Origin of the sequence: Microbacterium sp. Leaf288 (assembly GCF_001422925.1) — a bacterium.
GTDB lineage: Bacteria > Actinomycetota > Actinomycetes > Actinomycetales > Microbacteriaceae > Microbacterium.
Genome location: NZ_LMNI01000011.1, coordinates 681,162 through 736,505 on the forward strand (window position 1 = coordinate 681,162; position 55,344 = coordinate 736,505).

Genomic DNA, 55,344 nt, shown 5'->3' on the forward strand with positions numbered 1-55,344 from the left:
TGTGCACTGTCGACGCGCCTGCCGTGATGTCATTTCGTGAGTTGAGCGCGAAGGGTTACACGCCCCGCCGCATCCGCGCCGAAGTAGCCGGCGGTTCATGGCGCGTGCTCCGTCGGGGTGTCTATGCGCGCGCGGGCGCGTGCAACGCAGTGGCTGAAGCCGCCACTCACGGTGGCTCGCTCGCATGCGTGACGGCGGCGCGGCACCTCGGGCTGTGGGTCCTGGACACGGACCAGCGGACCCACGTATGGCTCCGTGCCCACGGGCGCTCGTATGCGCACGCGGACTGCACCTGCGCGCCACATTGGGATGACGGCACGACCTCCGAGACCTTCGGGCTGCCGACGGTGGCTCGCGTGTTGAGGCAGATCTTGCTGTGCCGCGGGATCGAAGAGTTCTTCGTGACCCTCGAGTCGGCTCGCCGGCTCGGTCAGCTGACGGCTGCGGGGCTCCGGTGGCTGCGCAAGCGTGTCGGACCTGCGGGCCGCGATGCGATCGACTACTCGCGCAGTGACGCCGACAGCGGGTTGGAGTCCCTGTTGCGGTGGCGGCTTCGACCGCACGGCCTCACCGTGACCACGCAGGTCTCCATCGTCTCGGTCGGGCGGGTCGACTTCGTCATCGGGGAACGCCTCATCGTCGAGGTGGACGGGGCGCCGAATCACGAGGGAGAATCCCATCGGCATCGAGACCTGCTCCGCGACGCGAACGCCGCCGCATGGGGATACTCGTCGCTCAGGTTCGACTACACGATGGTCGTGCATGACTGGCCGACGGTGGAGTTGGCCATCCTCGCGCATATCGACCGAGGCTTGCACCTTCGATAGGTCGCCGAGGCCGGGGATGGGGCTCGTCGTGCGGTGCGCACAGAATCGGATCCGCAGCCGCGGACCGCGTGGGGGACACGCCGGCGGATGCGCCGATCAACCGGCGTGTTACCGCGAGCGTCCGCACCCACGGATCCGCGGGTACTGACGGGAGTCCGATGCCATCTGGGCGTCCCCGGTGGGGGCGCCGAACCGGCGCGGGCCCGCCCGGGCCGCAACGTGCCGGCTGTGGAGCGCCAGGGTGCCGATGCGCTTCGCGGGAGAGAAGCTCGTCCTCGATCAGCGGGTGCGGACTGCCCGGGCATGGAAGTGCCGGGCCGCAGAACGCCTCTCGGCGCGGCGCCGCTCGAAGCGGCAAATTTTGGAGCCCGGGGTTACTGCGGCCCGGCCGATCCAGTGTAACCGAGTCCGCGGTCGCGGCATTCCCGAACGCCTAAGCTCGGGGCATGGCCCTGCGTTTCGCGCTGGTGATCGAGCCCGCGGCATCCGATGATCCTCGTCCCGATTTCGCCGACTCGTTCCGCGTGATCGACCCGTCCGCCCCGGCGCTCAGCGTCGGCGAGCTGAGCACGCAGCGCGGCGACGGCATCTTCGAGTCGATCGGCGTCGTCGACGGTCACGCGCAGGAGACCCAGGCGCACCTCGAACGACTCGCGCACTCCGCGCAGATCTGCGATCTCCCCGCCCCGAACCTCGAGCAGTGGCGCCAGGCCGTCGCCGTCGCCGCACAGCACTCGCCGAAGGAGGGGGAGGGCGTCATCAAGCTCATCCTGAGCCGCGGCGTCGAGCACGGTCCGGCGCCCACAGCCTGGGTGACCGCGACGGCCGCCGCCGACAACTCGATCGCCCGCGAGAGGGGCATCCGGGTCGTCACGATGGACCGCGGCTACGGCATCGACACCCCCGCCCGGGCGCCGTGGCTCCTCCTGGGCGCCAAGACCCTGTCGTACGCCGTGAACATGGCCGCCATCCGCGAGGCGAAGCGGCGCGGCGCCGACGATGCCGTGTTCGTCACGTCCGACGGCTTCGTGCTCGAGGCGCCCACGGCGTCGCTCATCCTCCGCATCGACGGGCGCTTCGTCACCCCGGCGCCCAACGGCGGCATCCTGCATGGGACGACGCAGCTGAGCCTGTTCGCTCACCTCGAAGCGCAGGGGCATGAGACGGGCTACGAGGTGCTTCCGACCAGCGCGCTCGGCGAAGCGGATGCTGCGTGGCTGGTGTCCAGCGTGCGGCTCGCAGCGCCGATCACGGCGATCGACGGCATCGAGGTCCCGCTGGACGCCGAGCTGACCGCATCCTTCAACCGGTATCTGCTGAGTCCACGCGACTGAGCGCTGAGCTCACCTCGTCACGCCCGACATGTCGCGCCGCGCGCGGGCGATCATGCCGCGCGCGAGCAGCGCGAGAGCGGCGCGCACGGGCAGCGACGCGAGGCGTCCGCCGGCGCCTTTGAAGCGCATCGCGGCAACCACGCGCACGAGCGAATTCTGCTCGTCGACACCCACCCCGACGCGCACGTCGAGGCGACGGGCGTTCACGGCGACGAGCGCTTCGTCGCCCTCGACACGGCTCACGCGGAGGCGGTCGCAGCGCGCGGGGCGGCGGCGCAGGGCGGCGAGACCGGCCAGCGCGAGCGCGATCCAGCGGGGGAGGGCCGACGTCGACAGCAGGTTGCGCGCCCACGCCGACGGATCGGCTGAGGCGTGGGCGGGCAGCACGTCGACCCACACCTGGGTGTAGTCGGGATCCGCGATGTCGACCAGGGCGAGCGACCAGAAGGCGGGTTCTCTCATGCGAAGCTCCTCCGCGACCATACGCCGACGTATGGCCCTGCGGAGAAAACTATACGGTACCGTACGGACATGGCAAGGTTCACCCGGGCGGACTGGGTCGACGCGGCGTACCGGCGTTTCAGCGACGACGGGATCCGCGCGGTCGCCGTCGAGCCGACGGCGCGGGAGCTCGGCACGACGAAAGGGTCGTTCTACTGGCACTTCGCCGACCGGCAGGCGCTCGTCGACGCGGTGCTCGAGACGTGGCGCGACCGCGAGACCGAGGCGCTGATCGCCGAGGTCGAGACGATCTCCGATCCGCAATCACGCCTCTCCGCGCTGCTCGAGATCATCGCGCACCGCACGGGCGAGCGTTCGGGCGAGCGGACGCTCTACGCCGACGCCGCCGCGGCGGACGTGCGCGACATCGTCGAAGCCGTCACCGAGCGGCGCGTGTCGTACCTGACCGGTCTGCTCGAGGCATCCGGCATTCCTGGTCGCGAAGCCCGGCGGCGCGCGGTCATCGTCGTCTCGGCGGTGATCGGCTATCAGCAGCTCGTGTCGAGCGGGTGGGATGCTGCGGCGGATCCGCGTCCGCTGGTCGAGACGCTCTTCGCCCTGGCAACCGCGCCCGCATGACGACGAAGCCCCTCGCCATGCGGCGAAGGGCTTCGTTCGTGGCGTCGGACGGGCTTATCCGAAGCGGCCCGAGACGTAGTCCTCGGTCGCCTGGACCGAAGGCGTGGTGAAGATCGTCTTGGTCTCGTCGTACTCGATGAGCTTGCCCGGCTTCCCGGTGCCGGCGATGTTGAAGAACGCCGTCTTGTCGCTCACGCGCGAGGCCTGCTGCATGTTGTGCGTGACGATGACGACCGTGTAGTCGTTCTTCAGCTCGCCGATCAGCTCTTCGATGGCGTACGTCGAGATCGGGTCGAGCGCCGAGCACGGCTCGTCCATGAGGATGACCTCCGGCGAGACCGCGATCGCGCGCGCGATGCACAGACGCTGCTGCTGGCCGCCCGACAGGCCCGAGCCCGGCTTGTCGAGACGGTCCTTGACCTCGTTCCAGAGGTTGGCGCCCTGGAGCGACTTCTCGACGAGCGCCTCGGAGTCGGACTTCGACATCTTCTTGTTGTTGAGCTTCACGCCCGCGAGCACGTTCTCCTTGATGGACATCGTGGGGAACGGGTTGGGGCGCTGGAACACCATGCCGACCTGACGGCGCACGAGCACCGGGTCGACGTTGGCGCCGTACAGGTTGTCGCCGTCGAGCAGCACCTCACCCTCGACGCGGGCGCCGGGGATCACTTCGTGCATGCGGTTCAGGGTGCGCAGGAACGTCGACTTGCCGCAGCCCGAGGGCCCGATGAAAGCGGTGACGCTGCGCGGCTCGATGTCGAGCGAGACGCCCTCGACGGCCAGGAAGTCGCTGTAGTAGACGTTGAGGTCGTTGACTTCGATGCTCTTGGACATGGTTCCTGTCAATTCTTTCGGGTCAGAATGCTCAGCGGCCGAGCTTCGGCGAGAAGACCTTCGCGACGATGCGCGCGATGAGGTTGAGGAGCATCACGAGGACGATGAGGATGAACGCGGCGGCCCACGCGCGGTCGATGTAGGCCTGCGCCGGTATGCCCTGATTCATGTACTGCGAGTACGCGAACACGGGGAGCGTCATCATGCGGCCCTCGAAGAGGTTGTAGTTCATCGAGGTCGCGACGCCGGCCGTCAGCAGCAGCGGCGCGGTCTCGCCGATGACGCGCGAGATCGAGAGCATGACGCCCGTCGTGATGCCGGCGATCGAGGTGGGCAGCACGACCTTCGAGATCGTGCGCCACTTCGGCACGCCGAGCGCGTACGACGCCTCGCGCAGCTCGTTCGGGACCAGTCGCAGCATCTCCTCGGTCGAGCGGACGACGACCGGGATCATCAGCACCGACAGGGCGATGGAGCCCATGATGCCCATGCGGACGCCGGGACCGAAGATCAGCGCGAAGACCGCGTAGGCGAACAGACCGGCGACGATCGACGGGATACCCGTCATGACGTCGACGAGGAAGGTGATGCCGCGGCTCAGACGCCCGCCACGCCCGTACTCGACGAGGTAGATGGCGGTGAAGATGCCGATCGGGATCGAGATCACGGCCGCCGCGAGCGTGATGAGCACCGTGCCGACGATCGCGTGCAGCGCACCGCCGCCTTCGCCGACCACGTTGCGCATGGACGACGTGAAGAACTCGGCCGACAGGCCCGCGACGCCGTTGACGACGACGGTGATGGCCACCGATACGAGGGGGACCATCGCGATGAGGAACGCGATCGTGACCACGCCGGTCACGAGGCGGTCGACGCCCTTGCGGCGGCCCTCGACCAGCGACGAGATGATCGTGATGAGCGCCAGGTACAGCAGGCCCGCCACGACGGCCCAGCCGGCCAGATTGAAGCCCTCGCCGGATCCCATCGCGATGATCGCGAACAGCATGGCACTCGCCACGAGGCTGCCGACGAGGATGGCCCACGGCGCCCAGACGGGCAGGTGGCCGCTGGTCAGGCGGGGCGTCTCGCGCACCGGTGCAGCAGCCTTCGGAGGCTGAGGAGGAGCGGTCGTCACGGTCATGTCAGTTCGCTCCCGAGAATTCCTTGCGCCGGCTGACGATCCATCGGGCGATGGCGTTGACGGCGAAGGTGACGATGAAGAGGATGAGGCCCGTCGCGATGAGGACGTTGATGTTGAGGCCGTACGCCTCGGGGAACGTCAGCGCGATGTTGGCGGGGATCGTGCCCGGGTTCTCCGAGGTGAAGAGCTGGAAGGTGATGACGTTGGCCACCGAGAGCACCATGGCGACCGCCATCGTCTCTCCCAGTGCGCGGCCGAGGCCGAGCATGGAGGCCGACACGATGCCGCTGCGGCCGAAGGGGAACACCGCCATGCGGACCATCTCCCAGCGCGTCGCACCGAGGGCGAGGGCGGCCTCCTCGTGGAGGACCGGCGTCTGCAGGAAGATCTCGCGGCAGATGGCCGTGATGATCGGCACCACCATGACCGCGAGGACGATCGCGGCAGTGAAGATGGTGCGGCCCGTGCTCGAGACGGTGCCGCTGAAGAGGGGGAACCACCCCATGTTCGCGTTGAGCCAGGCGTAGACCGGCTGGACGGCGGGGGCGAGCACCAGGATGCCCCAGAGGCCGAACACGACGGAGGGGACCGCCGCGAGCAGGTCGACGATGTAGCCGAGGCCCTGCGCGAGGCGGCGCGGTGCGTAGTGCGAGATGAAGAGGGCGACCGCCACCGCGAGGGGGACGGCCATCAGCAGGGCCAGGAAGGACGCCCACACGGTGCCGAACGCGAGCGGCCAGACGTACTCCCAGAAGTTCCCGGTCAGGATGCTGGCGGTCTCGCTGGTCGCGGTGAGACCGGGGATCGACTGGATGATGAGGAAGATCGCGACGGCGGCGAGCGTGACGAGGATCATCACACCGGCGCCGAGCGCGGTTCCCGAGAACCAGCGGTCGCCTGGCCGCTGCTTGACCTTGCCCGCGGCGGGGGCGGTCGTCGTGGTCATGGTGTCCTTCTGGATTCGGGTGCTCTCAGGGTGATACCCGGCCCGATCGTTCGACCGGGCCGGGTATCGGGGGCTTACTCGACGACGATCAACTCGATCGCCGCGTTGACCTGCTCGCGCAGGGCGTCCGAGATCGGCGCGTTGCCGGCGGCGGCAGCAGCCGCGTCCTGGCCCTCCGCGCTCGCGACGTACTCGAGGTAGCCCTTGACGATCGGGGCGACCGCCGCGTCGGCGTACTCCTGGCACGCGATCATGTAGCTGACCAGGACGATCGGGTAGACGCCGGCCTCCTCCGAGGTGCGCTGCAGCTCGATCGCGAGGTCGCCCTCGCCACGACCCTCCTCGAGGGGCGACGCGTCGACGATCGCCGCGGCGGCCTCGGGCGAGTACTCGACGAACTCGTCGCCGACCTGGATGGCCGCGGTCGACAGGCCCTCCTCGGCGGCGCGCGACGCGTCGGCGTAGCCGATGGTGCCGTTGCCGCCGGCGACGGCCGAGACGACACCCGAGGTGCCCTGCGCGGCCTCGCCGCTGGAGAGCGGCCACACGCCGTCGGGCTCGGAGGTCCACACGTCGCCGGCGGTCTGGAAGAGGTAGTCGGTGAAGTTCTCGGTGGTGCCCGAGTCGTCGGCGCGGTGCACCGGCGTCACGGCCAGGTCGGGAAGCGTCGCGTCAGGGTTGAGCGCGGCGATCGCCGGGTCGTTCCAGTTGGTGATCGTGCCGGCGAACAGGCCCGCAGCGGTCGCGGCGTCGAGGTTGAGCGAGTCCACGCCCTCGACGTTGAAGATGATCGCGATCGGCGAGATGTAGGTCGGGAGCTCGATGATGCCCGAGCCGTCGACGCAAGAGTCGAACGGGCCGGCCTCGATCTCCTCGACCTTGAACGCGCGGTCCGAGCCTGCGAACGGGAAGGCGCCCGCCTGGAACGACTCGCGGCCCGCGCCGGAGCCGGACGGGTCGTAGTTGATGGTGACGTCGGGGTTCGCCGTCTGGAAGCCGGCGGTCCAGGCCTGGACCGCGACCTCCTGCGACGACGCGCCGCCGCCCGAGATCTCGCCGGAGAGGTCCGACGCGGCCGTGGTCTCGTCGGTGGTGCCGCCGGGGGTCTCGTTCGAGGCGCAGCCGGCGAGAGCGAGAGCCGCGACTGCGGCGACAGCGCCCACCTGGGCGATGCGAGAGATCTTCACTGTGTGAATCCTTCACGTGTCAGGGAAACAGGCCGAAACGGCCTTCGGGTTCGAACCCGGTGCGGGGTTCGTTCTGAAACGTAGGCTCGGACTCTTAAGAGACTGCGCTGTGCGGGTGAACGGAAGGTGAACGGGATGCCGACATCCATGCATCGGCATTGACACGCAGAGGCGCGCCCCCGCGGAATTCCGCGACGCGAAGCTCCGGCCGTTCACCGGCGCCCGCTAAGGTTCCTCGCATGAGCAAGACCACCAGAGCACAGCGCCAGGCCCTCGACGCGATCGACGATGCGGAGTCCGCCGCGAAGAAGGCCCGCCGGGTCGCCAAGACCCTCCCGGCGAAGAGCGCGAGGCAGCTGCGCGAGGTCGCGGCCGAGACCGTCGACGAGGTCGACGTGTCGAAGAAGGCCATCCGCAAGAACCCGCGCAAGGTGGCGAAGAAGGCGCACCGCGCCGAGGATCGCGTCCGCAAGGCCACCCGCGCCGCGGTCGTGAAGGCCGAGAAGAAGGCGCGCCTGCGGGCGGAGGCCGAGCGCGCCGCCGCCGAGGCGGCGAAGGCGGCCGAAGAGGCGAAGTCGCGCGCCGCACAGGCCAAGGCGCTGAAGAAGGCGGCCGCGAAGGCCGAGCGCGTGGCCGCCAAGGCTGAGCAGGAGGCGCTCGAGGCCGACCGTGTCCTCGAGGCGGAGCTCACCTCCGGTGAGGCGGAGACGGATGCTGCCGCCACCGCGGCGCCGGAGCCCACGACCGCAGTGGCCGTGGTCGCGGTTGCTCCCGCAGACGAGGCACCCGCTGCCGCCCCGAAGGCACCCGCGAAGCGCTCCACGACCCGCACTCGCGCCCCGCGTGCGCAGAAGCCCGCGAGCACGCCGACCGCTGCCGCCGCAGCATCCGACTCCTCCGAGCTCGACACGCTCACCGTCGCGCAGCTGCGCGAGCGCGCCCGTGCAGCGGGCCGCGCCGGCTACTCGCGGCTCACCAAGGCCGAGCTGATCACCCTGCTGTCCTGACGTGAGCTCGATCGATTCGCCCCCGGCCGTGCCGGCACCGCTGGATCGCATCGACGCGGCACCGGAGCCGCGCACGCTGCTCGACATCCTCCGCGCCACCGTGCAGCGCACGCCGGAGGCCTCCGCTCTCGACGACGGCTCGGGAGCGCTCAGTTATCGCGAGCTCATGGCGCGGGTGGCTCGCACCGCCGCGCTGCTGCATGAGGCGGGCGTCCGCCGCGGCGACCGGGTCGGGGTGCGGCTGCCCTCCGGCTCCAAGGAGCTGTACATCTCGATCCTCGGCGTGATCGCCGCCGGAGCGGCCTACGTCCCGGTGGATGCCGACGACTCCGACGAGCGGGCCCGGCTCGTGTTCGGGGAGGCGCACGTCCACGGCGTAATCGGCGAGGGCGGCGCCTACGTGCCTGCCGGCGCGGCCGGCGAGGAGCCCGCCGCCCTGTTCGGGGGCGCCGCGCCGCATCCGAGCACGCACGCGATCGTCACGGTGCCGCCGCCGACGATCGACGACGACGCCTGGATCATCTTCACCTCGGGGTCGACGGGGGTGCCGAAGGGGGTCGCGGTCTCCCACCGCTCCGCCGCCGCGTTCGTCGACGCCGAGGCGCGTCTCTTCCTCCAGGACGCGCCGCTCGGCCCGGGCGACCGCGTCCTGGCTGGGCTCTCCGTCGCCTTCGACGCCTCGTGCGAGGAGATGTGGCTCGCGTGGCGCCACGGCGCGTGCCTCGTGCCCGCGCCGCGCTCGCTGGTGCGCTCGGGCGAGGACCTGGCGCCCTGGCTCATCCGGCAGGCGATCACGGTGGTCTCGACCGTGCCGACGCTCGCCGCGATGTGGCCGGCCGACGCGATCGAGAACGTGCGCCTGCTCATCTTCGGCGGCGAGGCCTGCCCGCCGGAGCTCGTCGCGCGGCTCGTCGCCGACGGCCGCGAAGTCTGGAACACGTACGGCCCGACCGAGGCCACCGTGGTCGCGTGCGCGGCGCTCCTCGACGGAGAAGGCCCGGTGCGCATCGGTCTCCCGCTCGACGGCTGGGCGCTGGCCGTCGTCGACGGTGACGACCGTCAGGTCGAGCCGGGTGGCGTGGGCGAGCTCATCATCGGCGGAGTGGGGCTCGCCCGGTACCTCGACCCGGTCAAGGACCTCGAGAAGTACGCACCCATGCCGACGCTCGGGTGGGAGCGGGCGTACCGCTCGGGCGACCTCGTGCGCTACGAGCCGGAGGGCCTCCTCTTCCAGGGTCGTGCCGACGACCAGGTCAAGGTCGGCGGCCGGCGCATCGAGCTCGGCGAGGTCGAGAACGCGCTGCAGGAGCTTCCGGGGGTGACGGCCGCGAGCGCAGCCGTGCGCACGAGCGACGCGGGCGTCCCGGTGCTCGTGGGATACCTCGTCGTCGACGGCGAGCTCGACCGCGCCGCTGCGCGCGGCCACCTCGCCGAGCGCCTCGCCGCCGGCGTCATGCCGCTGCTCGCCGTCGTGCCCGACCTGCCGGTGCGCACCTCCGGCAAGGTCGACCGCGCCGCCCTGCCCTGGCCGCTGCCCGACCTCGACGTCCCCCGCGCCGACCTGAGCCCTGACGAGGCATGGCTCGCCGACCAGTGGCAGGCGGTGCTGGGCCTTGCGGTCCCGGATCGCAAGGCCGACTTCTTCGACCTCGGCGGCGGCTCGCTCGCCGCGGCGCAGCTGGTCTCCCGGATCCGTGGGCGTGTCCCCGACTTCTCGGTCGCCGACATCTACGACGTGCCGCGCCTCGGGGCGATGGCCAAGGCGCTGCAGCCGTTCCTCTTGCGAGAAGAGGCGGGGGATTTCCGGATGCCGGAGCCCACGCCCCGTGCCACGCAGTGGGTGCAGTCGCTCCTCGGCGCGCCGCTGTTCATCCTCTCGGGTGTCCGCTGGCTCCTCTACCTGCTGACGGCCGGGGCGATCCTCCAGCTGTTCCCCGGATTCGAGGCGCTGCCCGCGGCGCCGTGGTGGCTGCTCATCATCGGCCTCGTGCTCTTCGCCACGCCGTTCGGCCGCATGGCGATCGCCGCAGCATCCGCTCGCCTTCTCCTGGCGGGACTGCGTCCCGGGGACTATCCGCGCGGCGGCTCGGTGCACCTGAGACTGTGGCTCGCCGAGCAGATCTCGGATCAGGTCGACGCCGTGGGGCTGGCCGGCGCGCCCTGGGTCTCGTACTACGCGCGCGCCCTCGGCGCCCGCATCGGCACGGACGTCGACATGCACACGCTGCCGCCGATCACCGGGACGCTGAAGGTCGGCGATCGCGCCTCGATCGAGCCGGAGGTCGACCTCAGCGGCTACTGGATCGACGGCGACCTCGTGCGCATCGGCGAGGTGCGCATCGGCGCCGACGCGACCGTGGGCACGCGCAGCACCCTCGCGCCCGGCACGCGGATCGGCCAGCACGCCGAGATCGCGCCGGGATCCGCCGTCTTCGGCCGCGTGCGCGCGAACCAGTCCTGGGCCGGCTCCCCGGCCGTGCGCGTCGGCGGCACGAGCGAAGGCTGGCCCACCGAGCGTCCTCGGGCCGCGCGACGGTGGCTGTGGGCGTACGCGGTGTCGGCCGTGGCCTTGGGGCTCCTCCCCATCGTGAGCTTCGCCGTCGGGGCGGTGGTCCTCGCGTTGGGCATGCGCGGCGCTCCCGACCTCGGCAGCGCCCTCGGCGCGGCGCTCGTGTGGCTCGTGCCCGCGGTGCTCGTGACAGGGGTCGTCTATGCCGGCGCTGTCGTGCTGGGCGTCCGCCTCGCCTCGATCGGGCTCCATGAGGGCACGCACGCCGTGCGCAGCCGCGTCGGGTGGCAGGCCTGGACCACCGAGCGCCTGCTCGACTCCGCGCGGACGGTCCTCTTCCCGCTCTACTCGAGCCTGTTCACCCCGGTCTGGCTGCGCCTGCTCGGGGCGCGGGTCGGACACGACGTCGAGGCATCCACCGTCCTCCTCATCCCGGCGATGACCCGCATCGAAGACGGTGCGTTCCTCGCCGACGACACGATGGTCGCGTCCTACGAGATGCGCGGCGGATGGCTGCGGCTCGGTGAGGTGCGCATCGGCAAGCGTGCGTTCCTCGGCAACTCCGGCATGGCCTCGCCCGGCCACACGGTGCCCAAGGACGGCCTCGTCGCCGTGCTGTCGGCGGCGCCCGTGAAGGCGAAGGCCGGCTCGTCGTGGCTCGGCTCGCCCGCGACGCGCCTGCGCCGCCAGCCGAACGAGAGCGACGCGAGCCGCACCTACAACCCTCCGGCCTCGCTGCGGGTCGCGAGGTCGCTGTGGGAGATCTGCCGGTTCATCCCCGTCGTCGTCACGTGCGGCCTCGGCCTGCTCGTGCTGTTCGCGCTCGCCGCGCTCGTCGACACCGTCGGCCCCTGGATCACGCTCCTGCTGTCGGGCTTCGTGCTCCTCGGCGCGGGCGCGGTCGCCGCAGGCATCTCGACCGCGGCGAAGTGGCTGTTCGTCGGCCCCATCCGCGCGGGGGAGCAGCCGCTGTGGTCGAGCTTCGTGTGGCGCACCGAGGTGTCGGACACCTTCACCGAGATGCTCGCCGCGCCGTGGTTCGCGCGCGCCGCCGCCGGCACGCCCGCGCTCGCCGTGTGGCTGCGCAGCCTCGGCGCCCGCATCGGGCGCGGCGTGTGGTGCGAGAGCTACTGGCTGCCCGAGCCCGACCTCGTGACGCTGGGGGAGGCATCCACGGTGAACCGCGGGTGCGTCGTGCAGACGCACCTGTTCCATGATCGAATCATGAGCATGGACACCGTCGAACTCGAACCCGGTGCGACGCTCGGACCGCACAGTGTGATCCTTCCGGCCGCCTCGATCGGGGCCCACGCGACCGTCGGCCCCGCGTCGCTCGTGATGCGCGGCGAGAGCGTGCCCGTCGGCTCCCGCTGGAGCGGCAACCCGATCGGACCGTGGCGCGCGGTCAAGGTGCGCGCGTACCAGTCGACGTCGTGACCGGCCCCGATCCGTACACGCCGCAGAGCGGCGACGCGTCGTTCGACGTCGTCTCGTACGACCTCGACCTGCGTTATCGCGTCCACACGAACCGCCTCGAGGGCACCGCGCTCATCAACGCGGTCGCGACCCAGCGGACCCGCTCGGTGCGGCTCGATCTGATCGGCCTGCGTGCGTCGCGGGTGCGGGTGGACGGCGACGCACGGACGAAGTTCACTCAGGATGCTGCGGGCCTGCGCATCACGCCGCCCCAAGCGCTGGAGGTGGGCGAGGAGTTCTCCATCGAGGTGCGCTACGCCGGTGCGCCGCGGCCCCGGCGCTCGCGGTGGGGCACGATCGGGTGGGAGGAGCTGGAGGACGGCGTGCTGGTCGCGTCGCAGCCGGTCGGCGCGCCGACCTGGTTCCCCTGCAACGACCGCCCCGACGACCGTGCGAAGTTCCGCATGGCGATCGCGACCGATCCGGAGTACACGGTCGCGGCGACCGGGGTCCCGCAGCCGCCGGTCCGCATCGGCGGGCTCACCCGCTGGGAGTTCGTGTCGGAGGTGCCGACGGCGACCTACCTTGCGGCCGTCCACATCGGCCCGTACCGCGAGAGCGCGATCGGACCCGTGCGGCTGATGGCGCCGGCTCCGCTCGTCACCGCCGCCCGGCGATGGTTCTCCGACGTGCCGCGCATCCTCGACTGCTTCGAGGAGGCGTTCGGGCCGTACCCGCAGGAAGGCTGCACGGTCGTCGTCACCGCAGACCCCCTCGAGATCCCGCTCGAGGCGCAGGGACTCGTCGTGTTCGGCGCGAACCACTTCGAACCCGAGGCCGCACGCCTGGTGCCCCACGAGATCGCCCACCAGTGGTTCGGCAACAGCGTGGGCGTCGAGCGGTGGCGCGACATCTGGCTCAACGAGGGATTCGCGTGCTACGCCGAGTGGCTGTGGTCGGAGGCCTCCGGTGGCGACGACATCGCGACGCTCGCCGACCGGCACCACGCGCGTCTCCGGGCGCTGCCGCAGGACCTCGTCATCTCGGACCCCGGCCCCGCGCTCATGTTCGACGACCGCGTCTACAAGCGCGGCGCGCTCACGCTGGAGGCGCTGCGCCGCACGGTCGGGGCGGAGGTGTTCGCCGACCTGCTGCACACATGGGTGCGCGAGCACCGGCACGCGCTCGCCACCACCGAGGCGTTCCGCGACTGCGTCGCCCGCATCGCGGGCCCGGCGGCGGCCGAGCTCCTCGCCGCATGGCTCGACTCCGCGCCCCTCCCGCCGCTGCCGCCCCGCCCGCCGGCACCCGCGGTGCGACGGTGGCTCAGACTCCCGGGCTCCCGGGACTGAGGATCGCGACGCTCACGAGGATGCCCGGCGGCCCGGCCGTGTCCCATCCCGTGTAGGCCGCTCCGTCGGGGACGGTCGCCGTCCAGCCGTCCGCGGCCTGGGCCACGACAACCGTCGAGGGCTCCACGCGGAGTCCCCGGCCGTCGGCCTTCAGCGCGGCCTCGACGCGGATCCACTCCCGCGCGCTCGCCTCGCCGTCGCCGAGCACGCCGGACATGCCGGCCGCGTCGCGGCGCGCGTCGTGCTCAGGCTCGGCGTCGATGCCGAGGGCCGCAGCATCTCGTGCCGCAGCCACGGCCGCGATCGCATACCCGCCCGCGTACGTGACCCCTGCCAGGAACGGGGCGTGCGAGACGGCCACCGGGCCGTGCGGTCCGCCGCAGCGGGGGCACGGATTGCTCAGTTCGGCGCCGGCGGGCAGCATCGCCCGCAACAGTCGCCACGCGTGCTCGCGCCGTGGCTCACCGGGCGGCACCTCGACCCACGCGATGTCGACGATCGACCTCGCGGGCGCCATCACACCTTCGGCTCGTGTGTCTCGATCGTCACGATGCCGGAGCCCGGGTTCTCGACCGACAGGTGCACGACGGAGAACGCGGCGGGCTCGAGGGCCGAGGCGCTGCCGAGGTACGACCCCCGGAGGGTGCCGGTCGCGAGGGCGAGCTCGCTGAGGATGTCGGGGAGCACCGGCCCGTGACTGCACAGCACGGCGGGCTTGCGCGAGCGCACGCGCTCGCCGATCACCGTGCGGGCGTCGGACTTGCCGTCCTCCCAGGCGTCCTGGCTGATCAGCTTGGTGGTGTCGATCTCACGCCCGATGGCCGCCGAGAGCGGTGCGACGGTCTTGACGCATCGGGCAGCGGGGCTCGACACGATCCTGCGAACGCCGAACGCGACCAGGGGACCTACGATCGAGGCCGCCTGCTTGCGGCCGCGGGCAGCGAGCGGCCGCGCGGCATCCTTCCCGTCCCATTCCTCGCGCCCGAGCGCCTTGGCGTGCCGGAGGGCGACGATCGGGAACGTGCGCAGCACGCGCTCGTCGACGAGCCGCAGGAAATGCTCCATGATCTCGGCGTCGACGGGGTAGCTGAGCCGCTTCAGCGCCTTCTTCGGCGAGACCCATTCGATCGCCGCGATCTCTTTGTTCGGGACGAAGGCGGACGCGCGGATCGCGGCATCCGTCGCCTCGGCCGCCCAGTAATGGACGATCTTGGTGCGCTTGCTCGGCAGCCGGTAGCGCGACACACCGACGGGCACGCCGAGGGCGACACGGATGCCGGTCTCTTCGTGGATCTCGCGCACCGCGGTCTCGGCGAGCATCTCGCCGGGGTCGACCTTGCCCTTGGGCAGCGTGACGTCGCGGTACTTCGTGCGGTGGATCAGGAGCACCCGGAGCTTGTCGTCGACGACACGCCAGACGACGCCTCCGGCCGCGTAGACGGCCGTCTCGGTCATCGCACCGCGCGTGCACGCCGGCGGCGCTGCACGTTGGTCATGGTCCGGTCCTGGAGATCGAGGAGCGGCTTTCCCTCCTCGCTCTGGTTGTGCCGCACCCACTCGCCGTCGGGACCGAGGTGCCACGAGCTCGTCGTATCGCTCATCGAGAGCGTGAAGAGGTCGTTGATCTCCTTGACGTGCGCCGGCGCCGACACGCGGACGAGCGCCTCGACTCGGCGGTCGAGGTTGCGGTGCATCATGTCGGCGCTGCCGATGTACACGATGGGGTCGCCGTCGTTGTGGAAGACGAAGATGCGCGAGTGCTCCAGGTAGCGGCCGAGGATCGAGCGCACCGTGATGTTCTCGCTCATCCCTGCGACGCCCGGCTTCAGCGAGCAGATGCCGCGGACGCAGACCTCCACCTTCACGCCGGCCTGGCTCGCCCGGTAGAGGGAGTCGATGATCTGCTCGTCGACCATCGAGTTGACCTTGATGCGGATGCCGGCGGGCTTGCCGGCCAGCGCGTTGCGCCGCTCCTTGTCGATGAGCCGCAGGAGGCCCTTGCGCAGGTGCAGCGGTGCGACGAGCAGGCGTTTGAACTTCTTCTCGATCGCGTAGCCGCTCAGCTCGTTGAACAGACGCGTGAGATCGCGACCGACCTGGTCGTCGGCGGTGAAGAGGCCGAAGTCCTCGTAGATGCGGCTCGTCTTGGGGTTGTAGTTGCCCGTGCCGACGTGGCTGTAGCTGCGCAGCACCCCGTTCTCCTCGCGGATGACGAGAGCGAGCTTGCAGTGGGTCTTGAGGCCGACCAGCCCGTAGACGACGTGGACACCGGCCTTCTCGAGCTTGCGCGCCCACACGATGTTGTTCGCCTCGTCGAAGCGGGCCTTGATCTCGACGAGTGCGAGCACCTGCTTGCCGGCCTCGGCGGCGTCGATCAGCGCCTCGACGATGGGGCTGTCGCCCGACGTCCGGTACAGGGTCTGCTTGATCGCGAGCACGTGCGGGTCCTTCGCCGCCTGCTCGAGGAACGCCTGCACGCTCGTCGCGAACGACTCGTAGGGGTGGTGCACGAGCACGTCGCCCTTGCGGATCGAGGCGAAGATGTCGGGTCGCTCGTTGTTGTCGCCCGGCTGGAACGCCAGCGCGGTCGTCGGCAGATGGGGCTTGAAGCGCAGGTCGGGACGGTCTATGCGCAGGTCGAACAGGCCGCGCAGATCCAGCGGACCGGGGAGGCGGTAGACCTCCTGCTCGGTGATGTCGAGCTCCTTGAGGAGGAGGTCGAGCGTCACGTCGTCCATGTCGTCGGTGATCTCGAGGCGGATCGGCGGGCCGAAGCGGCGGCGCAGCAGCTCGGCCTCGAGCGCCTGGATGAGGTTCTCGGTCTCGTCCTCCTCGATCACGACGTCCTCGTTGCGCGTGAGGCGGAAGGCGTGGTGGTCGAGCACCTCCATCCCGGGGAAGAGGTCGTCGAGGTGGCTCGAGATGAGGTCCTCGAGCGGCAGGTAGCGCACGGCGCCTTCGACGGGCGGCAGCTCCACGAAGCGCGGGAGCATCGGCGGCACCTTGAGGCGCGCGAACTCCTGACGCCCGGTGCGGGCGCTGCGGATCCGGATCGCGAGGTTGAGCGACAGCCCCGAGATGTACGGGAACGGGTGGGCCGGGTCGACCGCGAGCGGCATGAGGACCGGGAACACCTGCGCCTGGAAGTAGTCGTAGAGGGCCTCGCGCTCGGACCGGTCGAGCGACTCGTACGAGACGACCTCGAGCCCGGCGTCCGCCATCGCGGGCTTCACGAGGGACGTCCATGCCTCGGCGTGGCGCAGCTGCAGCCGGTGCGCCTCGGCCGAGATGTCGGCGAGCACGTCCGCGGGGGAACGCCCCACGTTCGTGGGGAGGGCGAGGCCCGTGACGATGCGCCGCTTGAGGCCGGCCACGCGCACCATGAAGAACTCGTCGAGGTTGCTGGCGAAGATCGCCAGGAAGTTCGCCCGCTCCAGCGTCGGCAGGTGGGGATCCTCCGCGAGCTCCAGCACGCGCTGGTTGAACGCGAGCCAGCTCAGCTCGCGATCCAGGTAGCGGTGGTCGGGAAGCTGCGAGTCGAAGACCTCCGAAAGGTCGAAGTCGTCGTCGTCCGCATCGCCCAGGCCGGCGTCGAGCACCTCGGGTTCGATCATCCCTTCATCATTGCAGGGTGACGTGACGAGAGTGTGAACGAAGTCCCGGGCCCGTGGACAGGTTCGCGCCGCCCGGTCAGGCGTCTGTGCGCTCGCGGGGGGCGGGTTCGGGCTCGTCCTCGTAGACGTTGAACCGGTAGCCCACGTTGCGCACGGTCCCGATCAGCTGCTCCATGTCGCCGAGCTTGGCGCGCAGACGTCGCACGTGCACGTCGACCGTGCGGGTGCCGCCGAAGTAGTCGTAGCCCCACACCTCGCTCAGCAGCTGCTCGCGGGTGAAGACGCGCGAGGGGTGCGTCGCGAAGAAGTGGAGGAGCTGGAACTCCTTGTACGTGAGGTCGAGCGGACGACCGTGCACCTTGGCCGAGTACGACGACTCGTCGATCGTGATCCCCGAGGTCTGGATGCGCGTCGAGACCTGCTCGGCCGACTGACGGCCGACGGCGAGGCGGATGCGGGCGTCCACCTCGGCGGGACCTGCGGTGAAGAGGATGACGTCGTCGACGCCCCAGTCGGGGGAGACGGCGGTCAGACCGCCTTCGGTCACGATCAGCAGGAGAGGGGCGTCCAGGCCCGTCGTGTTGAGGATCTTGCACAGCGACTTGGCGCCGACGAGGTCGACGCGGGCGTCGACGAAGATGATGTCGGCGCTGGGCGCGTTGACGAGCTGGGCGGGCTCAGCGGGGATCAGGCGCACGCGGTGGCTCAGCAGTTCGAGCGAGGGCAGGACGGGGCCGCCTCCGTGTGTGGAACTGAGAACCAGGAGCTGTGCCAATGGATCGCCTTCCCGGCGCAGGGGGGTGCGCCGCGAACCCCAGTGTAGGGCGTGGGGGAGGAGCATTCGGCCCGCATGTCCTCCGTGGACATGCCCATCACCCGAGCCGCAGCGCGTGCGCCGCGTGGATTGTTGCGCGATGATGGGACGCGTGGCCGTGCCTGAACTCGCCCCTCGTCGCACATTCGGCGGCATCGTCGCCGTGTGGGTGCTCGCGGCCGTGATCGCGATCGTCGTCGGCATCTTCGCCACGCCGGACTGGCGTGCGGCGTGGCTGGGCGTCGGAATGGGCGGATGCCTCATCGCGGGGTTCGCGATCCAGCTCTGGTCGGGCCGGTCCCAGGGGTTCACCGAGCGCGTCGCGGCGAGCGTCCTCGGCGCCGCCCTCGTGATGGGCGTCATCAGCCTGGGGTTCGGACTTGCCGCTCTCGTTCCCGGCTAGACTCCCTCGTATGGATACCGTCGCGCTCGAACTGTTCTTCGTGGGCCTGCTCGGTCTGGCGTCTCTGGCGATCGTCTTCGTCTCCGCCGTCGTCGTCAAGAACCTCTACCGCGGCCAGCGCTGACGGGTCCGGTCGTGCTCGACATCCCGACCGACCTTCCGGCGGAACTCGTCCCGCTGTCGTGGCTCATCGGAGTGTGGGAGGGCACCGGCGTCATCGACTACGGTGACCACGCCTACACCGGCGAGTTCACGCACCGCGTGAGCTTCAGCCACGACGGCGGCGACTATCTCAACTACTCCGCCGACGCATGGCTGCATGATGCGCAAGACCCCGAGAAGCGCACGCGCCTCGTGGCAGAGCTCGGCTACTGGCGTCTCGCACTCACGGCGACCGACGCCGACGCCGGCCCTGGCCTCCTTCCCGCGCTCGCTGCGCCGGTCGTCCGCACCGCCGACGACATCGAGCGGCTGCGCAACGCCGACGGCGGGTTCGACCTCGAGGCGGCCCTCGTGCACGCCGACGGCGTGAGCGAGCTCTACCTCGGCCAGATCAAGGGTCCGCGCATCGACATCGCGACCGACGCCGTCGTGCGGCCCGCCGGCGCGAAGTCGTACGCGGCCGCGACCCGCATGTACGGGCTCGTCGACGGCCACCTGCTGTGGGCGTGGGACATCGCCGCCCTCGGCTTCGAGCTCGGCGCGCACGCGTCGGCACGACTCGCGCGGGCAGAGTGATGACCGGCCCGTTCTCCGCTGTTCCCGGCGCCGTCGTCGACGACACCGGGCTGCAGCACGTCGGCAGCCCGCTCGTCGAGCAGCGTCGGCTCGCCGCCGGAGCCGCGCTCGCGCCCCGCGCCGACCGCGCCGTCATCGCCGTCCCCGGTGAGGACCGCTTGACCTGGCTCGACTCGCTGTCGTCGCAGGCGCTGACCCGACTCGCCCCCGGCGTGGGCACCGAGCTCTTGATCCTCGACCCGCAAGGACACGTCGAGCACGCGGCATCCGTCGTCGACGACGGAGAGACCACCTGGCTCATCGCGGATCGCGCCGACGTCGAGGGACTGTACGACTGGCTCCGCAAGATGCGGTTCCGGCTGCGCGTCGACCCGCGCATCGCCGACGACGAGTACGCCGTGATCGGCGGCACCGCCGCCGCGCTCGAGCGCATCTCGCCGGCGACCCCGGCAGGGGTGCCCCTCGTGTGGCGCGACCCGTGGCCGTCGGTCACGCCGGGCGGTCACGCCTACGCGCCGGTCGAGCCGCACCCCGGCGCCGATCGCGATTGGGCCGAGGCGATCGTGACCCGCGACGAGGAGACGCGGATCGCGGATGCCGCGGCCCGTGGCGAGGTCGAGCTCGCAGGCCTGACCGCGGTCGATGCGCTGCGCGTCGCGGCATGGCGACCGCGCTGGACGACGGACGTCGACGAGCGCGCCCTGCCGCACGAGCTGGACTGGCTGCGCACCGCGGTGCACCTCGACAAGGGCTGCTACCGCGGGCAGGAGACCATCGCCAAGGTGCACAACCTCGGGCACCCGCCGCGGCGTCTCGTCGCGCTGCAGCTGGACGGCTCTGGCAGCGTGCTGCCCGAGCACGGCGCGGCCGTGCGGCTCGGCGACGACGCCGTCGGCATCGTGACGTCCGCGGCGCTGCACTACGAGGAGGGGCCGATCGCGCTCGCGGTCGTGCGGCGCACCACGCCCGTCGACGCCCCGCTGACGGTGGACACCGCCGACGGCCCGGTCGCCGCGGCGCAGGAAGTGGTGGTTCCGCCGGACGCCGGCGCCACGGCGAACGTGCCTCGGATCACCCGGCTGTCGCGCCGCGCGGCGGCCCAGTAAGGGACCCGGCGGTGAGCGGCGACGGCGAGACCGCCGCGATCACCCAGGTGGTCCCCACGGGCTGGCGCGCCCGGCTCGATCTGCGCCCGCAGCTGTCGCGCGTGCGCGGGTCGGCGCTGGCCATCGTGCAGATCACGGTCGCCGCGGCCGCGGCGTGGGCCTTCGCGCACTACGTCGTGGGGCATCCGGCGCCGCTGCTCGCCGCGACGGTCACCATCACCAGTCTCGGCCTGGTGCGCGACGCCCGCCCGCGGCGCGTGCTCGAGACGGTGGTCGGGATGCTCGTCGGCATCCTCGTCGCGGAGGGTTTCGTCGTGCTCGTCGGACCCGGCTGGTGGCAGCTCGCGCTCGCCCTCGGGGTGACGCTGCTGGTCGCCCGCTTCCTCTCGCCCTATCCGCCGTTCGCGATCATGGCGGGCGTCCAGGCGTGCATCGTGATGTCCCTGCCGGCGACGGAGCCGTTCTCCCGGCTCATCGACGGCGCGGTGGGCGGCGTCGCCGCCCTGGCCGTGACCGCGCTCATCCCGCGCAATCCCCGCAGGGAGGAGGCGCGCGACGGGCACGCGGTCTTCGCGGCCGCGGACGCCGCGGCGCGTACCATCGTGCAGGCGCTGCGGCGGGGCGATGCGCTCCGGGCCGCCCGCGGCCTCGAGAAGGCGCGGGCGATCGCCCCGCGCATCGACGAGTGGCGCGCCTCGCTGGATTCCGGACTCGCCGTCGCCGGGTTCTCACCGTGGCTGCGCCCGCAGCGGGCCGAGCTGCGCCGGCACCACGCGGTGCTGCAGGCGATGGACTTCGCCACCCGCAACCTCCGGGTCGTCGCCCGGCGGGCGGTGTACCTCTGCGATGACGGTCGGCGACGTCCGGTGCCCGCCGAGGTGCTCGCCGAGCTCATGCGCGCCGCGGAGCTGGTGGGCGAGAGCCTCGACGACATCGCGCTGCAGCCGGCAGCACGTGAGGCGGTGCGCGCGGTCGCCGTGCGCCTCGACCCGGCGCAGATCCTCCCCGACGGTTCGCAGGGCGAGCAGAACCTCATCACCGCGATGCGGCCGTTCGCGGTCGACCTCCTCACCGCGACCGGCATGTCCTCCACCGAGGCGCGTGCGGTGCTGCCCCGCGTGTGACGGACCGCGCGGCGCGGCTCAGCGCGGGGCCACGGCATCCCACGGCACGGTGACCTCGCCGAGGCGCCACCGCGACCGCTCGAGGACCGGCCAGCCGCCGTCGACCAGCGCCGACAGCGCCGTGCGCCAGCGGTGCACCGGGCCGAAGGGGGACACGCTCGCCGCGCGCTCCCACTCCGCGTCGAGGGCCGCGAGGAACGCGTGCACGGGCTCGCCGGGGACGTTGCGGTGGATGAGGGCCTTCGGGAGCCGCTCCGCGGCGATGGACGGATGCTGCAGCCCGGCCAGCCGCAGCGACACCGTCAGCGTGCGCGGCACGGCGTCGGGGCCGAGCGCGACCCAGGTCGCGATGCGGCCGATCTCGTCGCACGTGCCCTCGACGAGGAGTCCGTCCCGCGCGAGGCGCGCGCACATCGTCGCCCACGCTGCCGCGACCTCCGACTCGTCGTACTGCCGCAGCACGTTGAACGCCCGCACGACGGCCGGGCGTCGTCCGCCGGGGACGGGCACCTCGAAGCCGCCGCGCCCGAAGGACACGTGCGCGTCGGGGGCGAACGACGTGCCGCCCGCGCGCACCTGCTCGAGCTGGGCGCGCGCCCGCGCGACGCGCGCGGGGTCGATCTCCAGTCCCAGGACCTCGACGTCCGCCCGGGCAGCGACGAGGCGCGCGTACAGCTCCAGCGCCGTCACGCCGCTCGCGCCGTAACCCAGGTCGACCACGAGCGGATCGGCGGCGCGGCGCAGCGCGGGATGACGCGCGATCCAGCGGTCCACGCGTCGCAGCCGATTGGTGCCGGTGGTGCCGCGCGTGATCTGCCCGACCGGTCCCCGCGCCATGCCTCCATGATGCCAGCCGCACCCGTCACAGCAGCGGGAGGCGGCACGCGGCGCGGATATCATGGGGCGCATGACCGCGCCCTACACGCTGATCCTCCTCCGACACGGCCAGAGCGAGTGGAACAAGACCAACCAGTTCACGGGCTGGGTCGACGTCCGCCTCACCGACCAGGGCAAGGCCGAAGCCCAGCGCGGCGGCGAGCTGCTCGCCGAGTCCGGCATCCTTCCCGACGTGCTGCACACCTCCGTGCTCAGCCGCGCCATCCAGACCGCCGACATCGCCCTCGACGCGGCAGACCGCCTCTGGATCCCCGTCAAGCGCTCGTGGCGCCTCAACGAGCGCCACTACGGCGCTCTGCAGGGCAAGGACAAGGCGCAGACCCTCGAAGAGTTCGGCAACGACCAGTTCATGCTGTGGCGCCGCTCCTTCGACGTCCCGCCGCCGCCTCTGGCCGCCGACGACCAGTACAGCCAGGTGGGCGACCCGCGCTACGTGGGCATCGACGGCGAGGTGCCCGACACCGAGTCGCTCAAGATCGTGATCGACCGCATGCTGCCGTACTGGCACAGCGACATCGTTCCCGACCTCAAGGCCGGCAAGACGGTGCTCGTGACGGCGCACGGCAACTCCCTGCGCGGCCTCGTGAAGCACCTCGACGGCATCAGCGACGCCGACATCGCCGAGCTCAACATCCCCACGGGCATCCCGCTGGTGTACCGCCTCGACGAGAACCTCGAGCCCCTCGGACCGGGCGAGTACCTCGACCCCGAGGCCGCGGCTGCCGGCGCTGCCGCAGTCGCGAACCAGGGCAAGGCCTGATCTCAGAAACGACGGAAGAGCGGATGCCTCCCCACGAGGCATCCGCTCTTCCTTTTCTTCGCCTTCGCAGCGGCAGCCCCCCAGCTGCAGGCCGCGTGACGGGCTCTAGAGGGACGGGGCGACGACGTCGATCGTGTCGGTGCTCGACGTCCAGTCCCCGGTCGACAGGTAGGCGACCTTCTTCGCGACCGAGACCGCGTGGTCGCCGAAGCGCTCGTGGTAGCGGCTGGCCAGTGTGGCATCGACGGTGGCGGACGGATCGCCCTGCCAGCTGTCGCTCAGCACCTTCTCGAACACCGAGACGTGCAGCTCGTCGAGCTTGTCGTCGGCGTTGCGGATCTCGTCGATGAGGTCGCCGTCCTGCGTGCGCAGCAGCTCGGTGAGCTGGCGTGCCGCCTCGACGTCGAGTTCGCCCATCTTGAGGAACGTGGACTTGAGGCCCTTGGGGATGGCCCGCTCGGGGAAGCGCATGCGGGTGAGCTGGGCGATGTGCTCGGCGATGTCGCCCATGCGCTCGAGCGACGCGCTCATGCGCAGCGCGCTGACGACGATGCGCAGGTCGCGGGCGACCGGCTGCTGGCGGGCGAGGATCTCGATGGCGAGCTCGTCGAGCTCGACGGCCTTCTCGTCGATGACCGCGTCGGCCTCGATGACCTCCTCCGCGAGCGCGACGTCGCTCGTTCCGAACGCCCGCGTCGCCTTGTCGATGGCGATCGTGACGAGCTCGGCGATCTCGACGAGACGCCCCTGCACGTCCTCGAGGGACTGGTGGAAGACTTCGCGCATTCCGACGCACCTTTCATGGATGGGGGAGCTTTCGCCCGCGCCCCGGCCGATTGTCGTCAGCGAAGGTTAACGGACGGTGCCCCCGTGGTGAACAGTACCGGGCGCGGGGGCCCGGCTCCCCGGCACGGTCCATTGTCCCGCGCGACGTGCCCCTACGCTGGAGGCATGGACACGACGCAGCTCGCGCTGCTCGCCCTCCTCGCGGGGATCATCATCGGCGGTTCGATCTCCGCCGTCGTCGTCGCGTCGATGCGGGCGCGTGACCGCGCGCATGCCGAGGGTTCGATCGAGATCCCGGACGGCGTGCGCGGCGTCCTTCATGGCATGGACGATGCCGCCGTCGTGGTGGACGCGTCGTTCACCGTGCTGGCCGCGTCCGCTCCGGCCGCGGCGTTCGAGCTGCTCGAAGGCGGCACGCTCCCCACCGACGAGCTGCGGACCCTCGCGCGCCGCGTGCGGACCACCGACGCCGAGGTCACCGAGGCGAGCGCGACGGAGACGATGCGGCTGCGCCGTGGTGCCCCGCCGGCCGAGCCTCGCCTCGTGGCCGTGCGCGCGTCGCGCATCTCGCCCCGGCTCACCCTCCTCGTGCTGCGCGACATCTCAGAGCGCGAACGCGTCGAGGAGATGCGTCGCGACTTCGTGGCGAACACGAGCCACGAGCTCAAGACACCCGTCGGCGCGGTGAGCCTGCTCGCCGAGGCGATCGAGTCGGCGGCAGACGATCCGCCGCAGGTGCGGATCTTCGCGACGCGGCTGCAGGCGGAGGCCAACCGGCTGGCGCTGCTGACCTCGCGCATCATGAACCTGTCCCGGCTGCAGGCTGCGGACGAGCTGCCGCAGCAGGACGTCTCGATCGACGAGGTCGTGGCGTCGGCCCTCGACGCGCACGCGATCCAGGCGGACTCCGCCGGCGTCGAGGTGATGCGCGGCGGCGCGCGCGGTCTCTACGTGCATGGCGATGCACAGGTGCTGAGCGAGGCGGTCGGCAACCTCATCGCCAACGCCATCGCGTATTCGCCGCGGGGCTCGAGCGTCGGCGTCGGGATCAAGGCCGCCGACCGCGTCGTCGAGATCGCCGTGACGGACCGCGGCATCGGCATCGCCGAGGGCGAGCAGGACCGCGTCTTCGAGCGCTTCTACCGGTCCGATCCCGCGCGCGCCCGCCGCACCGGCGGCAGTGGGCTCGGCCTCTCCATCGTCAAGCACGCGGTGCAGCGGCACGGCGGCGAGGTGCGCCTGTGGTCGCGCCCGGGTCGTGGATCCACATTCACGATCCGCCTGCCCCAGATCGACGCGCCCGACCTCGAACCGGTGCCCAAGCGCGGGCGCAAGAAGAAGCGGCCCGCCGCTGAGGTGACCGCCGCCGAGGCTGCGTCAGTCGACGCGGAGGTCGCGCCTGCCGCCGTCGCGGCAGCGCCTGCCGCCGCTCCGGCCGCGAAGAGCGCTCCGGTCGCGAAGAGCGCTCCGGTCGCGAAGAGCGCTCCGGCCGCGCCCGCGGTGAAGCGGGCCGCTTCCGCCCGCGCGGCCAAGCCTGCGGCACCTGCCCGCGCGGCCACGTCCGCTGCGCCCCAGACTCCCGTCGGTCCTGCCGGCGGTCACAATCCCGCATCCGTCGCGAATGGAGACCCCGCATGACCCGCGTCCTGATCGTCGAGGACGAGCCAGACCTCGCCGACCCGCTCGCCTACCTCCTTCGTCGCGAAGGCTACGAGGTCGAGATCGCCGAAGACGGCCCGACCGCGCTGACCGCGTTCCGCGAGCGCGGCGCCGACATCGTGCTCCTCGACCTCATGCTGCCCGGAATGCCGGGCACCGAGGTGTGCCGCCAGATCCGGGTCAACTCGGCCGTGCCGATCATCATGCTGACCGCCAAGGACTCCGAGGTCGACATCGTGGTGGGCCTCGAGCTCGGCGCCGACGACTACGTCACCAAGCCGTACTCCGCCCGCGAGCTGCTCGCCCGTATGCGCGCCGTGCTGCGACGGTTCTCGCAGATCGACGCCGACCTCGAGGACCGCGTGCTCGAAGGCGGTCGCGTCGTGCTCGACATCGACCGTCACACCGTCGCCGTCGAGGGTGGCGAGATCAACATGCCGCTCAAGGAATTCGAGCTGCTCGAGGTGCTCATGCGCAACGCGGGCCGCGTGCTCACGCGGGGCCAGCTCATCGACCGCGTGTGGGGAAGCGACTACTTCGGCGACACGAAGACCCTCGATGTGCACATCAAGCGGATCCGCTCCCGCATCGAGAAGAACCCCGGCTCGCCGGAGATGCTGGTGACCGTGCGCGGCCTCGGCTACCGCTTCGAGGGCTGAGGAACCGCAGACGAAAGAGGGCGCCCCGGGTGGGGCGCCCTCTTTCGTCTGCGCGAGCGTCGCTCAGGGAGCGAGCGGTGCGAGGTAGTCGAGAGTCCCGTCCAGCACGGGCACCGAGACGAGCGCGCCCTCGGAGTCGCCGGACTGGAAGAACGTGGTGATGTCGGTGCCGGGAAGGGCGTCGAGGTCCTCGACGAGCAGAGGCTCGTCCTCCTCGGAGCCGAGGCTCACGGTCGTGTTCGCGGGCACCCGCACGGTGAGCGTCGGGCCGCCCTCGCCGAACTCGATGTTGAGGGTCTGCGAGTCCTCGGTCTGGTTGATCAGCGCGGCGACGAAGTTGCCCTCGGACCCGTCCTCATTGGCGACGATCTGGGCGTTGCGCACCTCGACGGGACCGGCCTCGTGGACGTTCGTGCCCTCCGCCGCGGAATACGGGATCGTGGTCGCCTGCGGCGAGATCATGCTGCACCCGGTCGTCGTGAGGACGAGTGCGCCCCCGATGGCCAGCGACGCGATGAGGCGGCGGTTCACGGATCCTCCATAAGACGGCTGACGGTTCTCCAGCATTCTAGGGGCTCGCGATGCACCGCGCGGAGCACCGCCTCGGCCGGAGGGCGGAGAACCTTAGCGTATTTCGCCTGTGGTATCCTGGAGGTTGCCGAAAGGACATAACTCCATGCTTTTTGAGGTTGGCGAGACGGTCGTCTACCCCCACCACGGGGCGGCTACGATCATCGAGGTCAAAGACCGGATCATCAAGGGCGAGACGAAGAAGTACCTGAAGCTCAACGTCACGCAGGGTGATCTCATCATCGAAGTCCCCGCAGAGAACGTCGACCTTGTCGGCGTCCGAGACGTCATCGGCAAGGAGGGCCTCGACAAGGTCTTCGAGGTGTTGCGCGCTCCGTTCACGGAGGAGCCGACCAACTGGTCGCGCCGCTACAAGGCGAACCTCGAGAAGCTCGCCTCCGGTGATGTCATCAAGGTCAGCGAGGTCGTGCGAGACCTCTGGCGCCGCGATCAGGACCGCGGCCTGTCGGCCGGAGAGAAGCGCATGCTCGCCAAGGCGAAGCAGATTCTGATCTCCGAGCTGGCCCTGGCGGAGAAGACCGACGAGGAGAAGGCGAGCGTTCTCCTCGACGAGGTCCTCGCGAGCTGAGACTCCTGGAACGGCGCCCCGATGGGGCGCCGTTCTGCTGTGCGCACCCGATTCCGGCCGGCCGGACGCGCACGGCGCCGCCCGCCGATCGCGATAGCGTGAACGGGTGAGCATCACTCCCGTGCCGCGCGTCGGCGTCATCGTCGTGGCCGCCGGATCCGGCACCCGACTGGGCGCCGGAGCGCCGAAAGCGTTCGTCGGCATCGACGGGAGCAGCATCCTGCGTCACGCCCTCGAGGGCGTGTTCGCCGCCCCGCTCGCGCAGGTCGTGATCGTCGCCCCCGCCGGGCGCGAGGGCGACGCGCTGAGCGAGGCACTGGCCACCGCGGGGGACCGGCGAGAGCTGGCGTCGGTGGTCGCGGGCGGCGACACCCGCCAGGCCTCCGTGGCCGCCGGTCTCGCAGCCCTGTGGGCCGACGTCGAGGTCGTGCTGGTCCACGACGCGGCACGCGCCCTCACCCCGGCCGAGGTCTTCGAGCGCGTCATCACCGCGATCGACGGCGGCGCGGTCGGCGCGATCCCCGTGCTCCCGGTCATCGACACGATCAAGCGCGTCGCGGGTGACGAGATCGTCGCCGCGGTCGACCGCGCCGAGCTCGCCGCGGCGCAGACGCCGCAGGCCTTCCGGCGAGACGTGCTCGACGCGGCATACGACGCCGCCACGACGGAGTTCACCGACGACGCCGCCCTGGTCGCCGAGGCCGGGCATGCCGTCGCGGCCGTGCCGGGGCATCCGCTCGCCTTCAAGATCACCACCGCGGCGGACCTCGATCGCGCGCGCCACCTGATCGCCGGGCCCGCACCGCACGCCGCGGCACACCTCGGCGGTGCGCCGGCGCTTCCGCGCGTCGGCGTCGGCACGGATGTGCACGCGTTCGGCGGCGAGGGGACGCTGTGGCTCGCGGGACTCGAGTGGCCGGGTGAAGCGCCGCTGTCAGGGCACTCCGACGGCGACGCCGTCGCGCACGCGATCGTCGACGCCCTGCTGGCGGCCGCGGGCCTCGGTGACATCGGCACGCACTTCGGCACCGATCATCCCGAGTACGCCGGCGCGCACGCGGGCGCGTTCCTGACGCGCACCGTTGCGCTCCTCGGGGAAGCGGGCTGGCGCGTCGGCAACATCTCGGTGCAGGTGCAGGCGAACCGGCCGCGATTCTCCGCACGCCGCGCCGAGGCCGAGCGCGCCCTGTCGGCCGCACTCGGCGGCGCGCCCGTGTCGGTCTCTGCGACGACGACCGACGGTCTCGGGTTCACCGGGCAGGGCGAGGGGGTCTCCGCGTTCGCCGTCGCCCTCGTCGTCCCGGCCTGATCGCTCCGCGGTCGCCGGGCGTCAGAGCGTGCGCGTCATGAACACCGAGAACGGGTCGAGCGCGTAGTCCTCGAAGGGACCGCAGACGACGAAGCCCTCGCTCTCGTAGAGGCGCTGCGCGGGGGCGAAGTCCTCGGTGGTCCCCGTCTCGAGCCACAGACTCGACATGCCGCGCCGGCGGGCGTCGTCGACGATGTGGCGCAGCAGCGCGCGGCCGACGCCGGTGCCGCGGAACCTGTCATCCGTGCGCATCGACTTGATCTCGCCGCGGTCGGCGTCGAGCGCCTTCAGCGCGCCGACGCCCGCGAGCTCGCCGTCGATCCACGCCGTCCAGACCGAGAGGGACGGATGCCGCAGCGCATCGATGCCGAGCGCATGCACGCTCTCGGGGGGAGAGGTGTCGTGCATCCCCGCCAGGTGCAGGGCGATGAGGTGCTGGGTGGCTTCGCCGCTCAGGTCGTCGGTGCGGATCTCGATGGTGCGCTGCATGTCGCGCCCAGTGTGCCACGCGCCGGTTTCGGCCGTGTTTCCCGTCGTCGGCCCGGCTTCACGCCTCGACGGCGTAGGGAGCGGGGTCGCGCGGCGACCGGGATCCCCACGCCAGGAGGGCGAGCCCGGCGGCGAGCACCACGAGCCCCACGATCGCGAGTGCCGACAGCCGCTCGCCGAGCACGACGATGCCGAGCACGCTCGCGGTCAGGGGCTCGCCGAGCGTCAGCGTCGCGGCGGTGGCCGCGGTGAGGCCGCTCAGGCCCCACGTGAACAGCACGTACGCGATGGAGATGGTCGCGAGGCCCAGCCACAGGGCCATCACCACACCCGACGTCGTGCCGAGCCACGAGAGGTCGACGAAGGGGAGCGCGAAGGCGCAGATGATCGCCGAGCTGGCACCCATGGCGCCGACGACCGTGAAGGGATCCCAGCCATCGTCGAGCAGGCGCCGCTGCGCGTTGGCGATGACCGCGAACGAGGCGCCCGCGCCGATGGATCCGAGCAGTCCCAGGGGATCCGTGCCGCCGGCCGCTCCGGCCTCGCCGCCGAAGCCGAGCAGCACGACGCCGATCGTCGCGAGCGCCGTCGCGCCCATCCACGTCGGTGTCGGCATCCGTCGCGTCAACGCCCATTCCAGAAGGCCGGCGAGGATCGGGGCCGAACCGAGGGCGACGACCGTGCCCACCGCGACGCCGTTGCGTGCTGTGCCGAGGAAGAACAGGGGCTGATACAGCGCCAGGCACGCGCCCGTCAGCACCATGAGCAGGACGGGCCGGACGCCCCAGCGGGGCCGCACCGCCTCCGCCGGCAGACGCCGGGAGTGCCGCGCGGCGAGCGAGAACGCGATGATCGCGAGTCCGGTGCCGCCGATCACCATGCGCATGACACCGATCGACAGGGGAGTGGTGCCGGCGGGACCGAGCGCCTGCGAGGTGCCGGTCGTGCCGAACAGGAGCGCGGCGGCGAGGACGGCGAGCACATGCACCTCCCGTTTATATCCGAATCGGCGCCCTCCGCCGGAATTCCCCCCCCAGGCTCACTCACTCAGGGTCGGTGGGGTACCCGCCGGTAGGCTGGTGCGGTGACGGTTCAGCTGTACGACACCAAGGCGCAGACCCTGCGCGATTTCGTGCCCCTCGACCCCGGAAACGTCACCATCTACGTCTGCGGTCCGACGGTGCAGTCCGGGCCGCACATCGGGCATCTGCGCGGCGCGCTGAGCTTCGACATCCTGCGCCGCTGGCTCACCCACCGCTACGGCCGTGTCACCTTCGTCCGCAACGTCACCGACATCGACGACAAGGTGCTCGCGAACGCGTCGGACGGCGAGCCGTGGTGGGCGCTCGCGTACCGCATGGAGCTCGAGTTCACGCGCGCGTACACCGCGATCGGCATTCTCCCGCCGACCTACGAGCCGCGCGCGACGGCATCGATCCCGCAGATGCAGGAGCTCATCCAGCGTCTCATCGAGGCCGGGCACGCCTACGCCGCGGCGGCGGACACGGATGCTGCGGGCGACGTCTACTTCGACGTCCGGTCGTGGGTGGACTACGGGTCGCTCACGAACCAGTCGATCGACGCGATGGAGCCGGCGGCCGACGCCGATCCGCGGGGCAAGCGCGACCCGCGCGACTTCGCCCTCTGGAAGGGCACCAAGGCCGACGAACCGGCATCGGCGACCTGGGGCTCGCCCTGGGGACCCGGGAGGCCCGGCTGGCACATCGAGTGCTCCGCGATGGCGCGCCGCTACCTCGGCCCCGAGTTCGACATCCACGGCGGCGGGCTCGACCTGCGCTTCCCCCACCACGAGAACGAGCTCGCGCAGTCGACGGCGGCCGGCGACGGCTTCGCGCGGTACTGGGTGCACAACGGCCTCGTGACGGTCGGCGCGCAGAAGATGTCGAAGTCGCTGTTCAACTTCGTCCTCGCAGACGACCTGCTGCGCGAGCGCGACCCGCTCGTGGTGCGCTACGCGCTCGCCGCGGCGCACTACCGGTCGAGCCTCGACATCACGACCTCGACGTTCGACGAGGCCGAGGCGGCGCTCGAGCGCATCCGCACCTTCCTCGAGCGCGCACTGCGCACGCTGCGGGGAACCGAGGACGTGCGAGTGGATGCTGCGGTCCCGGCCGCGTTCGCGACGGCCCTCGATGACGACCTCGGTGTGCCCCAGGCGCTCGCCGTGCTGCACGAGACGGTGCGTGACGGCAACTCCGCGCTGGATGCGGGTGACCGCGACGCGGCGCTCCGCGCGTTCGCCGACGTCGCCGTGATGGCGGGCGTGCTCGGCATCGACCCCCTCGACCCGCACTGGCGGTCGACGAACGCCTCGGCCGAGGCATCCGCTCTCGACGCCCTTGTCGAGACGATGATCGCCCAGCGCGCCGACGCGCGCGCGGCGAAGGACTGGGCGGCCGCCGACCGCATCCGCGACGCGATCGCGGCGGCCGGCATCGCCCTCGAAGACGGTCCCGACGGGACGCATTGGAGTGTCGCCGACGCTTCTCGTCCGGCGGAGAGCAACTGACGGGCTGCGGCCCGCACGAAGGAGAACTGATGGCAAAGCCAGGACGCCCCGGCGCCAGCAAGGGCAACAAGAAGGGCCCCACCAAGGGCACCGGCGGCAAGAACAAGCGGTCCCTCGAGGGCCGCGGGCCGACCCCCAAGGCCGAGGACCGCGCATGGCACCCGGCCGGCAAGCGCAAGGCCGCCGCTGAGCGGTACGCCGCGGCGGGCGGCACGGGCAGGCCCGGGCAGTCCGCGCCGCGGTCGTCGCGCCCCGCGAAGAAGGACGACGACACCGAGACGGTGACCGGCCGCAACTCCGTGCTCGAGGCGCTGCGCGCGAAGATCCCCGCCACCGCGTTCTACATCGCACAGCGCGTCGAGATGGACGACCGGGTCAAGGAGATGCTCGCGATCGCCACGCACCGCGACATCCCGGTGCTCGAGGTCACCCGCCCCGAGCTCGACCGCATGGCGGGCTTCGACGGCGTGCACCAGGGCGTCGCGCTCAAGGTGCCGCCGTACGAGTACGCCCACCCGCAGGATCTGCTCGAGAAGGTGATCGATGCGGGGCAGACGCCGCTGTTCGTCGCGCTCGACGGCATCACCGACCCGCGCAACCTCGGCGCGATCCTCCGCTCGACCGCGGCCTTCGGCGGGCAGGCGGTCATCGTCCCGCAGCGCCGCTCGGCCAGCGTCAACTCGGCCGCGTGGAAGACGAGCGCCGGCGCCGCGGCTCGTGTGCCGGTCGCCCTCGCCGCGAACCTCACCGCGATGCTCAAGGACTTCAAGAAGCAGGGCGTGTTCGTTCTCGGCCTCGACGGCGGAGGAGACGTCTCCCTTCCGGCCCTCGAGCTCGCCGACCGGCCGGTCGTGATCGTGGTCGGTTCCGAGGGCAAGGGCCTCTCGCGCCTGGTCACGGAGACCTGCGATCAGATCGTGTCGATCCCGATCTCGTCGAGCACCGAGTCGCTCAACGCCGGGATCGCGGCATCCGTCGCGCTGTACCAGGTCTCGACGCTCCGGGGCTCCACTCCCGCCTGAGTCCGCGTGTGACGCGCGCGGGAAGAGCCCCACGCCGCGCACGTTCCCCTCTGCAGAGCCGGCGATGGCCGGCACACCACTCGTCGAAAGGCAGCACATGGCACGCATCGCCGTCATCGGAGGCTCGGGATACGCCGGCCGTCACATCGTCGCCGAGGCGGTGAGCCGGGGCCACAGCGTCCTCTCGATCGCGCGCCGCATCCCCGCCGAGCGCCACGCGGGGGCGATCTACATCGAGGGCTCGCTGACGGACGTCCCCGACCTGCTCGCGCAGATCGAGGGCGTCGATGTGGTCGTGTCGGCGGTCGCGCCGCGCGGCGACATGCAGGGGCTCGTGCGCCCGAACATCACGGCCCTCGCCTCCCTCCTGCCCGAGGGCGTTCGCCTCGGCGTGATCGGCGGCGCCGGCGGCAGCCTCGTCACCGCGGGCGGCGAGCGGGTGGTCGACCTTCCCTCGTTCTCCGAGGACTACAAGGCGGAGGCGCTCGAGGCGATCGGCATCCTCGACGACCTCAAGGAGGGGCCGGAGTCGGTGGACTGGTTCTACATCCACCCGGCAGGCGGCTTCGGCGCGTACAACCCGGGAGAGCGGACCGGCCAGTACCGCACCGGCGGCGACGTCATCGTCACCGACGCCGAGGGCGAGTCGTACATCTCGGGCGAGGACCTCGCCGTCGCGATCGTCGACGAGATCGAGCACCCGCAGCACCCCCGCAAGCGGTTCACCGTCGGGTACTGACAGCGGCAATCGCGAAAGGGTGCATCTCCGCCGGCGGAGATGCACCCTTTCGTCGTCGGGCGAGGCGAGACGGGCTCAGACCAGGTCGCGCCAGTCGATGTCGTCCTCGTCGTCGTCGATCACCGGGTTGGACGATGTGATGACGGACAGCGACACGGTCTCGGTGGGCGGACCCATGAGGGTCGCCTCGTCGCGGCGGTGGCGCAGCACGTTGTCGATGTAGCTCGTCAGTGACTCGGCGAGCGGCACCGACTTGCCCTTGGCCTGGGACAGGTACCAGCGGTGCTCGAGCAGCTGGTGGAACACTTCGGCGGGCTCGAGCTTCGAGCGCAGGTCCCAGGGGATCGCCTTGACGACCGGCTCGAACACCCGGGTGAGCCACTCGTGGGCGACCATCTCCTCGTCGTCGCCGAGGCGTGAGATCCGCACGCGGAACTCGTCGAGGTCGTTGAGCAGGCGCCGGGCCTGGTTCTCCTCGACGTCGAGGCCGGTCAGACGCAGCAGACGCCGCTGGTGGTGGCCGGCGTCGACGACCTTCGGCTGGATCGACACGCGGGTGCCGTCGGTCGTGGCCTGGATCGACATCTCGCCGATGTCGAATCCGAGGTCGTTCAGCCGCTGCACGCGCTCCGTGAGCCGGTACGCCTCGTCGGCCCGGAACGTCTCCTCGTCGGTGAGTGCGGCCCACAGCGAGTGATACGCCGACACGATGCCGTCGGCGATCGCGATCGCGTCGACGCCGCCCTCGAGGCGCCCACCGGCCTCGAGGTCCATGATCTCGCCGGCGATGTTTGTGCGGGCGACGTCGAGGTCGTGCGCGCGCTGGCCCGGGGTCAGGCCGCTCTCGTGCAGCTCGCCGGTCTCGGCGTCGACGAGGTACGCGGCGAACGCGCCCGCGTCGCGGCGGAACAGCGTGTTCGACAGCGACACGTCGCCCCAGAAGAAGCCGACGTTGTGGAGGCGGACCAGCAGCAGCGCGAGCGCATCGACGAGGCGCGTCGCGGTGTCGGGGCGCAGCACCTGCGTGAACAGGGCGCGGTAGGGGAGCGAGAACTTCAGGTGCGCCGTCACCAGAGCCGCGGGGAGCGGCTCGCCCGCAGCATCCGTTCGTCCGGCGATCACGGCCACGCGCTCGACGCACGGCACGTCCAGGCGGGCGAGGTTGCCGAGCATGTCGTACTCGCGCTGCGCCATGGCCTGGGTGGTCTCCTTGATGGCGACAACCCGGCCCGAGAGGTTGGCGAACCGCACCAGGTGGCGCGAGATGCCCTTGGGCAGGAACACGATGTGGCTCGACGGCCAGTCTCCGAGCGGGGTCGACCACGGCAGCGTCAGCAGCCCCGGATCGACGCTCGAGGCGGTGATGCTCAGGGCGTCAGGCACATACCCTCCTGGAAAAGTGCGACGGCGCGGGGGGAAGAAGCTCCCACCCGCGCCGTCGCGAACGAATCAGCGGTTACGCCGCGGCGATCGCCTTGTCGGTGAGGCGCTCGCCCGACTCGATGTCGAACACGTGGACGTGTCCGGGGACCGGAGCCAGCGTGACCTTGTCGCCCGCGATCGGGTGACGGCGGCCGTCGACGCGCGCGACGATGTCGGTGCGCTTGCCGGCGACGTCGGCGTGACCGTAGAGGTAGCCGTCGGCGCCGAGCTCCTCGACGAGGTCGACCGTGACCGTGAGGCCCTTGCCGTCCTCGGGCGCGACCTGGATGTCCTCGGGACGCACACCGATGGTGACCTCGGTGCCGTGCGCCTTGCCGAGCGTGTCGGCCTCGACGCCCACGACCTTGTCGCCGAACTGCACGCCGCCCTCGGCGATGTGCGCCGGGAACAGGTTCATGGCGGGCGAGCCGATGAAGCCGGCGACGAACACGTTGTTCGGCTTCTCGTACAGGTCGCGCGGGGTGCCGACCTGCTGGAGGAGGCCGTCCTTGAGGACCGCGATGCGGTCACCCATGGTGAGCGCCTCGGTCTGGTCGTGCGTCACGTAGACCGTGGTGACGCCGAGGCGGCGCTGCAGCGACGCGATCTGCGTACGGGTCTGGACGCGGAGCTTCGCGTCGAGGTTCGACAGCGGCTCGTCCATGAGGAACACCTGGGGCTGGCGGACGATCGCGCGGCCCATGGCGACGCGCTGACGCTGACCACCCGAGAGGGCCTTCGGCTTGCGGGTCAGGTACTCCTCGAGGTCGAGGAGCTTCGCAGCCTCGAGCACGCGAGCGGCACGCTCCTCCTTGCCGACGCCGGCGATCTTGAGCGCGAAGCCCATGTTCTCGGCGACGGTCATGTGCGGGTACAGCGCGTAGTTCTGGAAGACCATCGCGATGTCGCGGTCCTTCGGGGGGACGTCGGTGACGTCGCGGTCGCCGATCAGGATGCGGCCCGAGTTGACCTCTTCGAGGCCGGCCAGCATGCGCAGCGACGTGGACTTGCCGCAGCCCGACGGGCCGACGAGAACCAGGAACTCGCCATCGGCGACCTCGAGGTTGAGCTTGTCCACAGCGGGGCGAGTGCCCCCGGGGTACAGACGAGTTGCGTTGTCAAACGTGACGGACGCCATGTTCTCTTCTCCTTCACCGGCAGGTACGTGCCGGACGATCCGTAGTGAGGAATGAGCGGGGGCTTACCCGCACGCCCGCCATCGGGCGCAAGGAACAGTATGACACGGCGCGCGCGGAGCTTGCGTCTGGGCATTTCCCAGGGTGGCTGACTAGCATCGTGGACGGCCGCTTTCCCGCCTGGCCAGTGCGAATCCATGGTCACGCCGGATCGCCGCCCCCCTTCCGCCCCGAGAGGTTCCATGTCGAGCGACGAGTCACAGAACGCCGCGCCCAGCGAGCGCCGCGACGCCGTGCGCGAGAAGGCGCAGCAGGTGAAGGCGCGCCAGTCGCGAGCGCGTCTGATCCGACGGACGTCGCTGATCGCCGTTGCCCTCGCGTTCGTGGCCGTCATCGCCGTCGTGGTGACGTGGACCGTCTCGTCGAGCGCCTCGAAGCCGACCATGAGCCCCGCCAAGGGCGTCGACGGCGGCTTCGTCGTCACCGACGTCACCGGAGCGGGCGTCGCTGACGACTCCAGCGCCGGCGGCCTCGTCGAGGGCGAGGCGAGCACGACGCCCGAGACCGAGCCGACTCCCACCGCGACCCCGACGGACGCGCCGGCGGTCGACATCCGCGTGTACGTCGACTACCTCTCGACGGGTTCGCGCGATTTCCAGCTCGCGAACATGAAGCAGCTCTCGCAGTGGATCGATGACGGCGCCGCCACCCTGACCTACTACCCGGTGGCCATGCTCACCGCGAAGTCGAACGGCACGAAGTACTCGCTGCGCGCCGCCGGCGCCGCGGCCTGCGTCGCCCAGAACTCGCCGGATTACTTCTTCGCGTTCAACGACGCCTTGCTGCGCCAGCAGCCGGAGGTCGACTCCGACGGCCTCAGCGACGACGAGCTCGCGACGCTCGCACAGGCGACCGGGCTCGACGGCGGCAAGGTCGTCCGCGCATGCATCGAGGAGCAGTCCTACGCGTCGTGGGCGAAGTCGGCGACCGAGCAGGCGCTGAAGGAGCTCCCCGGCACGGACGGCGTCGCCCTCACCGGCACTCCGATGGTGCTGGTCAACGGCACGCAGTACGTGGGCAAGCTCGACGACCCCAAGGAGTTCGCGCAGTTCGTGCTGACGGTCGCGAGCGACGCGTACTACAAGGCGACGCCGACCCCCACGCCCACCCCGACGGCTCCCTGACCGGGTGCTCGCGCGGGCGCCGCTAGACTGGGCGCTCTGCCGACTTGGCGCAATTGGTAGCGCACCGTACTTGTAATACGGGGGTTACGGGTTCAAGTCCCGTAGTCGGCTCCAGTTTCCGGCGACTCGTCGCCGCGGGTCCGCGCCCCGTGGCCGGTTCCCGTCCCGCGGGCAGGAGAGGATGGATCGGGTGACCGCACGCCGCCTGCCCGCATGGATCGGGCTCGGCGGCGCCGCACTCATCGGCATCCTCACCGCCGTGCAGGCGCGCATCAACGGCCAGCTCGGCGTCCGCATCGGCGACGGGTTCGCCGCCGCCGTGATCTCGTTCGGCTCGGGGCTGATCGTCCTCGTCGTGCTGTCGGCCGCACTGCCGCAGGGGCGGCGCGGATTCGGCGCCTTGGTGACGGGGCTGCGCGAGCGGAGGATCCCGATCTGGATGCTGTGCGGCGGCGTCGCCGGCGCGCTCTCGGTCGCCACGCAATCGCTGGCGGTGGGCATCATCGGCGTGGCCCTGTTCACCGTGGGGGTCGTCGCCGGGCAGACGGTGAGCGGGCTGCTGCTCGACCGCGCCGGCGTCGGGCCGGCCGGTGTCGTCGCGGTGACGCCGGCGCGCCTCGTCGGCGGCGCGCTCGCGGTGCTGGCCGCGGCGGTGTCGCTCGCCGGAGGCGTGCACGCGCCGTTGGTGCTCCTGGTGCTGCCGTTCCTCGTCGGCGCGGGGATCGCGTGGCAGTCGGCGGTCAACGGCCGGCTGCGACAGCGCGTCGGCACGCCGCTGACGGCGACCCTCGTCAACTTCATCGGCGGCACGGCGGTCCTCGGCGTCGCCGAGCTCATCCACACCGCGATCGCGGGGCCCCCGACCTCGTTCCCGGCGGATCCGTGGCTGTACTTCGGCGGGGTCATCGGCGTGACCTACATCTTCCTCGCGGCGGCCCTCGTGCCGTACACCGGTGTCCTGCTGCTCGGCCTCGGCACCGTCGTCGGGCAGGTCGTGACCTCGGTCCTCATCGACGCGCTCTGGCCGACGGAGGCCGCGCCGACGGTCGGCGCCTCCCTCCTCATGTCGACGCTGGCGATCCTGTCGGTGGTCGTGGCCGCCGTGCCGTGGAGACGGATGCCGCGCCGCGGCCACTGACGCCGCGCACATCGTCGCCTCACCCCGCGCCGCGCCGCGGGGTGGCATGCTGAGACCGTGCCGAAGGGGTCGCAGCCGCACCGCACCCTCCCGTCGCGCGCCGATGACGGCGCACGACCGCCCGATCGTGCGGTGCCCGCGCTGACGCCCGAGGAGCTCCTCGGCATCGATCGACTCCTCGCGCCCACCGACCGGCTCCTCGCGGACGCCTACCCCGGCGACGACGACACGCGTCAGCCCGTGCACACCGTCTACGTCGCCGCAGATCGATACACGCCGGCACTGCCTCGAGAGTGGGGCGCCGCGGCACGGGATGCCGTCGAGGCTCACGGCGGCATGGAGGTCGTCGCCCTCGACCTGGGAGTGCCGGAGGGGTTCGCCGCCGAGGTCGCGACGCTCGTCACGGCGAAGCTCGCGTCCGAGCCGATCGAGGACCTGCGCCTCGACCTCGAGGACGGGTACGGCGACCGGGGCGACGAGACCGAGGATGCCGACGTCCGCCGCGCCGCGGAGCAGCTGCTCGAGGCGGTCGCCGGCGGCGAGGCACCGCCCTTCTTCGGGATCCGCATCAAGGGCCTCGAGCGGGCCACGCGGGGACGCGGCATCCGTTCTCTCGATCTGTTCCTGGCGACTCTGCTCGCCGCCGGCGATCTGCCGGACGGCCTCAGGCTGACCCTGCCGAAGGTGACCGCCGTCGCGCAGGTCGAGGCGATGGTGCGGCTCTGCGACCGCCTCGAGCGGCACCACGGCCTCGCAGCCGGACGCCTGCGGTTCGAGATGCAGGTCGAGACCCCGCAGATCGTGCTCGCCGCGGACGGGACCTCGCCGCTGGCCGCGGCCATCCACGCGGCGCAAGGCCGGGTGAGCGGGCTGCACTACGGCACGTACGACTACAGCGCCGCCCTCGGCATCGCCCCGGCGTACCAATCGATGGATCACCCGGCGGCCGACCACGCCAAGAACGTGATGCAGGTCGCCGCGGCGCAGACCGGGGTGCGGCTGTCGGACGGGTCGACGAACATCCTCCCGGTCGGCGATGCGGACGCGGTGCGCGCGGCCTGGCGCCTGAGCGCACGGCTCACCCGCCGTTCGCTCGAGCGGGGCTTCTTCCAGGGCTGGGACCTGCACCCCGCGCAGCTCGTCCCGCGCTTCGTCGCCAACGCCCTCTTCTACCGGGAGGGCTTCGCGCCGGCCGTCGCGCGCCTGCGCGCCTACGTCGACCGGGTCGAGGGCGCGATCCTCGACGAACCGGCGACCGCCCGCGCGCTGGCGGCGTTCGTGTCCCGCGGCGTCGCCTGCGGGGCCATCACCGAGGACGAGCTGACGGATGCCGCGGGCCTCGATCTCGCCGCACTCGCCGCGCTCGCGCATCCGCCGCACACCACGACCGAGGGGCACGCATGAGCTACTACTCGCCGCAGGGGGGCCTGCCGCCGCAGACCGCGCTCCTCACCGATCGCGCCGTGGTGAAGCCCGCGTACACCTTCATCCCGAAGGGCGTGCTGCGCGACATCGTCACCAGCAACCTCCCGGGGTTCACGAACACGCGGTCGTGGATCCTGGCGCGGCCCGTCGCGGGTTCGGCGACGACGTTCGCGCAGCTGATCGTCGAGATCGCACCCGGCGGGGGAGCCGACAGACCCGAGCCCGAGAGTGGGGTCGAGGGCGTCGTGTTCGTCACCGCAGGCGCGCTCACGCTCGTCCTCGAGGGGGAGCGGCATGTGCTCGACCCGGGCGGCTACGCGTTCCTCGCGCCGGGTGCGGCGTGGTCGCTGGCCAACGAGGGTGAGGAGCCGGCGACCTTCCACTGGATCCGCAAGGCCTACGAGCCGGTCGAGCCGGTCCCGGTGCCCGCGTCGTTCATCGCGCGCGACCAGGACGTCGAGCCGCGCGCCATGCCCGACACCGACGGCGCATGGGCGACGACCCGCTTCGTCGATCCCGACGATCTCTCGCACGACATGCACGTCAACATCGTCACGTTCCGGCCCGGTGGCACGATCCCGTTCGCCGAGACCCACGTCATGGAGCACGGGCTCTACGTCCTGCAGGGCAAGGCGGTGTACCGGCTCAACGACGACTGGGTCGAGTGCGAGGCCGGCGATTACATGCTGCTCAGGGCCTTCTGTCCCCAGGCCTGCTACGCCGGCGGCCCCGAGCCCTTCCGGTACCTGCTGTACAAGGACGTCAACCGCCAGATCCGGCTCACCTGACAGCGGGGATCCATGAGCGAACGGATGCTGCCGCACGATCTGGTCGTGCGCGGCCGGCGCGTGCTCACCGACGGCGGATTCCGGTCGTGCGAGGTCGCGGTCGCGGACGGACTCATCGTCGCGATCGAGCCGCTCGGCACCGGATTGCGTGGACAGGACGAGGTCGAGCTGCAGGACGACGAGGCGCTGCTGCCGGGCCTCGTCGACACGCACGTGCACGTCGACGAGCCGGGGCGCACCGAGTGGGAGGGGTTCGCCTCGGCCACGAAGGCCGCGGCGGCCGGCGGCGTCACCACGATCATCGACATGCCCCTCAACAGCATCCCGCCCACCGTCTCGGTGGAGGCCCTGGAGGTCAAGCGCCTGACCGCGCGCGACCAGGTGTTCGTCGACGTCGGGTTCTGGGGCGGAGCGATCCCCGGCAACACGCGGGAGCTGCGGCCTCTGCATGAGGCCGGGGTGTTCGGGTTCAAGTGCTTCCTGCTGCCCTCGGGCGTGGACGAGTTCCCTCCGCTCGATGCCGCGGAGATGGAACGCGACATGACCGAACTCGCCGGGTTCGGCGGCCTGCTCATCGTGCACGCGGAGGACGCGGCGACGATCGAGCACGCCCCGCACGCGAACGGGGCCCGTTACGACCGATTCCTCGCGTCGCGCCCGCACTCCGCCGAGGACATCGCGATCGCCGAGGTCATCGACCGCGCCCGTCGCACCGGAGCCCGCGCACACATCCTGCACCTGTCATCCTCGGACGCGCTCCCTCTCATCGCTGCCGCCAAGCGCGACGGCGTGCGCCTCACCGTCGAGACGTGCCCGCACTATCTGACCCTGACCGCGGAGGACGTGACGGACGGGGCGACCGCCTTCAAGTGCTGTCCGCCGATCCGCGAGGCGGCCAACCGCGACCGGCTCTGGGAGGGGCTCGTCGACGGGACGATCGACAGCATCGTCAGCGACCATTCACCAGCCACGCTCGAGCTCAAAGCCCCGGGCGACGGCGACTTCGCCGTCGCCTGGGGCGGCGTCGCGTCACTGCAACTGGGGCTGCCCGTCGTGTGGACCGAGGCCCGCCGGCGACGCATCCCGCTCGAGAAGGTGGTGGAATGGATGTCGGCGCGTCCGGCGGCCCTGGCGGGCCTCGCCCGCAAGGGCAGGATCGCGCTCGGCTTCGACGCCGACCTGTCGGTGTTCGCACCCGACGACGGGTTCGTCGTCGACGTCGCCCGCCTGCACCACAAGAATCCCGTCTCGCCGTACGACGGCCACGCCCTGTCGGGCGTCGTGCGCGAGACCTTCCTGCGGGGCGAGCAGGTCGACTTCGCCGAGCCCCGCGGTCGCCTGCTGCGTCGCGACGTGGCCTGAGCGCCGACACCGGCCGCTCCGGCCGGGTGAGACGTGACGATACGGAAGAAGAGTGAGATGTCGGCAGATCCCTATGGCAGCGGTGCAGAAGTCCTCGAGGCGGAGGACGACCTGCGGTCGCTGATCACCGCGCGTCCTGCGCGGCACCGCGCCGTGGACCCGGCGATCGCGCGCTCGTGGCTGCTCGTCCCGGGCACCCGCCCCGACTCGTTCGACGACATGGCGGCGTCGCGCGCCGACGCGGTCGTGCTCGACATCGAGGACGCGGTCGACCCGAGCAACAAGCCGCAGGCCCGGCAGGACGTCGCCGACTGGCTCCGTGGCGGCGGTCGCGCCTGGGTGCGCGTCAACGACGCGCTGAGCCCGTTCTGGGCAGACGACCTCGCGACCCTTGCGGGCCTCCCCGGCCTCCTGGGCATCATGCTCGCCAAGACCGAGTCGGCCGACCAGGTGACGAGCTCGTTCGACCGCCTCGGCGGCACCGTGCCCGTCGTGGCCCTCGTCGAGTCGGCTCTGGGCATGGAGGACGCCGCGCACATCGCGCGCGCCCGCGGCGCCTTCCGCCTCGCGTTCGGCAGCGGCGACTTCCGCCGCGACACCGGCATGAGCGCGGACGCCGAGGCGATGGCGTACCCGCGGGCGCGCCTGGTCGTCGCCAGCCGCGTGGGCAACCTGCCCGGGCCGATCGACGGTCCGACGGTGAGTGGCAGCATGCCGACGCTGCGCGAGCACTCCGCGATCACGGTGTCGATGGGCATGACCGGCAAGCTCTGCCTCGCGGCCGAGCAGGCTCCCGTCATCAACGAGGTCATCTGCCCCACGCCGAGCGAGGTGCTGTGGGCACTGGACTTCCTCGCCGACTTCGAAGGCCGCGGTCGTGTGATCCGCGACGGCAGCGACTTGCCCAGGCTCGGCCGGGCGCAGAAGATCGAGAAGCTGGCTCTCGCGTTCGGGGTGCACCCGACCTCGTGACCGGCGACGCCGAGCGACGAACCATCGAAGGGACCGACGACATGGCCGACATCCGCCTGAACGAGGGCGACGCGAACCCCGGGTTCGCGCTGCCCGACTCCACCGGCACGATGGTGCGTCCGGAGGACTTCGCCGGCCGCCGCCTCGTCGTCTACTTCTACCCGGCCGCGTTCACGCCCGGCTGCACGACCGAGGCGTGCGACTTCCGCGACAACCTCGCCTCGCTGCAGGCGGCGGGGGTCGCCGTCGTCGGGGTCTCGCCCGACTCGGTCGAAAGGCTCGCGGAGTGGGCCGAGGCCGAGCAGCTGCAGTTCCCGCTCCTCTCCGACGAGGACCACGCCGTCGCCGAGGCGTGGGGCGCATGGGGGACCAAGGTCGTCAACGGTGAGGAGCGCGTCGGCCTCATCCGATCGACGTTCGTGCTGGATGCCGATGGCACGGTGCAGTCCGCCGAGTACCGGGTCGATCCCCACGGCCACGTGGACCGCCTCCGCGCCCAGCTGGCCGCCTGAGCCCACCCCCACCCAGGCCCGCCGCAGCGATGGAGCTGGACGCGTTCAACCGCCTCGACGCCGAAGCCGCGCGAGCCGTGGTGCGCCCGTGCGTCGACATCGACCGGTGGGTCGATGCCGTCGTCACAGGGCGGCCCTATGCGACGACGGCGGAGCTCCTCGCGGCGGCCCGCACGAGCGCCCCGCGGTGGACGCCGGCCGAGATCGACGGGGCCCTCGCCCGCCACCCCCGCATCGGCGAGCGTGCGAGCGGAGGCGGAGCCGAGGCATCCCTCTCGCGATCCGAGCAGGCGGGGATCGGGGAGCCGACCGCCGACGTGGCCGCCGCGCTGGCCGCCGGCAACCGCGCCTACGAGGAGAAGTTCTCGCGGGTCTTCCTCATCCGGGCGGCCAGGCGCAGTGCCGATGAGATCCTCGGTGCGCTGGGCGAGCGGCTGGCCCACACTGAGGAGGAGGAGATCCCGGTCGTGGCGGAGCAGCTGCGGCAGATCGCCGTCCTCCGACTCGAAGGGATCATCGGTTCATGAGCCAGATCACGACGCACGTGCTGGATGCTGCGCTCGGAGGCCCTGCGCGCGGCGTCGGCGTCGTGCTGACCGCGGCCGACGGGGCCGAGATCGCGTCCGGCGTGACCGACGAGGCCGGCCGGATCTCGGATCTCGGACCGGAGCGCCTCGACGCCGGCACGTACCGGCTCACGTTCGCGACCGGCGACTTCTTCGCCGCGACGGGGCGTGCGACGCTCTACCCGGTCGTGTCGATCGACTTCGCGGTCGCCGACTCCGCGCAGCACTACCACGTGCCCCTGCTGCTCAGCCCGTTCGCGTACTCGACCTATCGGGGGAACTGACATGTCCGAGCCCGCGATCGTCCTCGGCGCGAACCAGTACGGCAAGGCCGAGGTGCGGCTCGTCCGGGTCGACCGGGACGGTCGGCGGCACACGATCACCGACCTCGACGTGACGTCGCAGCTGCGCGGCGACTTCACCGCCGCCCACATCGCGGGGGACAACGCGCGCATCGTCGCCACCGAGACGCAGAAGAACACGGTGTTCGCCTTCGCCCGCGACGGCGTCGGCACGCCCGAGGAGTTCCTGCTCCGGCTGGGACGCCATTTCACCGGGGAGTTCGACGGGGTCACCGGCGGACGCTGGGAGGCCGAGCAGTACACCTGGACCCGCATCCCCGTCGACGGCGAGGGGCACGACCACTCGTTCGTGCGAGGCGGCACCGAGACCCGTACGGCCGTGGTCACGTTCGCCGGAGCCGAGGCGACCGTCATCTCGGGGCTGCGCGACCTCGCGGTGCTGAAGTCCGCCGGGTCGGAGTTCCACGGTTTCGTGCGCGACCGGTACACGACCCTCGCCGAGACCGACGACCGCATCCTCGCGACGTCGGTCACCGCGAGGTGGCGCTACAACCGCCTCGACGTCGGGTTCGACGAGTCGTTCGCCGAGGTGCGCCGGCTGCTGCTCGAGGCGTTCGCCGGGACGCACTCGCTCGCGCTCCAGCACACCCTGTACGAGATGGGCCGGCGGGTGCTCGAGGCCCGCACCGAGATCGATGAGATCCGCTTCTCGATGCCGAACCTGCACCACATCGCGGTGGACCTGACGCCGTTCGGGCTCGACAACCCCAACGAGGTCTTCTATGCCGCCGACCGTCCGTACGGGCTGATCGAGGCGGCGGTGCTCCGCGACGGCGTGCCGGGGAACCACCCCGCATGGCACGGGATCGCCGGCTTCTGCTGACTCCGGATCCACGCGCGCGCCACGGTCGTGGCGCCGTGTCAGCCCTTCGGCATGCGGCTCACGAAGCGGGTGGCGTCGACGCCCTTGCGGCGGGTCGGACGCGAGCGCTTCGGCTTGCCGCCGACGTAAAGCCAGCCGAGGAGCTCCTCGCTCTTCTTGAGGCCGTGGGCCTTCGCGACGATCTTCGACCGGGTGTGCTCTCCGGCGGTCCGCCAGAAGACGCCCCAGCCGGCCTCGTCGAGCACCAGGCTCAAGACGTGCGCGACGCCGGAGGCGACAGCCTCCTGCTCCCACCGCGGCACCTTGTGCGTCTTGCTGTAGCTCGCCACCACCGCGATGATCAGCGGCGCGCGCATCGGCTTCGACGACGAGCCCTTGTGGCCCTCGGCCTTGTTGAGCGCCTTGCCCAGACGCTGTCGATCGGCGCCGCGCAGCTCGATGAGCCGCCACGGGTGCAGTGACTTGTGGTCGGCGACGCGCCCGGCGGCGGCGACGAAGTCGAGGAGCTCCTCGTGCGAGGGCGCCTCATCCGTCACCTTCGACCACGACCGCCGTGCGAGCGCGGCGTCGAGCGCGCCGGACATCACGCCGCGCCCTCGCCGGGCGTGAACTGCAGCGAGATCGAGTTCATGCAGTAGCGGTCGCCGGTCGGGGTGCCGAATCCGTCGGGGAACACATGGCCCAGGTGCGAGCCGCAGTTCGCGCAGCGCACCTCGGTGCGCACCATGCCGTGGCTGTTGTCCTCGATGAGCTCGACCGCCTCGGGGCGGATGGACTCGTAGAAGCTCGGCCAGCCGCAGTGCGAGTCGAACTTCGTGCCGCTCTGGAACAGCTCCGCGCCGCAGGCCGCGCACGTGTAGAGGCCGGCGCGGCTCTCGTCGAGCAGCTCACCGGTCCAGGGCCGCTCGGTGCCCGCCTCGCGCAGCACGGCGTACTGATCGGCGGTCAGGTCTGCGCGCCACTGGGCGTCGCTCTTGTCGACGGCGTAGGTCATCGTTCCTCCTCGGCCGCGCACAACGGCCACCCTCCATTCAACCCCAGCGACCGATGGGGTGGGGCGGCCCCGCGTCGCCCCTGCGCCGTGAAACCCCACCGGGCGGACGAGACCTCGCGGTTCCCCCACGGTCTCGTCCCCGGACTGTCGTCTCACGGAGGACACGATGCGACAGGACAGCGTGGGGGAGGATGAGGGCATGGGCGGGGCGGACGCGGACGAGCAGGCGGCGGTCGTCGAGCGGTACGCGCGCTTCGCGCGCGACGAGGCTCCCGGCCGGTCGGCGCTGTACGCCGAGTGGGCGGGCGGCGTCGCCTCCGATCCGGACGTCGCGGCCATCCTCGCGCGCATCCCCGCCACGCGACGGCAGCCGCCGCTCGTGTTCGCGGTGACCCGCATGCTCGGCGCGCCCGAGAGCGCGTTCCCGGCGTGGGCGGCGTGGCTCGTCGAGCACCGCGACGAGGTCGTGGCCGAGGCATCCGTCCGCCGTCTGCAGACCAACGAGCCGCAGCGGTGCGCGGCCCTGCTCCCGGCCCTCGCGACGATCGACGGGCCGATCGCGCTGCTCGAAGTCGGCGCGAGCGGCGGGCTGTGCCTGTACCCCGACCGCTATTCGTACCGCTACCGGGGGAGCGATGGCGTCCTCGCGCTCGATCCCGACGCCGGGCCATCGGGGGTGGTGCTGGAGTGCGACGTCACGGGCGAACCGCCGCTGCGGCTGCCGCGGGTCGTGTGGCGCGCCGGGATCGACCTCGAGCCGCTCGACGCCTCCGACGAGGGCGACCGGCGATTCCTCACGAGCCTGGTGTGGCCGGGGGAGAGCGGAAGAACGGAGCGGATCGCCGCCGCCCTCGACATCGCCGCCGCGGACCCGCCGCATGTGATCGCCGGCGACGCCTCCGACCCGGAGGTGCTGCGCGCGGCCGCCGCGCTCGCGCCCGCCGGCGCGATGCTCGTCGTCACGACGCCGGGGGTCCTGCCGCACATCCCGCGTGCCGGACGCGAACGCCTCCTCGACGCCGTGCGCACCCTCGACGCCGCCTGGATCACGATCGACCCGCCCGCGCTGCACGACCGGTGGCGGCCTCCCGTCGACGCCGCGTCCTGGGACGGCTTCGTGCTCGGCCGCGACGGCGAAGCGCTCGCCGCGGTCGACCCGCTCGGCTCGTTCGTGCACTGGCGCGCGTGGCGCACGGGGCCAACGGATGCCGCGGGTTAGCGTGGACGCGTGCCTCTGACCGACCGCGACCGCGCCATCCTCGACTTCGAGGCCGAGTGGCGCCGGCACGCGGGGGCCAAGGAGGAGGCGATCCGCTCCGACCTCGGCCTGTCGCCGGCGCGGTACTACCAGCTGCTCGGCCGCCTCATCGACACGACCGGCGCGCAGGAGCACGACCCCATGCTCGTGAAGCGGCTCCGCCGGCTGCGCGAGGCGCGCCTGCACGAGCGCGCCGGCCGCGCCGCCGACGCGCGCTGACCCGCCGCTGCGCGCCACGCGGACCGTCGCAGACCGGACGCCCGGCCTCCGGCGGGTAACATCGACGGGTGCCGACCACCAGCTTCCCCCGGGATCGTTTCGACGATGTGCCGGAGACGGATCGCGTCGGCGCCCACCGGGCCGAGAACCCGCGCATGCGCGGATGGGTCGTCCTGCTGTGGGCCGCGCTGGCCACCGTCGTGCTCATCGTCGTGGGCATCTTCGGCACGCTGCTGGCGTCCGGACGCATCGAGCTGATCCCCACTCCCACCCCGACCGTCGAGCCGGTCCCCGAGGTCACGCCGGTCGTCGACGTGAACTACGACGTCATGATCCTCAACGCGACCCCCGAGCAAGGGCTCGCGACGCAGATGAAGGACGTCGTCGTCGGTGCGGGCTGGGCGGATGACAAGGTGACCGCGGGCGAGGCGGGGTCGCAGGACTTCCCGACGACCACCGTGTTCTACGTCGACCCTGCTGATGAAGCCGCGGCAGCAGGCCTCGCCGGCGTCATCGGAGGCGCCGAGATCGAGCAGAGCGAGGCGTACCCCGCGACCACGGAGGGCGTGCCGCAGCTCACCGTCGTGATCGGTCTCGACCGCACCGCTGCGGGGCAGACCCCGGCCCCTACGCCCTGACCCGTCGAGTGCGTGTTTCGCGCCGGTAAACACTTGTGTGCCTGCATGTCAACAAGTGACGAAACGCGCGGATGCCGCGATTTCGCCTGCATACGATGAAGCCCTGCACCGCCGGCAACAGGAGAAACGCATGACCCAGGGCACCGTCAAATGGTTCAACGCCGAGAAGGGATTCGGCTTCATCACCGTCGCCGACGGCCAGGACGTCTTCGTCCACTACTCGAACATCGACATGTCGGGCTTCCGCGTTCTGGAGGAGGGGCAGACCGTGGAGTTCACGGTCGGCTCCGGCCAGAAGGGGCCGCAGGCCGAGTCCGTGCGCGTCGTCTGACGCCCGGCTCAGCGCCCGACGCTGAACCGACACCGGAGACGGGATGCCGAGAGGCGTCCCGTCTCCTTGCGTTTCAGCATCCGTCCCCGCGGCTTGCACTCGATAGGGTCGAGTGCCAGAATGATTTAGCACTCGTCTTCATTGAGTGCTAATACCCAAAGCCAACGTTCCGGAGGGACGACACACACATGGCAAAGATCATCGCTTTCGACGAGGAGGCCCGTCGCGGCCTCGAGCGCGGCCTCAACATCCTGGCCGACGCCGTCAAGGTGACGCTCGGCCCGCGCGGTCGCAACGTCGTGCTCGAGAAGAAGTGGGGCGCCCCCACGATCACGAACGACGGTGTCTCCATCGCCAAGGAGATCGAGCTGGACGACCCGTACGAGAAGATCGGCGCGGAGCTCGTCAAGGAGGTCGCCAAGAAGACCGACGACGTCGCAGGTGACGGCACCACGACCGCCACGGTTCTCGCCCAGGCGCTCGTCCGCGAGGGCCTGCGCAACGTCGCGGCCGGCGCCGACCCCATCTCGCTCAAGAAGGGCATCGAGAAGGCTGTCGCGGCCATCACCGCTGAGCTGCTCGAGTCGGCCAAGGAGGTCGAGTCCAAGGACCAGATCGCCGCGACCGCGTCCATCTCGGCCGCTGACCCGGAGATCGGCCAGCTCATCGCCGAGGCGATCGATAAGGTCGGCAAGGAAGGCGTCGTCACCGTCGAGGAGTCGCAGACCTTCGGCACCGAGCTCGAGCTCACCGAGGGCATGCGCTTCGACAAGGGTTACATCAACCCCTACTTCGTCACGGACCCGGAGCGCCAGGAGGCGGTCTTCGAGGACCCGTACATCCTCATCGCGAACCAGAAGATCTCGAACATCAAGGACCTTCTGCCCGTCGTCGACAAGGTGATCCAGGACGGCAAGGAGCTCGTCATCATCGCCGAGGACGTCGAGGGTGAGGCTCTCGCGACCCTCGTGCTCAACAAGATCCGCGGCATCTTCAAGTCGGTCGCCGTCAAGGCTCCCGGCTTCGGCGACCGTCGCAAGGCGCAGCTGCAGGACATCGCGATCCTCACCGGCGGCCAGGTCATCACCGAGGAGGTCGGTCTCAAGCTCGAGAACGCAACCCTCGACCTGCTCGGCCGTGCGCGCAAGGTCATCGTCACCAAGGACGAGACCACGATCGTCGAGGGTGCCGGCGAGGCAGGCCAGATCGAGGGTCGCGTGACCCAGATCCGCCGCGAGATCGACAACACCGACAGCGACTACGACCGCGAGAAGCTCCAGGAGCGCCTCGCCAAGCTCGCCGGCGGCGTGGCCGTCATCAAGGCGGGCGCGGCCACCGAGGTCGAGCTCAAGGAGCGCAAGCACCGCATCGAGGACGCCGTCCGCAACGCGAAGGCTGCCGTCGAGGAGGGCATCGTCGCCGGTGGTGGCGTCGCGCTCATCCAGTCGGGCCGCAAGGCGCTCGACTCGCTCGAGCTCACCGGTGACGAGGCGACCGGTGCCAACATCGTGCGCGTCGCGATCGAGGCTCCGCTCAAGCAGATCGCCCTCAACGCGGGTCTCGAGCCCGGCGTCGTGGCGAACAAGGTGTCGGAGCTCCCGCTCGGCCACGGCCTCAACGCCGCGACGGGCGAGTACGGTGACCTGTTCGCGCAGGGCATCATCGACCCCGCCAAGGTGACCCGTTCGGCGCTGCAGAACGCCGCGTCGATCGCCGGCCTGTTCCTCACGACCGAGGCCGTCGTCGCCGACAAGCCCGAGAAGGCCGCCGCTCCCGTCGGCGACCCGACCGGTGGCATGGACTTCTGATCCAGAATTCCACGACCGCGTAACGCGTTCACAGAACGGCCCCTCCTCGGGGAGGGGCCGTTCTGCGTTCCGGTGGGGGTCAGCGGAACAGGCTCGTGGTGGCGAGCTCGGTGTCGGCGTACTGGCGGCCGGCCGCCGCGAGCGCGGCGTTGATGCTCGTCAGCGACTCCTCGACCTGACGCTGCGTGGCGCGCCACTGCTCGACCACTCCGGCGAAGGCGGCCGAGGCCGATCCGGTCCACGACGACTGCAGCTGCGTGAGTTGCGCGAGCATCGCGTTCGACTCCGCCTGCAGCCGGTCGATCGTGCCGCGCACCGTGGCGGTCGAGGTGAGGATGCTGTCGCTGTCGACGGTGAAGACGGCCATTCAGGGCTCCTGATCAACGTGCGGCGGCCGGATGCCGAACCGCGGTGAAGTCACGTTAGGCGTCCCGCGAGGCGGGGCAGAGGCATCCGTCGTCAGCTGTGCACGATGCGTCGCGGGCCGCGGCTGGGGAGGAGACGCTCATTCTGAAGCGTCGGTGAGCCTCGCCATGGGCTGGGTCGCGAGATCGACGTGCTCGGCCGCGTCGCGGGCGTCGGCGAGCGGGAACGCCACGCGGAACGTCGCCCCGCCGCCCGGCGTGTCGAAGACTCCGACCGAACCGTGCAGCGCCTCGACGATCGAGGCGACGATCGACAGGCCCAGACCGGACCCGCCGGTCTCGCGCGTGCGGGACGTGTCGGCGCGCCAGAAGCGCTGGAAGATCTTGTCCTTGATCTGGTCGGGCACGCCCTCGCCGTGGTCGATCACCTCGATCCAGCCCATGCGGTCGCGCACGTCGACGCCGACGCGCAGCTCGACGGGGGACTCGTCCGACGAGTAGCGCCGGGCGTTCCCCAGCAGGTTCGTCACGACCTGGCGGATACGGTTCTCGTCGCCGAGCACCACCGGAAGGAGGCCGTCAACGGCCGGCCCCGGCTCGGCGTCGGGAAGGATCGTCGGCAACGCCGCACTCGCCGCGGCGCCCGCCGCGGGCACCGGCTTCGGGCGGCGGCGCAGCAGCGACAGCGTCGCACCTGCGCGCGACATGGCGGACGGCCCGCCGGCACGGCGCTTCGTCTCGGGCGGGACGGATGCCTCGTCCTCGGGCGGCAGCGCGGGCTCGCCGATCGTGGTGTCGATGACGGCGACCGGGCGCATCGGCGAGGCGGCGCGCACGTCGAGGGCGGCGTCCCGGGCGATGGGGCGCAGATCGACGGGGCCGATCACGACGTCGCGGCGCTCGTCGAGCCGGGCGAGTGCGAGCAGGTCCTCGACGAGGACGCCCATGCGGATCGCCTCCTTCTCGATGCGCTCCATCGACTGGGCGACGTCTTCGTCGCCGCGGATTGCCCCCATGCGGTACAGCTCGGCGTAGCCGCGCACCGTGACCAGTGGCGTGCGCAGCTCGTGGCTCGCGTCGCCGACGAACCGTCGCATCTGCCGCACTGTCGAGTCGCGCTGCGAGAGCGCGGCGTCGACGCGGTCGAGCATCGCGTTGATCGCGGTCTTGAGGCGGCCGACCTCGGTCGTCGTCGGCTCGATGTCGGTCATGCGCAGGCTGAAGTCGCCGCCCGCGATGGCGTCGGCGGTCGACTCGACCTGGCCGAGGCTGCGGAAGGTCAGGGTGACGAGGAAGCGCGTCGCCACCGCGCCGGCGATGAGGACCACGAGCGCGAGGATCGAGTAGATGCCGATGTACTGCGCGATCGTGCGGTTGACCGAGCCCAACGGGAGCGCGACCAGCTGCGGGTAGAGGATGCCGGTGTCCTCGGACTGCTGGATCGACACGGTCGACAGGAACTCGACTTCGCCGTCGCTCGACGTGAGCGGTTCGATCTTGCCGTCGTCCGTGACCGCGGTCTCGGGCGTCAGCGTGCTGGGCACGTCCGGAGACGGACCGCCCCGCCCGCCGACGAGGGCGAGGAGGTTGTCCTCCGGTTGCGTCGGCTCGTAGACGGCGACGAAGTAGTCCGAGCCCGTGTTGTCCTTCTCCTCCACGGCGAGCCGGCCGTCCACCGAGGAGAACTCGAGCAGCGGGGCCGCCGCCTCGCTGCCTCCGAGTGTGAGGAGCTGGGCCTCGACGCCGTCGATCAGCGAATTGCGGAGGAACAGCGCGGTGCCGACGCCGGCGGCGATGAGTCCGATCCCGAGGAGCGCGACGGTGACCCCGGTGACCTTCGCGCGCAGACTCGTGCCGCGCCACCACCGGGTGATCGCGTCGGGCTTGTGCGCCAGATCGTCCCCCTCGCTCGCTGCCGCGCCGGGCGGCGCTTCCAGGCTAAGCGGTCTTGCCGGCCTTCAGCATGTAGCCGAAGCCGCGCTTGGTCTGGATGAGCGGCTCGGACGAGTGCGGGTCGATCTTGCGGCGCAGGTACGAGATGTAGCTCTCGACGATGCCGGCGTCGCCGTTGAAGTCGTACTCCCAGACGTGGTCGAGGATCTGGGCCTTCGACAGCACGCGGTTGGGGTTGAGCATGAGGTAGCGCAGCAGCTTGAACTCGGTGGGACTGAGGTCGATGGACGCGTCGCCCACCTGCACGTCGTGGGTGTCCTGGTCCATCGTGATCTCGCCGGCGCGGATCACGGACTCCTCGTCGGCCTGCATCGTGCGGCGCAGGATCGCCTGGATGCGGGCGACGATCTCGTCGAGGCTGAAGGGCTTGGTGACGTAGTCGTCGCCTCCGGCGTTGAGGCCGGTGATCTTGTCTTCGGTCTCGTCCTTGGCGGTGAGGAAGAGGATCGGCGCGGTGTAGCCGGCGCCGCGGAGGCGCTTGGTGACGCTGAACCCGTTCATGTCGGGCAGCATCACGTCGAGGATGATGAGATCGGGCTCCTCCTCGAGCACCGCCGAGATCGTCTGGGCGCCGTTCGAGACGGCCCGTACCTGGAATCCGGCGAATCGCAGGCTCGTGATCAGCAGGTCGCGGATGTTCGGTTCGTCGTCCACGACGAGGATGCGCGGTGCGGTCATGCCCTCATTATGTCGGCGGAACCCATGCGGCGTCTGGATATCCGGCGACGCGGCCGAGAATCCGTCAGCCGGCGCTCTGCCGGATCTCGACGCAGCAACGGCCCGCCGCGGGTACCAGCGCAGGCGTCCGTTGATCGCCGGTGGCGGTCGCGAGGCCCCGGACGAGCTCGAGGTTCGCTCCGCAGATGAGGGCGGTGTGCCGGGTCGCGAGGGCGTGGAAGGGGCAGTTCTCGAGCACGAGATCGGCGGCGGATGCTGCGTCCGCTGTGCCATCCGCAGAGACTGCGCCTTTCGCGCGCGGCGCGTAGCCGCACAGGGTGAGCGCCGCCTCGAGGTCGGCGCATCCGGCGCCGATCGCAGCGCCTGCGCCGAATGCCTCGGCGTCGAGCGCATCGCGCACCGGCACCCCTCGTTCGTCGGCCTCCGCGGCCGCGGCGGCGAGCAACTCCCCGGCGAGCTCGTAGTGGCGTTCCGGGACGGTGGCGGCGAGCTCGGCGTCGGCGGCGCGGTAGAGCTTCGCCGGGCGCCCCGCGCCCGGGCCCGTGCGACCCGAACGCCGCTCGTACGACACCGTCAAGAGGCCGGCCTCCGCCAGTCGATCGAGGTTCACCGCCGCCGTGCTCCGCGGCATGCCCAACGCGGCTGCGGCCTCGTCGCGGCCGATCGGCCGATCGGTCGCGAGCCGGTACAGCTCGCGACGCTGCGGATCGGCGAGTGCCGCGACCGCCTCGGCGCGGTTGGGGGTGAGGATGCTCACGGCGTGAGTCTACCTCTAAAACTAGGAATCTTGACAAAAGAATCGGAGAGTTCTACCGTCGGGATCAGACGAGCCGATCGTGCTCAACACGAAGGAGTGGGGATGATGTCGACTCCGGCGCACGCGACGGCGCTGCACGCCCTGCCCGACGAGGCTCCGATCGATCGCGACGCGGCGATGATCGCCGTCGGCGATCTGCTCGCGGCGCTGGGCTTCGATCCGGACGAGGGCGACCTGGCCGAGACGCCGCGGCGCGTCGCCGACGCGTTCATCGAGATGACCACGCCCGAGCCGTTCGAGATGACCACGTTCGCGAACGAGGACGCGTACGACGAGCCGGTCGTCGTACGCGGCATCCCGTTCGTGTCGCTCTGCCGGCACCATCTGCTGCCGTTCCGCGGCACCGCCACGGTGGGCTATGTGCCCGGCGATCGCCTGGTGGGCCTCTCGAAGCTCGCGCGCGTCGTCGCGCACCACGCACGCGGGCTTCAGGTGCAGGAGTCGCTGACGGTGCAGATCGCGCGCACGCTCGAGACCGCACTGGACCCGCGCGGGGTCGGCGTCGTCGTCGAGGCGGAGCACCTGTGCATGTCCGCGCGCGGAGTCCGGACCGACACCGCCCTCACCACGACCACGGCGTTCCGCGGGGCGCTCGCCGCCGACCCGGCGCTGCAGGCACGATTCATCGGAGCGCGCCCCGTCTGACGCGTCGACACGGGCGAGAGGAGTCGTCATGAGCCACATGCTGATCATCGGGGGAGGCCTTGCCGGCGGAACGGCCGCCGAGGCGCTGCGCAACGAGGGGTTCGACGGCGACATCACCGTCGTCACCGCCGAGGCGCATCCGCCGTACCAGCGCCCTCCGCTGTCGAAGGGGTATCTCGCGGGGACCGAGGACCTGGATGCCGTCGTCCTGCATCCCGCCGCGTGGTACGAGGAGCGCGGGATCCGCCTGATCACCGCCGTCGCGGTCACCTCCCTCGAGCCCGCCGCGCACGCGGTGGAACTCGAGGACGGTGAGCGGCTGACATACGATGCCGTTCTGCTCGCGACGGGCGCGACACCGCGGATGATCCCGCTGCCCGGCCACGACCTGCCCGGGGTCATGACGCTGCGGCGTCTGGACGACTCCGACGAGCTCAGGGCGCAGCTGCGCGACGGCGGCAAGCGACTCGTGGTGATCGGCGCGGGCTGGATCGGCATGGAGGTCGC

At 71.2% G+C, this 55,344-nt stretch carries 57 protein-coding genes and 1 tRNA gene (2 of these 58 running past the window's edge); 36 read left to right on the forward strand and 22 right to left on the reverse strand.

The window, feature by feature from the left end:
- Positions 1 to 827, forward strand: the 3' portion of a protein-coding gene (locus ASF40_RS12455; protein WP_056369458.1) for an endonuclease domain-containing protein. The gene continues 1 nt to the left of window position 1, outside the view; only the last 827 of its 828 coding nucleotides appear in the window; its start codon straddles the left edge of the window (only 2 of its three bases are visible, at positions 1 to 2); the stop codon is at positions 825 to 827.
- A gap of 446 nt (positions 828 to 1,273) precedes the next feature.
- Positions 1,274 to 2,161 carry an aminodeoxychorismate lyase gene (locus ASF40_RS12460; RefSeq protein ID WP_056369460.1) on the forward strand — a complete coding sequence of 296 codons (888 nt, stop codon included), beginning with the start codon at positions 1,274 to 1,276 and terminating at the stop codon, positions 2,159 to 2,161.
- 9 nt (positions 2,162 to 2,170) lie between these two features.
- On the opposite strand, the gene ASF40_RS12465 is transcribed toward ASF40_RS12460, so the two are convergent.
- Positions 2,171 to 2,623, reverse strand: a complete 453-nt coding sequence (locus tag ASF40_RS12465) for a hypothetical protein (protein ID WP_056369462.1) — start codon at positions 2,621 to 2,623, stop codon at positions 2,171 to 2,173.
- 69 nt (positions 2,624 to 2,692) lie between these two features.
- On the opposite strand from ASF40_RS12465, the gene ASF40_RS12470 reads away from it, so the two are divergent.
- On the forward strand, positions 2,693 to 3,241 hold the full coding sequence (locus ASF40_RS12470) for a TetR/AcrR family transcriptional regulator (protein ID WP_056369464.1): 549 nt from the start codon (positions 2,693 to 2,695) through the stop codon (positions 3,239 to 3,241).
- 54 nt (positions 3,242 to 3,295) lie between these two features.
- Here ASF40_RS12470 and pstB read toward each other — a convergent pair whose 3' ends face one another.
- From pstB to pstS, 4 genes are all read right to left on the reverse strand, one after another.
- Positions 3,296 to 4,075, reverse strand: a complete 780-nt coding sequence (gene pstB, locus ASF40_RS12475; protein WP_045298071.1) for a phosphate ABC transporter ATP-binding protein PstB — start codon at positions 4,073 to 4,075, stop codon at positions 3,296 to 3,298.
- Between the two features lie 31 nt (positions 4,076 to 4,106).
- Complete coding sequence (gene pstA, locus ASF40_RS12480) at positions 4,107 to 5,216, reverse strand: phosphate ABC transporter permease PstA (RefSeq protein WP_082497030.1); 1,110 nt, start codon at positions 5,214 to 5,216, stop codon at positions 4,107 to 4,109.
- Between the two features lies 1 nt (position 5,217).
- Positions 5,218 to 6,162, reverse strand: coding sequence for a phosphate ABC transporter permease subunit PstC (gene pstC, locus ASF40_RS12485; RefSeq protein ID WP_056369466.1), 945 nt, complete (start codon positions 6,160 to 6,162; stop codon positions 5,218 to 5,220).
- Positions 6,163 to 6,236: 74 nt separating this feature from the next.
- A complete protein-coding gene (pstS, locus tag ASF40_RS12490) occupies positions 6,237 to 7,349 on the reverse strand; it encodes a phosphate ABC transporter substrate-binding protein PstS (protein ID WP_056369469.1) in 1,113 nt (370 codons plus the stop codon).
- A 239-nt stretch (positions 7,350 to 7,588) separates the two neighbouring features.
- Between pstS and ASF40_RS12495 the strand changes: the two genes are divergently transcribed.
- Genes ASF40_RS12495 through ASF40_RS12505 form a run of 3 tightly spaced genes read left to right on the forward strand, consistent with a single transcriptional unit; the run spans position 7,589 to position 13,633 of the window.
- Positions 7,589 to 8,356: a hypothetical protein gene (locus ASF40_RS12495; RefSeq protein ID WP_056369471.1), complete on the forward strand. Its 768-nt coding sequence runs from the start codon at positions 7,589 to 7,591 to the stop codon at positions 8,354 to 8,356.
- Between the two features lies 1 nt (position 8,357).
- Complete coding sequence (locus ASF40_RS12500; protein ID WP_056369473.1) at positions 8,358 to 12,302, forward strand: Pls/PosA family non-ribosomal peptide synthetase; 3,945 nt, start codon at positions 8,358 to 8,360, stop codon at positions 12,300 to 12,302.
- Positions 12,299 to 13,633, forward strand: a complete 1,335-nt coding sequence (locus ASF40_RS12505; protein ID WP_056369944.1) for a M1 family metallopeptidase — start codon at positions 12,299 to 12,301, stop codon at positions 13,631 to 13,633. The genes ASF40_RS12500 and ASF40_RS12505 overlap by 4 nt, the downstream gene beginning before the upstream one ends.
- On the opposite strand, the gene ASF40_RS12510 is transcribed toward ASF40_RS12505, so the two are convergent.
- The 4 genes from ASF40_RS12510 to ASF40_RS12525 form a co-directional block, all read right to left on the reverse strand.
- Positions 13,608 to 14,150, reverse strand: coding sequence for a hypothetical protein (locus tag ASF40_RS12510; protein WP_056369475.1), 543 nt, complete (start codon positions 14,148 to 14,150; stop codon positions 13,608 to 13,610). The two genes, ASF40_RS12505 and ASF40_RS12510, sit on opposite strands and share 26 nt — an antisense overlap.
- Complete coding sequence (locus ASF40_RS12515) at positions 14,150 to 15,088, reverse strand: NUDIX hydrolase (protein ID WP_056369476.1); 939 nt, start codon at positions 15,086 to 15,088, stop codon at positions 14,150 to 14,152. Before ASF40_RS12515 ends, ASF40_RS12510 begins: the two co-directional genes overlap by 1 nt.
- The gene (locus ASF40_RS12520; protein WP_056369478.1) at positions 15,085 to 17,247 is read right to left on the reverse strand and encodes an RNA degradosome polyphosphate kinase; all 2,163 of its coding nucleotides are present in this window, start codon (positions 17,245 to 17,247) and stop codon (positions 15,085 to 15,087) included. The genes ASF40_RS12515 and ASF40_RS12520 overlap by 4 nt, the downstream gene beginning before the upstream one ends.
- Positions 17,248 to 17,323: 76 nt before the next feature.
- Positions 17,324 to 18,022: a response regulator transcription factor gene (locus ASF40_RS12525; protein ID WP_045298087.1), complete on the reverse strand. Its 699-nt coding sequence runs from the start codon at positions 18,020 to 18,022 to the stop codon at positions 17,324 to 17,326.
- Between the two features lie 151 nt (positions 18,023 to 18,173).
- Between ASF40_RS12525 and ASF40_RS12530 the strand changes: the two genes are divergently transcribed.
- From ASF40_RS12530 to ASF40_RS12545, 4 genes are all read left to right on the forward strand, one after another.
- Positions 18,174 to 18,464 (forward strand): hypothetical protein, encoded by a 291-nt coding sequence (locus ASF40_RS12530; RefSeq protein WP_082497064.1) that lies wholly within the window; start codon positions 18,174 to 18,176, stop codon positions 18,462 to 18,464.
- A gap of 135 nt (positions 18,465 to 18,599) precedes the next feature.
- The gene (locus tag ASF40_RS12535; RefSeq protein ID WP_056369480.1) at positions 18,600 to 19,202 is read left to right on the forward strand and encodes an FABP family protein; all 603 of its coding nucleotides are present in this window, start codon (positions 18,600 to 18,602) and stop codon (positions 19,200 to 19,202) included.
- Entirely contained in the window at positions 19,202 to 20,308 is a 1,107-nt protein-coding gene (gene ygfZ / locus ASF40_RS12540) for a CAF17-like 4Fe-4S cluster assembly/insertion protein YgfZ (protein WP_056369481.1), read from the forward strand. Before ASF40_RS12535 ends, ygfZ begins: the two co-directional genes overlap by 1 nt.
- 11 nt (positions 20,309 to 20,319) lie before the next feature.
- Positions 20,320 to 21,432 (forward strand): FUSC family protein, encoded by a 1,113-nt coding sequence (locus ASF40_RS12545; RefSeq protein WP_200919487.1) that lies wholly within the window; start codon positions 20,320 to 20,322, stop codon positions 21,430 to 21,432.
- A gap of 18 nt (positions 21,433 to 21,450) precedes the next feature.
- Here the strand turns inward: ASF40_RS12545 and ASF40_RS12550 are convergent, their stop codons facing one another.
- Positions 21,451 to 22,269, reverse strand: coding sequence for a class I SAM-dependent methyltransferase (locus ASF40_RS12550; RefSeq protein ID WP_056369483.1), 819 nt, complete (start codon positions 22,267 to 22,269; stop codon positions 21,451 to 21,453).
- 70 nt (positions 22,270 to 22,339) lie between these two features.
- Between ASF40_RS12550 and ASF40_RS12555 the strand changes: the two genes are divergently transcribed.
- Positions 22,340 to 23,089, forward strand: a complete 750-nt coding sequence (locus ASF40_RS12555; RefSeq protein ID WP_056369484.1) for a phosphoglyceromutase — start codon at positions 22,340 to 22,342, stop codon at positions 23,087 to 23,089.
- 105 nt (positions 23,090 to 23,194) lie between these two features.
- Here ASF40_RS12555 and phoU read toward each other — a convergent pair whose 3' ends face one another.
- Entirely contained in the window at positions 23,195 to 23,875 is a 681-nt protein-coding gene (phoU, locus tag ASF40_RS12560; RefSeq protein ID WP_045298109.1) for a phosphate signaling complex protein PhoU, read from the reverse strand.
- A 165-nt stretch (positions 23,876 to 24,040) separates the two neighbouring features.
- Here phoU and ASF40_RS12565 point away from each other — a divergent pair, with 165 nt between their 5' ends.
- Together ASF40_RS12565 and ASF40_RS12570 are read left to right on the forward strand one after the other, a co-directional pair.
- Complete coding sequence (locus ASF40_RS12565; RefSeq protein ID WP_235560221.1) at positions 24,041 to 25,513, forward strand: sensor histidine kinase; 1,473 nt, start codon at positions 24,041 to 24,043, stop codon at positions 25,511 to 25,513.
- Positions 25,510 to 26,193 (forward strand): response regulator transcription factor, encoded by a 684-nt coding sequence (locus tag ASF40_RS12570; protein WP_056369486.1) that lies wholly within the window; start codon positions 25,510 to 25,512, stop codon positions 26,191 to 26,193. The genes ASF40_RS12565 and ASF40_RS12570 overlap by 4 nt, the downstream gene beginning before the upstream one ends.
- 63 nt (positions 26,194 to 26,256) lie before the next feature.
- On the opposite strand, the gene ASF40_RS12575 is transcribed toward ASF40_RS12570, so the two are convergent.
- Positions 26,257 to 26,724, reverse strand: coding sequence for a DNA modification methylase (locus tag ASF40_RS12575; protein WP_157549650.1), 468 nt, complete (start codon positions 26,722 to 26,724; stop codon positions 26,257 to 26,259).
- Between the two features lie 145 nt (positions 26,725 to 26,869).
- Here ASF40_RS12575 and ASF40_RS12580 point away from each other — a divergent pair, with 145 nt between their 5' ends.
- Positions 26,870 to 27,352, forward strand: a complete 483-nt coding sequence (locus ASF40_RS12580; protein ID WP_045298114.1) for a CarD family transcriptional regulator — start codon at positions 26,870 to 26,872, stop codon at positions 27,350 to 27,352.
- 106 nt (positions 27,353 to 27,458) lie between these two features.
- Complete coding sequence (gene ispD / locus ASF40_RS12585) at positions 27,459 to 28,661, forward strand: 2-C-methyl-D-erythritol 4-phosphate cytidylyltransferase (RefSeq protein ID WP_056369492.1); 1,203 nt, start codon at positions 27,459 to 27,461, stop codon at positions 28,659 to 28,661.
- 21 nt (positions 28,662 to 28,682) lie between these two features.
- On the opposite strand, the gene ASF40_RS12590 is transcribed toward ispD, so the two are convergent.
- Together ASF40_RS12590 and ASF40_RS12595 are read right to left on the reverse strand one after the other, a co-directional pair.
- On the reverse strand, positions 28,683 to 29,150 hold the full coding sequence (locus tag ASF40_RS12590) for a GNAT family N-acetyltransferase (RefSeq protein ID WP_056369494.1): 468 nt from the start codon (positions 29,148 to 29,150) through the stop codon (positions 28,683 to 28,685).
- 58 nt (positions 29,151 to 29,208) lie between these two features.
- Complete coding sequence (locus tag ASF40_RS12595; RefSeq protein ID WP_056369496.1) at positions 29,209 to 30,138, reverse strand: DMT family transporter; 930 nt, start codon at positions 30,136 to 30,138, stop codon at positions 29,209 to 29,211.
- A gap of 96 nt (positions 30,139 to 30,234) precedes the next feature.
- Here ASF40_RS12595 and cysS point away from each other — a divergent pair, with 96 nt between their 5' ends.
- The 3 genes from cysS (at position 30,235) to ASF40_RS12610 (ending at position 33,441) form a co-directional block, all read left to right on the forward strand.
- Entirely contained in the window at positions 30,235 to 31,680 is a 1,446-nt protein-coding gene (gene cysS, locus ASF40_RS12600; protein ID WP_056369498.1) for a cysteine--tRNA ligase, read from the forward strand.
- 29 nt (positions 31,681 to 31,709) lie between these two features.
- Complete coding sequence (rlmB, locus tag ASF40_RS12605; RefSeq protein WP_056369500.1) at positions 31,710 to 32,702, forward strand: 23S rRNA (guanosine(2251)-2'-O)-methyltransferase RlmB; 993 nt, start codon at positions 31,710 to 31,712, stop codon at positions 32,700 to 32,702.
- Positions 32,703 to 32,799: 97 nt separating this feature from the next.
- Entirely contained in the window at positions 32,800 to 33,441 is a 642-nt protein-coding gene (locus ASF40_RS12610; protein ID WP_056369502.1) for an NAD(P)-dependent oxidoreductase, read from the forward strand.
- 75 nt (positions 33,442 to 33,516) lie between these two features.
- Here ASF40_RS12610 and ASF40_RS12615 read toward each other — a convergent pair whose 3' ends face one another.
- Both ASF40_RS12615 and ASF40_RS12620 read right to left on the reverse strand, forming a co-directional pair.
- A complete protein-coding gene (locus ASF40_RS12615; protein WP_056369503.1) occupies positions 33,517 to 34,824 on the reverse strand; it encodes a DUF4032 domain-containing protein in 1,308 nt (435 codons plus the stop codon).
- A gap of 73 nt (positions 34,825 to 34,897) precedes the next feature.
- Positions 34,898 to 36,001: an ABC transporter ATP-binding protein gene (locus ASF40_RS12620; RefSeq protein ID WP_056369505.1), complete on the reverse strand. Its 1,104-nt coding sequence runs from the start codon at positions 35,999 to 36,001 to the stop codon at positions 34,898 to 34,900.
- Between the two features lie 240 nt (positions 36,002 to 36,241).
- Between ASF40_RS12620 and ASF40_RS12625 the strand changes: the two genes are divergently transcribed.
- From ASF40_RS12625 to pucL, 11 genes are all read left to right on the forward strand, one after another.
- A complete protein-coding gene (locus tag ASF40_RS12625; protein ID WP_056369507.1) occupies positions 36,242 to 37,183 on the forward strand; it encodes a DsbA family protein in 942 nt (313 codons plus the stop codon).
- 38 nt (positions 37,184 to 37,221) lie between these two features.
- Positions 37,222 to 37,297 (forward strand) — tRNA-Thr (locus tag ASF40_RS12630).
- Positions 37,298 to 37,364: 67 nt separating this feature from the next.
- A complete protein-coding gene (locus tag ASF40_RS12635) occupies positions 37,365 to 38,321 on the forward strand; it encodes a DMT family transporter (protein ID WP_056369509.1) in 957 nt (318 codons plus the stop codon).
- A 132-nt stretch (positions 38,322 to 38,453) separates the two neighbouring features.
- Positions 38,454 to 39,725, forward strand: coding sequence for a DUF6986 family protein (locus ASF40_RS12640; RefSeq protein WP_056369949.1), 1,272 nt, complete (start codon positions 38,454 to 38,456; stop codon positions 39,723 to 39,725).
- Entirely contained in the window at positions 39,722 to 40,534 is an 813-nt protein-coding gene (locus ASF40_RS12645; RefSeq protein WP_056369511.1) for a bifunctional allantoicase/(S)-ureidoglycine aminohydrolase, read from the forward strand. Before ASF40_RS12640 ends, ASF40_RS12645 begins: the two co-directional genes overlap by 4 nt.
- A gap of 12 nt (positions 40,535 to 40,546) precedes the next feature.
- Positions 40,547 to 41,896: an allantoinase AllB gene (allB, locus tag ASF40_RS12650; RefSeq protein ID WP_056369513.1), complete on the forward strand. Its 1,350-nt coding sequence runs from the start codon at positions 40,547 to 40,549 to the stop codon at positions 41,894 to 41,896.
- A gap of 57 nt (positions 41,897 to 41,953) precedes the next feature.
- The gene (locus ASF40_RS12655) at positions 41,954 to 42,868 is read left to right on the forward strand and encodes an HpcH/HpaI aldolase/citrate lyase family protein (RefSeq protein ID WP_235560223.1); all 915 of its coding nucleotides are present in this window, start codon (positions 41,954 to 41,956) and stop codon (positions 42,866 to 42,868) included.
- A gap of 41 nt (positions 42,869 to 42,909) precedes the next feature.
- The gene (gene bcp / locus ASF40_RS12660) at positions 42,910 to 43,380 is read left to right on the forward strand and encodes a thioredoxin-dependent thiol peroxidase (protein ID WP_056369953.1); all 471 of its coding nucleotides are present in this window, start codon (positions 42,910 to 42,912) and stop codon (positions 43,378 to 43,380) included.
- A 29-nt stretch (positions 43,381 to 43,409) separates the two neighbouring features.
- Positions 43,410 to 43,907, forward strand: a complete 498-nt coding sequence (gene uraD / locus ASF40_RS12665; protein ID WP_056369515.1) for a 2-oxo-4-hydroxy-4-carboxy-5-ureidoimidazoline decarboxylase — start codon at positions 43,410 to 43,412, stop codon at positions 43,905 to 43,907.
- Positions 43,904 to 44,230, forward strand: coding sequence for a hydroxyisourate hydrolase (gene uraH / locus ASF40_RS12670; protein ID WP_056369518.1), 327 nt, complete (start codon positions 43,904 to 43,906; stop codon positions 44,228 to 44,230). Before uraD ends, uraH begins: the two co-directional genes overlap by 4 nt.
- Position 44,231: 1 nt before the next feature.
- Positions 44,232 to 45,131, forward strand: a complete 900-nt coding sequence (gene pucL / locus ASF40_RS12675) for a factor-independent urate hydroxylase (RefSeq protein WP_056369521.1) — start codon at positions 44,232 to 44,234, stop codon at positions 45,129 to 45,131.
- Positions 45,132 to 45,169: 38 nt separating this feature from the next.
- Here pucL and ASF40_RS12680 read toward each other — a convergent pair whose 3' ends face one another.
- The gene (locus ASF40_RS12680) at positions 45,170 to 45,715 is read right to left on the reverse strand and encodes a nitroreductase family protein (RefSeq protein WP_056369955.1); all 546 of its coding nucleotides are present in this window, start codon (positions 45,713 to 45,715) and stop codon (positions 45,170 to 45,172) included.
- Positions 45,715 to 46,125 carry a peptide-methionine (R)-S-oxide reductase MsrB gene (gene msrB / locus ASF40_RS12685; RefSeq protein WP_056369522.1) on the reverse strand — a complete coding sequence of 137 codons (411 nt, stop codon included), beginning with the start codon at positions 46,123 to 46,125 and terminating at the stop codon, positions 45,715 to 45,717. The genes ASF40_RS12680 and msrB overlap by 1 nt, the downstream gene beginning before the upstream one ends.
- Positions 46,126 to 46,324: 199 nt before the next feature.
- On the opposite strand from msrB, the gene ASF40_RS12690 reads away from it, so the two are divergent.
- From ASF40_RS12690 to groL, 5 genes are all read left to right on the forward strand, one after another.
- On the forward strand, positions 46,325 to 47,344 hold the full coding sequence (locus ASF40_RS12690; RefSeq protein WP_056369524.1) for a DUF2332 domain-containing protein: 1,020 nt from the start codon (positions 46,325 to 46,327) through the stop codon (positions 47,342 to 47,344).
- A 9-nt stretch (positions 47,345 to 47,353) separates the two neighbouring features.
- Positions 47,354 to 47,602: a DUF3263 domain-containing protein gene (locus tag ASF40_RS12695; protein ID WP_056369526.1), complete on the forward strand. Its 249-nt coding sequence runs from the start codon at positions 47,354 to 47,356 to the stop codon at positions 47,600 to 47,602.
- Positions 47,603 to 47,670: 68 nt separating this feature from the next.
- On the forward strand, positions 47,671 to 48,240 hold the full coding sequence (locus ASF40_RS12700; protein WP_056369528.1) for a LytR C-terminal domain-containing protein: 570 nt from the start codon (positions 47,671 to 47,673) through the stop codon (positions 48,238 to 48,240).
- A 130-nt stretch (positions 48,241 to 48,370) separates the two neighbouring features.
- Positions 48,371 to 48,571, forward strand: coding sequence for a cold-shock protein (locus tag ASF40_RS12705; RefSeq protein ID WP_045298154.1), 201 nt, complete (start codon positions 48,371 to 48,373; stop codon positions 48,569 to 48,571).
- A 188-nt stretch (positions 48,572 to 48,759) separates the two neighbouring features.
- Positions 48,760 to 50,379, forward strand: a complete 1,620-nt coding sequence (gene groL, locus ASF40_RS12710) for a chaperonin GroEL (protein ID WP_045298156.1) — start codon at positions 48,760 to 48,762, stop codon at positions 50,377 to 50,379.
- 79 nt (positions 50,380 to 50,458) lie between these two features.
- Here groL and ASF40_RS12715 read toward each other — a convergent pair whose 3' ends face one another.
- The 4 genes from ASF40_RS12715 to ASF40_RS12730 all read right to left on the reverse strand — a co-directional run bounded on the left by ASF40_RS12715 (position 50,459) and on the right by ASF40_RS12730 (position 54,132).
- A complete protein-coding gene (locus ASF40_RS12715) occupies positions 50,459 to 50,746 on the reverse strand; it encodes a WXG100 family type VII secretion target (RefSeq protein WP_056369530.1) in 288 nt (95 codons plus the stop codon).
- A gap of 138 nt (positions 50,747 to 50,884) precedes the next feature.
- Complete coding sequence (locus ASF40_RS12720; protein WP_235560240.1) at positions 50,885 to 52,516, reverse strand: sensor histidine kinase; 1,632 nt, start codon at positions 52,514 to 52,516, stop codon at positions 50,885 to 50,887.
- 166 nt (positions 52,517 to 52,682) lie between these two features.
- Positions 52,683 to 53,375: a response regulator transcription factor gene (locus tag ASF40_RS12725; protein ID WP_045298162.1), complete on the reverse strand. Its 693-nt coding sequence runs from the start codon at positions 53,373 to 53,375 to the stop codon at positions 52,683 to 52,685.
- A 64-nt stretch (positions 53,376 to 53,439) separates the two neighbouring features.
- Entirely contained in the window at positions 53,440 to 54,132 is a 693-nt protein-coding gene (locus ASF40_RS12730) for a helix-turn-helix transcriptional regulator (protein WP_056369534.1), read from the reverse strand.
- Between the two features lie 102 nt (positions 54,133 to 54,234).
- Between ASF40_RS12730 and folE the strand changes: the two genes are divergently transcribed.
- Both folE and ASF40_RS12740 read left to right on the forward strand, forming a co-directional pair.
- The gene (gene folE / locus ASF40_RS12735) at positions 54,235 to 54,837 is read left to right on the forward strand and encodes a GTP cyclohydrolase I (RefSeq protein WP_235560224.1); all 603 of its coding nucleotides are present in this window, start codon (positions 54,235 to 54,237) and stop codon (positions 54,835 to 54,837) included.
- Between the two features lie 28 nt (positions 54,838 to 54,865).
- Positions 54,866 to 55,344: the 5' end (the start) of an NAD(P)/FAD-dependent oxidoreductase gene (locus ASF40_RS12740; protein WP_056369536.1), read on the forward strand. It continues 742 nt past the right edge of the window; only the first 479 of its 1,221 coding nucleotides appear in the window; its start codon is at positions 54,866 to 54,868; the stop codon falls past the right edge of the window.

Excerpts from the sequence above, each read along its gene's own strand:
- ASF40_RS12460 (WP_056369460.1), top strand. The coding sequence starts at position 1,274 with ATGGCCCTGCGTTTCGCGCTGGTGATCGAGCCCGCGGCATCCGATGAT.
- ASF40_RS12465 (WP_056369462.1), bottom strand. The coding sequence starts at position 2,623 with ATGAGAGAACCCGCCTTCTGGTCGCTCGCCCTGGTCGACATCGCGGAT.
- ASF40_RS12470 (WP_056369464.1), top strand. The coding sequence starts at position 2,693 with ATGGCAAGGTTCACCCGGGCGGACTGGGTCGACGCGGCGTACCGGCGT.
- pstB (WP_045298071.1), bottom strand. The coding sequence starts at position 4,075 with ATGTCCAAGAGCATCGAAGTCAACGACCTCAACGTCTACTACAGCGAC.
- pstA (WP_082497030.1), bottom strand. The coding sequence starts at position 5,216 with ATGACCGTGACGACCGCTCCTCCTCAGCCTCCGAAGGCTGCTGCACCG.
- pstC (WP_056369466.1), bottom strand. The coding sequence starts at position 6,162 with ATGACCACGACGACCGCCCCCGCCGCGGGCAAGGTCAAGCAGCGGCCA.
- ASF40_RS12495 (WP_056369471.1), top strand. The coding sequence starts at position 7,589 with ATGAGCAAGACCACCAGAGCACAGCGCCAGGCCCTCGACGCGATCGAC.
- ASF40_RS12510 (WP_056369475.1), bottom strand. The coding sequence starts at position 14,150 with ATGGCGCCCGCGAGGTCGATCGTCGACATCGCGTGGGTCGAGGTGCCG.
- ASF40_RS12515 (WP_056369476.1), bottom strand. The coding sequence starts at position 15,088 with ATGACCGAGACGGCCGTCTACGCGGCCGGAGGCGTCGTCTGGCGTGTC.
- ASF40_RS12520 (WP_056369478.1), bottom strand. The coding sequence starts at position 17,247 with ATGATCGAACCCGAGGTGCTCGACGCCGGCCTGGGCGATGCGGACGAC.
- ygfZ (WP_056369481.1), top strand. The coding sequence starts at position 19,202 with ATGACCGGCCCGTTCTCCGCTGTTCCCGGCGCCGTCGTCGACGACACC.
- ASF40_RS12550 (WP_056369483.1), bottom strand. The coding sequence starts at position 22,269 with ATGGCGCGGGGACCGGTCGGGCAGATCACGCGCGGCACCACCGGCACC.
- ASF40_RS12555 (WP_056369484.1), top strand. The coding sequence starts at position 22,340 with ATGACCGCGCCCTACACGCTGATCCTCCTCCGACACGGCCAGAGCGAG.
- phoU (WP_045298109.1), bottom strand. The coding sequence starts at position 23,875 with ATGCGCGAAGTCTTCCACCAGTCCCTCGAGGACGTGCAGGGGCGTCTC.
- ASF40_RS12565 (WP_235560221.1), top strand. The coding sequence starts at position 24,041 with ATGGACACGACGCAGCTCGCGCTGCTCGCCCTCCTCGCGGGGATCATC.
- ASF40_RS12570 (WP_056369486.1), top strand. The coding sequence starts at position 25,510 with ATGACCCGCGTCCTGATCGTCGAGGACGAGCCAGACCTCGCCGACCCG.
- ASF40_RS12580 (WP_045298114.1), top strand. The coding sequence starts at position 26,870 with ATGCTTTTTGAGGTTGGCGAGACGGTCGTCTACCCCCACCACGGGGCG.
- ASF40_RS12590 (WP_056369494.1), bottom strand. The coding sequence starts at position 29,150 with ATGCAGCGCACCATCGAGATCCGCACCGACGACCTGAGCGGCGAAGCC.
- rlmB (WP_056369500.1), top strand. The coding sequence starts at position 31,710 with ATGGCAAAGCCAGGACGCCCCGGCGCCAGCAAGGGCAACAAGAAGGGC.
- ASF40_RS12610 (WP_056369502.1), top strand. The coding sequence starts at position 32,800 with ATGGCACGCATCGCCGTCATCGGAGGCTCGGGATACGCCGGCCGTCAC.
- ASF40_RS12620 (WP_056369505.1), bottom strand. The coding sequence starts at position 36,001 with ATGGCGTCCGTCACGTTTGACAACGCAACTCGTCTGTACCCCGGGGGC.
- ASF40_RS12625 (WP_056369507.1), top strand. The coding sequence starts at position 36,242 with ATGTCGAGCGACGAGTCACAGAACGCCGCGCCCAGCGAGCGCCGCGAC.
- ASF40_RS12635 (WP_056369509.1), top strand. The coding sequence starts at position 37,365 with ATGGATCGGGTGACCGCACGCCGCCTGCCCGCATGGATCGGGCTCGGC.
- ASF40_RS12645 (WP_056369511.1), top strand. The coding sequence starts at position 39,722 with ATGAGCTACTACTCGCCGCAGGGGGGCCTGCCGCCGCAGACCGCGCTC.
- allB (WP_056369513.1), top strand. The coding sequence starts at position 40,547 with ATGAGCGAACGGATGCTGCCGCACGATCTGGTCGTGCGCGGCCGGCGC.
- ASF40_RS12655 (WP_235560223.1), top strand. The coding sequence starts at position 41,954 with ATGTCGGCAGATCCCTATGGCAGCGGTGCAGAAGTCCTCGAGGCGGAG.
- bcp (WP_056369953.1), top strand. The coding sequence starts at position 42,910 with ATGGCCGACATCCGCCTGAACGAGGGCGACGCGAACCCCGGGTTCGCG.
- uraD (WP_056369515.1), top strand. The coding sequence starts at position 43,410 with ATGGAGCTGGACGCGTTCAACCGCCTCGACGCCGAAGCCGCGCGAGCC.
- uraH (WP_056369518.1), top strand. The coding sequence starts at position 43,904 with ATGAGCCAGATCACGACGCACGTGCTGGATGCTGCGCTCGGAGGCCCT.
- pucL (WP_056369521.1), top strand. The coding sequence starts at position 44,232 with ATGTCCGAGCCCGCGATCGTCCTCGGCGCGAACCAGTACGGCAAGGCC.
- ASF40_RS12680 (WP_056369955.1), bottom strand. The coding sequence starts at position 45,715 with ATGTCCGGCGCGCTCGACGCCGCGCTCGCACGGCGGTCGTGGTCGAAG.
- msrB (WP_056369522.1), bottom strand. The coding sequence starts at position 46,125 with ATGACCTACGCCGTCGACAAGAGCGACGCCCAGTGGCGCGCAGACCTG.
- ASF40_RS12690 (WP_056369524.1), top strand. The coding sequence starts at position 46,325 with ATGGGCGGGGCGGACGCGGACGAGCAGGCGGCGGTCGTCGAGCGGTAC.
- ASF40_RS12705 (WP_045298154.1), top strand. The coding sequence starts at position 48,371 with ATGACCCAGGGCACCGTCAAATGGTTCAACGCCGAGAAGGGATTCGGC.
- groL (WP_045298156.1), top strand. The coding sequence starts at position 48,760 with ATGGCAAAGATCATCGCTTTCGACGAGGAGGCCCGTCGCGGCCTCGAG.
- ASF40_RS12715 (WP_056369530.1), bottom strand. The coding sequence starts at position 50,746 with ATGGCCGTCTTCACCGTCGACAGCGACAGCATCCTCACCTCGACCGCC.
- ASF40_RS12725 (WP_045298162.1), bottom strand. The coding sequence starts at position 53,375 with ATGACCGCACCGCGCATCCTCGTCGTGGACGACGAACCGAACATCCGC.
- folE (WP_235560224.1), top strand. The coding sequence starts at position 54,235 with ATGATGTCGACTCCGGCGCACGCGACGGCGCTGCACGCCCTGCCCGAC.